The organism is Streptomyces verrucosisporus, from assembly GCF_017114865.1.
GTDB classification, from domain to species: domain Bacteria; phylum Actinomycetota; class Actinomycetes; order Streptomycetales; family Streptomycetaceae; genus Streptomyces; species Streptomyces fenghuangensis.
On the sequence record NZ_JADEYH010000023.1, the window covers coordinates 1 to 57338 of the forward strand.

A 57338-nucleotide genomic window follows, 5' to 3' on the forward strand; every position below is an offset into this window, starting at 1 on the left:
GTGCGGCCGGGCCCCTCGGCTCCCCTCGCCTCGGCCGATCGGGTTGGATGGGCGGAGCGCCGCCAAAGCATCGGCGGGCGGCCTTACGCGGAAGAGGGGCAGTCAGCACATGGGATTCACGCCGGGCCGCCGCATCACCCACTGCCCGTACTGCGGGACGCGCTACGCGGACGGCGCCGAATGGCCCAGGGACTGCGCGGGCTGCGGCGAGACGAACTGGGCCAACCCCCTGCCCGTCGCGGTCGCGCTCCAGCCCGTCGCCACCGCCCGGGGCGGCCGGGGGCTGGTGGTGGTGCGGCGGGACATCGAGCCCTTCCGCGGCGAACTGGCTCTGCCCGGCGGTTACATGGAACTGGGCGAGAGCTGGCGGCAGGCCGCGGTGCGCGAGCTGTGGGAGGAGACCGGGCTGGAGGCGGCGGCGCGGGAGGTCACCCTCGTCGACGTCCACAACGGGGGCACCAGCCTCCTCGTGTTCGGCCTGCTGCCCGAGCGGGACGCCGCCTCCCTCCCCCCGTCGGCTCCCACGGCCGAGGCGACGGAGTGGATGGTGCTGGAGGAGCCGGCCGCGCTGGCCTTCCCGGCGCACACCGAGGTGATGCGCGCGTATCTGGCGGGGGAGGCCGCCGGTCCGGCCGTGTAGGGGCGGCGGACCGCCGGGGGCGCGGAGCGCGGCGGAATCGGTGCCGACGCCGGGCTGCGGACACCGGGCGGCGGCGCCACGGGGTCGTTTCGCGGTGGTTTCTCCCGTGTTCCGGGGGACTTTCGAGGCCGTGTCGCGGGAAGACGTTTACGAGCGCTTCACGCGGCGATACCTTGAGGTAATGGGAGCGCTCCCAGGAGTGATCGCCGGATGACCCCCACGCCTTTCCGGCCGACCGCCGCCCACGGGAGCGCCTCCGTGTATGGCCGTACACCCGGCGGCGGGTGGAGGCCGGCCCGGCCCGCTTCCCCGGGCCGGGCCGGCGCCGCCCGCCGACGCGGAAGACTCCGAAGGAGACCCCCCACCATGGCTGTTCAGCACACCGCCCGGCGCGCGGCGCCGGCCCGCTCCCCCCGCTCCTTAGCCCTCCTCGGGGCCGCCCTGTTCGGCCTCGTCATGGCATCGGCGCCCACACCGGCGACGGCCCACGGCGCGACCATGATGCCGGGCTCGCGCACCTACCTGTGCTACCAGGACCTGGTCAGGAACAACCACCAGCTGCCCTCCAACCCGGCCTGCGCGGACGCGGTCCGGGAGGACGGGACCACCGGGCTGTACAACTGGTTCGCCGTGCTCGACTCCAACGGCGGCGGACGCACCACGGGCTACATCCCGGACGGCAAGCTGTGCAGCGGCGGCGACCGGGGACCGTTCGACTTCTCCTCGTACAACGCCGCCCGCAGCGACTGGCCGAAGACGCACCTCACCTCCGGGGCGAACGTCCGGATCAAGCACAGCAACTGGGCGCACCACCCGGGCCGCTTCGACGTCTACATCACCAAGCAGGGCTGGTCCCCGAACAAGGCCCTGGCCTGGGGTGACCTGGAGAAGATCAACACCGTGACCAATCCGCCGCAGTCGGGCAGCGTCGGCTCCGAGACCGGTCACTACTACTGGGACGTCCGGCTGCCGCAGCGTTCCGGCCAGCACCTCATGTACATCCACTGGACGCGTTCCGACAGCCAGGAGAACTTCTACTCCTGCTCCGACGTCGTCTTCGACGGCGGCAACGGCAACGTGACGTGGTGACCGGGAGGCGCTCCGCACCAGGCGCGCGCTGACCCCCACCGGGCCCCGCCGGGTTTCTCCGGCGGGGCCCCTCCGTGTCCGCCCGCGCCCGCCCCCACTCCTCCATGCGTGTGCCCCGCCGGAGAAACCCGGCGGGGCACACGCATGGACGGACCCCGCGGATTCGGCCGGTCCGGCGACCCGCGCCTCCGGACGGGCACCGGCCTTCCCGCCGCGGCGCGGCGGGTGCGTCCGGGTGATGGAGCAGGCCGCTGACCTGCGGGGAAGCGACGGCACCTTCACCCGTGCGGGGCAGCGGGACGGAAAGCGCCCCCGGGCGGCCACAAGGGCTCTGAGCTGGGAATTAGCCGATTCGGTCACCGACTGTGATGGATTGCGTGCTCATATGTGCCGATTTAACGTGAATTGCGCGTGGTAGTGATCGGCTCATCACGGGCCGTGACGCAGTCCATGTGCCCTTTCCCCGGGCCCGGTCCCCGCACCGGGCCCTCCCCTCCCAGGAGGTTTCTCCACAATGGTCAAGTCGAAGCTCAGCAAGCTCGCCCTGGTCGCCGCCGGTGGCGCCGTCGCACTCGCCACCGCCGCCGGGCCGGCCTTCGCCGAGCCGCCCGCCCCCTCCGCCGACCTCGGCCGGCAGAGCGTCGAGGCCCCGCGCGCCGGTGCCGAGACGCGCAACCCGGAGATGGCGCCGGAGTCGATGGACGACAGGCACCACCACACCTACAAGGGCCGGGTCATCGCCCGCACCGGCCTGAACGTCCGCAGCCACCCCAACACCCGCAGCCGGGTTCTGGCGACCCTGCCCTACGGCAAGATCGTCCACATCCAGTGCAAGGTCAACAGCCAGAACATCGACGGCAACCCGCGCTGGTACAAGCTGGACCGCAGGTACCACCACCACGACGGCTGGGTCGCCGCCCGCTACGTGCAGAACATCGGCCCGGCCCCGAAGTTCTGCCGCCACTGACGGTCGGCAACGCCACCGCTGACGACCGCGGCCCAGCCCCCGGAGCCCGTCCCCGTCGCCCACCCGGCGGCGGGGGCGGGCGCCGCCGTGCGCGGACCGCCCGAGGGGCGAAAGCCCCCGCACCGCCGACGCACCCGCCGCTGGCGTGCGGTCCATGACGACCGACTCCGCGCACCACCTCGCCCAGGTCAACATCGCCCGCCTCAGGGCTCCACTGGGCTCCCCCCGCTGCGGGACTTCACCGAGGCCCTCGACCCGGTCAACGCCACCGCCGACGGCTTCGTGTGGCGGCTGCAGAGCGATTCGGGCAACGCGACGGACGTGCCCGTACTCGGGGACGACTGGCTGATCATCAACATGTCGGTGTGGCGGGACCTTCCCTCACTCAGGGCGTTCATGTACGCCGGCCGCCACCGGGAGCTGCTCAAGCGGCGCCACGAGTGGTTCGAGCGGGTCGGCGAGGCGATGGCCGCCCTGTGGTGGGTGGCGGAAGGGCACCGGCCCACCGTGGCGGAGGCAGAGGAGCGCCTGCTGCACCTGCGGGAGCACGGGCCGACGCCGTACGCGTTCGACCTGCGCACGGTCTTCGGTCCGCACGGCCGGGAGGGCTGAGTCGCGACCGGCCGGACGCGCCCGTGCGTCCGGCCGGTCGCGCGCGGGGGATTGACGGGCTTGCTGACGAGCGGTCTCATAAGAGGCGGCCCAGGTGTGACCGTCAGTAACCCGACAGTGAGGTGGCCGTGCGATGACGACCGCGACCGATGCCGGAGGGCTCCGGGACGCCCTCGGGCTGCTCAAGGACCGCGAACAGGTGGCCGAGCGTCTGCTCGAGTCGTCGGCCAGGCACTCCTTCGACCCCGACCGCGAGCTGGACTGGGACGCGCCCTTCGAGGAGGGCAAGTGGTTCTGGCCGCCGGAGCTGGTCTCCCTCTACGGCACCCCGCTGTGGAAGCGGATGTCCGAGGAGCGGCGGATGGACCTCGCCCGCCGCGAGGCCGCCTCGCTCGCCTCGCTCGGCGTCTGGTTCGAGATCATCCTCATCCAGTTGCTGGTGCGGCACATCTACGACAAGCCCATGGACAGCTCGCACGTGCGCTACGCCCTCACCGAGATCGAGGACGAGTGCCGGCACTCCAAGATGTTCACCCGCTTCATCTCCCGGGCGGGAGTGCGGCCGTACCCGGTCCCCAAGTTCCACCACAACCTGGCCCGGGTCCTCAAGACCGTTTCCACCACGCCCGGTTCGTTCACCGCGACGCTGCTGGGCGAGGAGGTCCTGGACTGGATGCAGCGGCTGACGTTCCCCGACGAGCGCGTCCAGCCGCTGGTGCGCGGCATCACCCGCATCCACGTCGTCGAGGAGGCCCGGCACGTGCGCTACGCGCGCGAGGAGCTGCGCCGCCAGATGGTGAGCTGCCCGCGCTGGGAGGCGGAGCTGACCCGGATCAGCTCCGGCCAGGCGGCCCGGGTGATGTCCATATCCTTCGTCAACCCGCAGGTCTACACGGACGTCGGGCTCGACCGCCGCGAGGCGCTCGCCCAGGTGAGGGCGAGCGGCCACCGCCGCGAGGTGATGCAGACGGGCGCCGGGCGGCTGACGGAGTTCCTGGACGAGATCGGGGTGCTGCGCGGGGCCGGCCGCAGGCTGTGGCGGAGCTCCGGGCTGCTGGCATAGGGCGTACCCGGGCAGGCGATACCGGGCGGGGCGGTGCGGGGGCGGCGGTACGGGCGGATGGGACGGAGGCGTCCGGCGGCGGTTACCCTGCCCGCATGACCGCCCCGGCATACCGCAGGCTCACCGTGGAGGAGCGGCGCGACCAGCTCCTCGGCGCCGCGCTGGTCCTTTTCGCGCACCGCGCCCCCGAGGACGTCTCGCTCGACGACGTCGCCGCGGCGGCCGGCGTCTCGCGCCCCCTGGTCTACCGCTACTTCCCCGGCGGAAAGCAGCAGTTGTACGAGGCCGCCCTCGGCAGCGCGGCCGATGAGCTGCGGCGGTGCTTCGCCGAGCCGCAGAGCGGCCCGCTCAGCCGCAGGCTGTCGCGGGCGCTGGACCGCTACCTCGCCTTCGTCGACGGGCACGACGCGGGGTTCGCCGCCCTGCTGAGGGGCGGCAGCGTCGCCGAGACGTCCCGGACGGACGCGATCGTGGACGGGGTGCGGCGGGCCGCGGCCGAGCAGATCCTGCTGCACCTGCGGGTGGAACCGGGTCCGGAGCCGGGCCCGCGGCTGCGGATGGCGGTCCGCACCTGGATCGCCGCGGTGGAGGCCGCCTCGCTGATCTGGCTCGACGAGGGCAAGCAGCCGCCGCTGCCCGAGCTGCGCGACTGGCTGGTGGACCACTTCCTCGCCCTGCTCGCCGCCACCGCCGCCGGCGACGCGCGGGCGGCGCGGATCGCCCGCGCCGCGCTGGCCCTGGAGCGGCCGGACGGGCTGGCGGGGCGGCTGGTCCGGCAGGTGGCCCCGGTGGTCGGCGACGCCCTCCACCTGCTGTGACACTGGAGCGGTGAGGAGCGAGGAGACAGCGTTCACCGGCGGGCCGATGGACGGGCGGGTGCTGCCCGTCCTGCTCGGCCCCACGGGGCGTCCGCCGAAGTACTACGAGATTCCCGTCCCCGATCCCGCGGGTGGGCGGCCCGTCGTCCACGTCTACCGCCTGGAGGCGGTGACCGGCGGCGGGAGGTGGTCGGTGCTGCCGCGCGGCTGGCGGTACGTGTACCGGCCGGAGGGCAGGCAGCGGCGCGTTCCGAGGTGGCCGTGGAGCCGGCCGGGCACCGGGGCCGGGAGGACCGGGGAAGGCTGAGCGGACCGCCTCAGCCGAGTCCCACACCCACGGCCCCCGGCACGAGTACGCACGAGCCCGCCTTCCCCTGCGACGACGTCACGCCCACCGGGGAGAGTGATCCGGCGGGCGCGGTGACGTACACCGGGCGGCCCGGTGAGCGGGCTCCGGCCGGGCCGCCGTACGCCACGGGCCCTTACGGCGTTTGCCGCAGCCGGGGTGCCGCTGCGGAGGCCGGCCCCGGCCGCGCGTGCCACGATCGCCGCAGGGCCTTCGCGGGGAGCCCGCGAGGCGGTGGCGGTGCGGAGCGCGGAGGTGAGCCGGTGGTGAGGGTTCGGGTCCGTCTGGTGCGGGCGGCGGTGACGGCGGTGGCGGCGGTGACGGGTGCCGCGATCGCCGCGGGGCCGGGGCCGTCCGCCGCCGCTGCCCCCTCCCCTCCCCCGGTGCCGGCCCCTCCCCCGGTCCCCCCGTCACCGGACGGGTTCGGGGACGGGGGGACCGGGGAGGCGGGCGGGGTGTTCGGGGACGCCTCGGCGGCCGGTGACGTGCCCGTCAGCGAGCTGCTGACCCGGATGCGGGACCTGTACCGGCGGGCCGAGGCCGCCGGCGAGACGCACGGCGCCGTCGAACGGGAGGCGGCCGAGCGGCGCGGGAAGGTCGACCGGCTCCAGCGCGAGCTGGCCGGTACCCGTGTACGGCTGGCCGAGGCCCGCGACGAGGCCGGACGGCTGGCCCGGCAGCACTACCGGGGCTCCTCCGGGGTGCTTCCGCCCTCCCTGCGGCTGCTGTTCGGCCGTGACGAGCGGGAGGTGCGCACGGTGCTGGAGCGCGGGCGGGCGGTGGAGCGGGTGCTGGGCGACCGGGCCGCCGAGGCGGCCCGGCTGTCGGCCGAGGAGCGGCGGCTGGACCGGCTCGCGACCCGGGCGCGCGGCGCCCTGGACCGGCAGCTCACGCTCGCCGGCGACAGCGGGCGGCGGCGGGACGCGGCCGGGCGGCGGCTGGCGGAGGTGGAGCGGGCGCTCGCCTCGCTCGACGACGGCGAGCTGGCCGAGCTGCGCCTCGCGGAGGCGGCGCGGCACGGCCGGTGAGGCGTACACCGGCCGTGCCGCGTGTGGCCGGCGGGGGCGTGCGGCCGGCCGGCGGCGTGGTTCAGTCCGAGGCCAGGCTCGCCAGGTACGCCTGCGCCTTCTCCGGGTCGAAGAACCAGTTCTCCAGGTCGGACGGGTCGCTGAAGGCGTTGGCGAAGCGGTTCGCCAGCTCCTGGTGCTCCATGCCCGCGCCGATCAACTGCAGCACGTGCTCCGGCGGCGGCGCCAGCAGGCCGTTCGACCACTTGGTGACGTGCCGGGCCGTGTCCTCCCAGAAGCGCTCGAAGGTGGCCCGCATCCACTCCTCGTCGAACGGCCTGTCCCCGTGTTCCAGGATGGAGGCCAGGTAGGAGGCGGCGCACTTGGAGGCGGTGTTGGAGCCCTGTCCGGTGATCGGGTCGTTGGCCACCACCACGTCCGCCACGCCCAGCACCGCGCCGCCCGAGGGGAGGCGGCCGACCGGCTTGCGGACGGTCGGCGCGTAGCGGCCGGCGAGCGTGCCGCCCGCGTCGGTCAGCTCGGCCTTGCGGGCCCGCTCGTACTCCCACGGGGTGAAGCGCTTCATCAGCTCCAGCGTGAGGTCCAGGTGCTCGGCGGGGTCCTTGACGCCCTGGAAGACGTCCAGCGGGCCGCCGGGGATCCCCTCCCAGAACATGATGTCGCAGGCGCCGGAGACGGTGTAGCCGGGGATCATGAACAGCTCGCCGACGCCCGGCACCAGGTTGAAGCGCACCGCCAGCATGTCGGGGTGCTCCGGCCGCCGTTCCAGGCCGTGCACGTAGGAGACCGCCAGCGCACGCTGCGGCTTGTCGTACGGCGAGCGCGAGGCATCGCGCTCGAACATCGTCACCAGCTCGCCCTTGCCGGCCGCGACGAGCACCAGGTCGTAGGTGCGGGCGAAGAAGTCCAGGTCGGAGACGGCCGCGCCGTGGATGACGAGCTGGCCGCCGCGCTGGGCGAAGGTCTCCAGCCAGCCGGCCATCTTCACGCGCTGGTCGATCGACTGGGCGTGGCCGTCCAGGTGGCCCACCCAGTCGATGACACGGGACCCTTCGGGGCCGACGACGGAGACGCCCAGGCCCTCGGTGCGCGGGCTCTGGTCCTCCCAGAAGTTGATCTCCAGGTCGCGCTCGTGCTGGAGGGCCTGGTCGAACATGCACTGGGTGGACATGACCCGGCCGCCGCGGATCTCGTCCGCCGTGCGGTTCGACATCACGGTGACCTCGTAGCCGTGCGACTGGAGGCCGAGCGCGAGCTGGAGACCGGACTGGCCGGCTCCGACGATGAGTATCTTCCGCATGGCGGTTCTCCCCTGGGATGCCTGGGTGATGGGGTGCCTGGGTGTGGGGGTGCGTGGGGCGCCGGGGCGTGGGGCGCCGGGGCGGGACCGGGTGTGCCGGTCAGGCGGGGGTGAGGTTCAGCGCGTGGCCGACGAGCGCCGTCAGCGAGTCGACGACCGTGTCCCGCTTGCGCGCGTCCATGATGACGACGGGCACGCGGTCGGGGACGGACAGCGCCTCGCGCACGTCCTCGGCCTCGTAGTACTCCGTCCCCTCGAAGTGGTTGACGGCGACGACGTAGGGCAGGGCGCAGCTCTCGAAGTAGTCGAGCGCCGGGAAGCAGTCCTCCAGCCGGCGGGTGTCGGCCATCACCACCGCGCCGATCGCGCCGCGGGCCAGGTCGTCCCACATGAACCAGAAGCGCCGCTGGCCGGGTGTGCCGAACAGGTACAGCACCAGGTCGGCGTCGAGGGTGACGCGGCCGAAGTCCATGGCGACCGTGGTCGTGGTCTTCTCGGGGGTGGCGGTTAGGTCGTCGGTGCCCTCGCTGGCCTGGGTCATCACCGCCTCGGTGGTCAGCGGTTCGATCTCGGAGACCGAGCCGACGAAGGTCGTCTTGCCCACGCCGAAGCCTCCCGCCACCACGATCTTGACGGAGATCGGGGCGCGTCCGCGCTCCTCCTGCCAGGGCTGGAGCTTCTCGGCGCTCTGTGCCGGGTCGTTCACGGCGTCCACCACGGGTCTTTCTCGGGGTCTGCTTCGGGTCTGCTCTGCTTCGGGTCTGCGTCGGTGTCGGTGTCCGGCCCTGTGCGCCGGACGGCGTGCGGGAGGGCCCGTCAGAGCCTGCGGAGTCCGACCAGCACCCTCTCCAGCAGTGCGCGGTCGGGGCGGTCGTTGTCGTAGCCGGTGCCGTAGACCCGGATGCGCCCCTGGTCGGCGAGGTCGCTGAGCAGTACGCGCACCACGCCCAGCGGCATCCGCAGACGGGCGGCGATCTCGGCGACCGAGCGCATCCGGCGGCACAGCTCGACGATGGCCCGCATCTCGGGCATCACGCGGTCGCGCAGGCCGCCGGAGGTCAGCTCCAGGCGTGCTTCGGGGGCCTCGATGGCGGCGACGAGGGTCTCCACCAGCAGGACGTGCCCGAAGCGGGTGCGGCCGCCGGTCAGGGAGTAGGGGCGCACGCGCGCGGGTTTGCGTACGGGCAGCGGGCTGTGGGAGGTCACTGGTCCAGCTCCATCGACGTGCGCAGTTCGGTGCGGAGTTCGGGGGTGAGGACGTGTCCGGCCCGGCCGACGAAGAGGGCCATGTGGTAGGCGACGACGCTCATGTCGCAGTCGGGGGCGGCGTGGACGCCGAGCAGCGAGCCGTCGCTGATCGACATCACGAACAGGCTGCCCTCGTCCATCGCGACCATGGTCTGCTTGACGGGCCCGGCGTCCATCAGCTTGGAGGCGCCCTGGGTGAGGGAGCCGAGGCCGGAGACGATGGTGGCCAGGTCCGCGCCGGAGTCCCTGGGACCGCGCTCCGGCCGTCCTCCCGGCTCCCGGCGCGGGGCGGCGCCGTCCGCGCGCTCCCCGCCGCCGTCCTCCTCGCGGTCCGGTCCGCCGTCGGGACCGGCGGCCCCGGCGGGCCCGCCCGGTTCGGAGGAGAGCAGGAGCAGGCCGTCGGAGGACACCACGGCGACGGACCGTACGCCGGGGACCTCGTCGACCAGGTTGGACAGCAGCCAGCGCAGGTTGCGTGCCTGGCGGCTGGGCGTGTGTGCGGTGGTGGGCGCGTTCACTTGCGTGCCTCCTCGACAGTGCCACCCGTCTCCGTCGCCTCCGCGCGGTCGTCCGCCGGGCCCTCGCTCCGGTCGGCGGCGACCTGCTCGGCGGCGATCTGCGCCTCCGCGTCGCGCTGGCCGTCCCGGGCGCCCTGCTGGAAGCCGCCGAGCCGTCTGCGCAGCTCCTCGGCCCTCAGGCCGCCCGTGCGGGGCCGGGAGACGTCGACTCCGGTCTCCACGGTCCGCGGTGTGCGCTTGGGGAGCCCCTTGGCGGTGACGGTCCGCGGGGCGGGTGAGGTCCCGTCCTCCACGGCGGAGGCGGGAGCGGGTTCGGGGGCCGATTCCGGAACCGTTTCCGGAGCCGCCGCCGGCGCCTCGTCCCGGGTCCGGCTGTGCTCGCGGGGGTCCTCGGGCTCGGCGTGGCGCGGGCCCGTGGCCCGCGCCGGAGCGTCGCGCGGGGGGTCGGCCGCGGCGCGGGCGGCCGGGGGAGGCGCGGCGTCCTCGGTGATCCGGGGGATCGGCGCGGTCTCGGTGACGTCGTCGGCGGCGGCATCCGCGGTGCGGGCCGCGGTGCCGGCGCCCTCGCTGTCCGCTCCCGCGTCCGGCCCGTCCGTGCCCGCCGCCACCGCCGGGTGTGCCCGGTCCGGACGGAACGGCAGTGCGTTGCCGTTGGCCTCGGCGACCGTGCCCGGCAGGGGCTGCGCCGTCCCCGCGGTGGCGGTCCTGGCCCCCGCGATGGCCCCGGGCACCGGGCGGTCGGGCAGCAGGGCGCGCGGCAGGACCGCGATCGCGGTGATGCCGCCCTGCTTCTGCTCACGCAGCTGCACCCGTACGCCGTGCCGCGCGGCGAGCCGGGCCACCACGTAGAGGCCCATGCCCAGCGCGTCGTCGTCCTCGGGGGCGGCGAAGGCCCCGTCGGCCAGCTTGGCGTTCAGTTCGGCCAGCCGCTCGGGGGAGGAGCCGATGCCCTCGTCCTGGACGGAGAGCATGATCTCGCCGTTCTCCAGCATCCAGCCCGACAGCCGCACCTCGGCCTCCGGCGGCGAGAAGGCGGTGGCGTTGTCCACCAGTTCGGCGATCAGATGGCTGATGTCGTCGGCGGCGGATCCGGAGACCCGGGCGTGCGGCGGCAGTGTGGCGATCTCCACCCGCTCGTAGCGCTCGATCTCGCTGACCGCGGCGCGCAGCACGTCCAGCAACGGCACCGGCTCCAGATGGCCGGTGGTGTGCTCGGAGCCCGCCAGGAGGAGCAGGTTCTCGCTGTGGCGGCGCATCCGGGTGGCGAGGTGGTCGAGCTTGAACAGGGAGGCGAGCCGCTCCGGCTCCTTCTCCTCGTGCTCCATGGACTCGATCAGGGCGAGCTGCCGCTCCACCAGCCCCAGGGTCCGCAGCCCGAGGTGGACGAACGTGCCGTTGGAGGTGCCCTGGCGGCGCTCGGGGCCCTCGCCGCCGGCGGACTCGGCGGGCCCGGCGGCGGCCCTCGCGGACTCGTGTTCGCGCAGCAGCTTCTCGTGCTCGGCGGTCAGAGCGGTCAACCGCTCGCGCACGGCGGCGACTTCGGCGGCGAGCGGGGCGTCGCCGGTCTCGCGCGCGGGACCGGCGGACGGCTCCCCCACCGCGGCGGGCCGCGCGGGACCGGCCGCTTCGAAGTCCGCGGGCCGCTCGGAGCCGGCCGCGGCCTCGGCCCGGACGGCGCGCTCGTGCAGCTCGGCGGCGGTGGCCCGCAGGCGGTTGACGGCGCGTACGACGTCGGCGAACTCGTCGTTGCGGCCGGTGTACACCACCGGCTCCTCGCCCACCGGGTCGGCGGCCACCCGCTCGCCGCCGCGCCGCAGGACCGACAGCGGCCGGGCCATCGAACGGGCGGTCTGCACGCTGATGCCGACGGCGAGCACCAGGCAGACCCCCAGGAGGGCGGCGCGCAGCTCCAGTGCCGTGACGTCGTCGTCGCGCAGCCCCTCCAGCCTCTCCACCTCGGCGGCCGCCAGTGAGGACTCCATGCTGCGCATGCGGTCCACCCGGGCGGTGAGCGCGGACGCCACGCGGTCGGAGTCCAGGGAGCGGTCCTGGTAGTCCAGCCGCGGCTGGTCGGTGAGGCGGGCCAGGTAGCGCTCGGCCAGCGTCACGTCGGTGCCGGTGACGGTCCTGGCGTACGCGTCGCGGTCGCCGGCCAGCGCGGTCTGGTCGAAGTCGGCGAGGGCGGCCTGCTCGCGCAGGTGCGCCTGCTGGGCGGCGGCGGTCAGACGCGGCTGCTCGCCCTCGCCGGCGAGGGCGGCCAGCAGCAGCCCGCGGGCGGCGGAGGCCTGCTCGACGGCGCGCCCGAGGTCGGGGAGCGCGTCGGCCGTCGCGTTCTCGGCGCGTGCGGGCAGGGCGCGGGTGGTGGCGGCGGTGATGCCGCCGAGGGACTGGATGAGCTGGGTGTAGGCCTCGTACGTCTCGACGGCGCCGCCCTCACCGGCCACGGCCCGCTGTCGGGTGTCGGGGAAGGCGTCGAGCAGCCTGCGTATGTCGGCGGGGGCGTCGGCGCTCAGCTCCCGGATGGCGCGGTCCACCCGGGCGCGCTCCCGCTCGGAGAGCCCCTCGCCGTCCACGGCGGTGCGGCCCGCGGCGATGTGGCGGACGACGGCGTCGCGCTCGTCGGCCAGGGCGTGGGAGAGCGAGACCGCGCGGCGGCCCAGGTCGGCGCGGTCGACCAGTCGCTGGGCGTCGGTCAGGTCGCGCGAGGCCGTGGCCACCGAGGGCGCGCCCGCGGCGAGTACGGCGGCGGCGCACAGTACGACGGAGGCGAGGAGTCTGTTGCGCACCCGCGCCCTGCGCCCGGTGGGGGGTGGTGCGGAGGCTGTGCCGTCCTGGCGGTCCTGCCGGCTGCTCCGGTGTCGCTTCTTCCCCACCCGTGCTCGCAATCTCGCTTCCGCCGTCCCGGACCAGTCCGGGACGCGACAGTCCAATGTGTGCGGCAGGGGACCGTATCCCGTCCGATCACGGCTGCCCGCGGCGGCCGACGTTTCCATCTCCGCGGCGGATGCGGAGGCGGTCCCCCTGCCGGGCCACTCGAAGGAGTGAACATCACGGGGGAGTTGCCGAACAACTCCGATGCCGCGACCGGTTCGGCCACACACCGGTCAGGGGTTGGAAATCCGCCCGGCCTTTTGGCAGTATTCGCGCCCGCCGTTTCACGGAAACCCCGATTCCGGTAGAACTCCGGCGAAGGAACCGCAGGTCGTGACAGTGGTTCAGACCTGCCCTCGGCCCGCCGTCCGCCCTCTGCCGGCGGCGCCCGTCCCGCGCACCCTTCCGGCCCCTCCGGCACACTGGCGCGCATGCGGATCGAGATGGCGAGCGAGCCCGGCAGCCCCCAGGTCCCCAACGAGGACTACGCGTCGGTAGCCCTACCTGCGGCGGGAAGGGGCGGGGCGCTGGTGGTGCTGGACGGCGTGACCCCGCCCCCCGAGGACACCGGGTGCGCCCACGACGTGCCGTGGTACGTGGCCCGGCTGGGCGGGGCGCTGCTCGAACTGTCCGGTTCACGGCGGGATATGACACTCAGGGAGTGCCTGGCCTCCGCCATCGGCCGGACCGCCGCCTCCCACGGCCCGGGGTGTGACCTTTCTCACTCCCGCACTCCGCAGGCGACGGTGGTGCTGGCCCGCTGGGACGACTCGGCCGTCGAGCATCTGGTGCTCTCCGACTCGGCGCTGCTGGTGGAGGGCGCGGACGGGGCGGTGACGCCCGTTCTCGACTCCCGGCTGGACGGGCTGCGGCCCGCCGCGCGGGCGCTGCCCCCGGCCGGGCGGGCCGCGTATCTGGAGTCCCTGCGCAACACCGAGGGCGGCTTCTTCACCGCGGCGGCCGATCCGTCGGTGGCCGGGCGCGCGGTGGCGGGCTCGGCGCCCCGCGAACGGGTGCGCGCGCTGGCCGCGTTGAGCGACGGCGTCACGCGCTGGACGGACACCTTCCGCCTGGGCGACTGGACCGCGCTGATGGCGGTGCTCCGCAAGGAGGGTCCCCGGTCGCTGATCGGGCGGGTGCGCACCGCCGAGTCGGCCGACCGCGCCGGCGCGGCCTTTCCGCGCGGCAAGGCGCACGACGACGCGACGGCCGTACTGGTGGAGTTCTAGACGCCTTCCCGGCCCGTTTCCCGGTCCCCCCGGCCCCGTCTGCCGGGGGGCGGAATCCGCCGGGGGCGGACCGGGAACCGTCCGGGGGCGGACCGCGTGCGCACCGAGGCGCCCGCTTCCGGCCCGCTCTCCGCTCAGACCGCGACCGGCAGGTCCGCCCCGGCGGGGGCCAGGGCCAGCTCCAGCACCCGGCGGACATCCGAGACCGGGTGGACCTCCAGCTTGCGCAGCACCTCCTCGGGCACGTCGTCCAGGTCCGGCTCGTTCCGCTCGGGGATGACCACCGTGGTGATCCCGGCGCGGTGGGCGGCCAGCAACTTCTGCTTCACCCCGCCGACCGGCAGGACGCGGCCGGTCAGCGACACCTCACCGGTCATCGCCACCTCCGGGCGGACCCGGCGGCCCGACAGCAGCGAGGCCAGCGCGGTCGTCATGGTGACGCCCGCGCTCGGCCCGTCCTTGGGCACCGCGCCCGCCGGGACGTGGAGGTGGACGCCGCGGTCCCTCAGATCGCCCACCGGCAGCTCCAGTTCCGCTCCCCGCGAGCGCAGGTAGGACAGGGCGATGTGCGCGGACTCCCTCATCACCTCGCCCAGCTGGCCGGTCAGCGTCAGGCCGGAGCCGCCCGTCTCCGGATCGGCCAGCGACGCCTCGACGTGGAGGACGTCCCCTCCCGCCCCGGTGACGGCCAGCCCGGTGGCCACTCCGGGGACGGCGGTGCGCCGCCCGGCCGGGTCCTGGGCGGACTCCGGGGTGTGGCGCGGGCGGCCGATCAGGGCGCGCAGATCCTCCGCGCCGACCGTGAACGGCAGCTCGCGCTCCCCCAGTTCGTACTGGGCCGCGACCTTGCGCAGCAGCCGCGCCACGGACCGCTCCAGGTCGCGCACCCCCGCCTCGCGGGTGTACTCGCCCGCGAGCCTGCGCAGCGCGTCCTCCTCCAGCACCACCTCGCCGTCCTCCAGCCCGGCGCGCTCGCGCTGGCGGGGCACCAGGTGGTCGCGGGCGATGACGACCTTCTCGTCCTCGGTGTAGCCGTCCAGCCGCACCAGCTCCATGCGGTCCAGCAGGGGCTGGGGGATGGATTCCAGGACGTTGGCGGTGGCCAGGAAGACCACGTCGGACAGGTCTAGTTCGACCTCCAGGTAGTGGTCGCGGAAGGTGTGGTTCTGTGCGGGGTCCAGCACCTCCAGCAGGGCGGCGGCCGGATCGCCGCGGAAGTCGCTGCCGACCTTGTCGATCTCGTCGAGCAGTACGACCGGGTTCATCGAGCCGGCCTCCTTGACGGCCCGCACGATCCGGCCCGGCATCGCGCCGACGTAGGTGCGGCGGTGGCCGCGGATCTCGGCCTCGTCGCGCACCCCGCCGAGTGCGACGCGGACGAACTTCCGCCCCATCGCCCGGGCCACGGATTCCCCCAGGGACGTCTTGCCGACTCCGGGCGGCCCGACCAGGGCCAGCACCGCGCCGCCCCGGCGTCCCCCCACCAGACCCATGCCCCGTTCGGCCCGGCGCTTGCGGACGGCCAGGTACTCGGTGACGCGCTCCTTGACGTCCTCCAGGCCGGCGTGGTCGGCGTCCAGGACGGCGCGGGCGCCGGCGATGTCGTAGGCGTCCTCGGTCCGCTCGTTCCACGGCATCTCCAGGACGGTGTCCAGCCAGGTGCGGATCCAGCCGCTCTCGGGGCTCTGCTCGGGGGCGCGCTCCAGGCGGTCGGCCTCCTTCAGGGCGGCCTCGCGGACCCTGGGCGGCAGGTCGGCGGCCTCCACCCGGGCGCGGTGGTCGTCGCCCTCGCCCTCCGCCTGTCCGCTCAGCTCGGCCAGCTCCTTGCGGACGGCCTCCAACTGGCGGCGGAGCAGGAACTCGCGCTGCTGTCTGTCCACACCCTCCTGGACGTCCTTGGCGATGGCCTCGGCGACGTCCTGCTCGGCGAGGTGGTCGCGCAGCCAGGTGACGGCCAGCCTCAGCCGCTCCACCGGGTCGGTGGTCTCCAGCAGCCTGATTCGCTGGCCGGAGCCCAGGAAGGGGCTGTAGCCGGAGTTGTCGGCGAGCTGCCCGGGGTCGTCGATCTGCTGGACGCGGTCCACGACCTGCCAGGCGCCTCGCCTGCGCAGCCAGCTGGTGGCCAGCGCCTTGTACTCCCTGACGAGTTCGGCGACGGCGCCGGGCAGCGGATCGGGGACGCCCTCCTCGATCCCGGCGCCCTCCACCCACAGGGCGGCGCCCGGCCCGGTGGTGCCCGCGCCGATCCGCACCCGGCTCACACCCCGGATCAGGGCGCCGGGGTCGCCGTCGGCCAGCCGGCCGACCTGCTCGACGCGGCCGAGCACTCCGATGTCCGCGTAGGAGCCGTCGATGCGCGGCACGAGCAGCACCTGCGGCTTCTCCCCCCTGCCGTCCCTGCCGTCGGGACCGCCGGAGCCGGGCGCGCCGTCCCCGGCGGCGGACTGGGCGGCCTCCACCGCGGCCCGCACCTCGGCGTCGGACAGGTCCAGCGGCACCACCATGCCGGGCAGCACCACCTCGTCGTCGAGCGGCAGCACGGGCAGGGTGAGCGTTGCGGGCGACAGAGCCATGATCTCTCCCTCGGCAGACAAGTTGAGCTGAAGCGACTCAACACCCGTTCAATGTCCGGGCGGTGCGCCGTGTTCCCCGTCATGTGTTCGCTGCGAGCGATCACCGCGCTCACCGGCCCCGCCCGCCCCGCTCCGCCCGCCACCGGCAGGATGGCCGGCATGACGGCCGACACCCGGAACCCGCACTCCCCGCACCCCCCGTACGAGACGGCGGCCGGCCACGGGGCCGACGCCCCCCTCGTGCTGGACCGCCGCGACGGCCCCCACGGCGAGGTGGTGCTGCGGCGGCACGGTGAGCTGCTGCAGATCATCGCCAACGGCTGCTTCCTGATGGACACCTCCGACGGCCGCTCCGAGCGCCTGCTGGTGCGGGCCGCGCTCGAGGAGCTGGACGCCGGCGGCGGCCGGCCCTCCCCGGCCGTGCTGATCGGCGGGCTGGGCGTCGGCTTCTCACTGGCCGAGGCGGCCGCCGAGCCGCGCTGGGGGCGGATCACGGTGGTCGAGCGGGAGGAGGCGGTGATCGACTGGCACCGCGACGGTCCGCTCGGCGAGGTCTCCCGCGGCGCGCTGGCCGACCCCCGGGTGCGGATCGCCCCCGAGGACCTCCTGGCGCACCTGACCGGCGGCGGCCCCGGCAACGGCGAACCGTACGACGCGCTGTGCCTGGACGTCGACAACGGCCCCGACTGGACGGTCACCGAGGACAACGGCTCGCTCTACACGCCCGCCGGGCTCGCCGCCTGCGCACGGCGGCTCGCCCCGGGCGGGGTGCTGGCCGTGTGGTCCGCGCAGCCGTCCCGGGCGTTCGGCGAAGCGCTCCGAAATGCCGGGTTCACGCGGGTGCGCACCGAAGAGGTGCCCGTCGCCCGAGGCGTCCCGGACGTGGTGCACCTGGCCACCCGACCGGCGTAGCGCAGCGCACACGCGCCCTTTACGCTCTAGCGAGAAACCGAGCGGTAGGGCGAGACGTATGGACCACAGGAACACCACGCAGTCCCACGGCGGCACCGCCGCCGCGGCGGCCACCCCGGGCGCCCAGCGCCGGATCCTGGTCGTGGAGGACGACCCGACCATCACCGAGGCGGTCGCCGCCCGGCTGCGCGCCGAGGGCTTCCAGGTCCGCACCGCCGGGGACGGCCCGGCGGCGGTGGAGGCGGCCGAGGCGTGGCAGCCCGACCTGCTGGTCCTGGACGTGATGCTGCCGGGTTTCGACGGTCTGGAGGTCTGCCGCCGGGTGCAGGCCCAGCGGCCGGTCCCGGTGCTGATGCTCACCGCCCGGGACGACGAGACCGACATGCTGGTCGGCCTGGGGGTCGGTGCGGACGACTACATGACCAAGCCCTTCTCCATGCGGGAGATGGTCGCGCGCGCCCACGTCCTGCTGCGCCGCGTGGAGCGGGCCACGATCGCCGCTTCCTCCCCCCGCTCGGGCACGCTGCGGCTGGGCGAGCTGGAGATCGACAACGCCCAGCGCCGGGTGCGGGTGTCCGGCCGGGACGTCCATCTCACCCCGACCGAGTTCGACCTGCTGGTCTGCCTGGCCAACTCCCCCCGCGCGGTGCTCTCGCGCGAACAGCTCCTGGCCGAGGTGTGGGACTGGGCGGACGCCTCGGGCACACGCACGGTCGACAGCCACATCAAGGCGCTGCGCCGGAAGATCGGCGCGGAGCGGATACGTACCGTCCACGGCGTCGGCTACGCGCTGGAGGCTCCCGCCCCGGCCCCCGACTGGACATGAGCGCGGCGGGCGCGGGCCGCCGCCGGCGCTCCCTGTGGAACCGGTTCTGGGAGGGCGTGCGCCCCGTGGACCCGTTCCGCTCCGTGAAGGCCGCGCTGGGCGCGCTGGTGATCGTCACGGTGGCCATCACCACCCTGCTGACCATCGTCGCGGTCCACTCGGCCATCGAGCTGCGGGTGATCGCCCTGCTCGCGGTGATCGCCTCGCTGGTGGTCACCCAGTTCGTGGCGCACGGGCTGGCCGCGCCGCTGGACGAGATGACGAACGCCGCCCGCTGGATGGCGCGCGGCGACTACAGCCGGCGGGTCCGTGTCGACCGCCGCGACGAGCTGGGCGAGCTGGCCGGGACCTTCAACAGCATGGCCGCCGACCTGGAGGCCGCCGACCGGCACCGCAAGGAGCTGGTGGCCAACGTCTCGCACGAGCTGCGCACCCCGATCGCGGCGCTGCGCGCGGTGCTGGAGAACGTGGTGGACGGGGTCTCCGAGGCCGATCCGGCGACGATGGACATCGCACTGCGGCAGACCGAGCGCCTGGGCCGCCTGGTGGAGCACCTGCTGGACCTGTCCAGGCTCGACAACGGCGTGGTGCCGCTGCACTCGCGCCGCTTCGAGGTGTGGCCCTACCTGGCGGGCGTGCTCAAGGAGGCCAACATGACCAAGGGTCAGGGGCACTCCCGCACCGACGTCCACCTCCATCTGGAGGTGACACCGTCGGACATGGTCGCGTACGCCGACACCGAACGGCTGCACCAGGTGGTCGCCAACCTGATCGACAACGCCGTCAAGCACAGTCCGTCCCACGGCCGGGTGACGGTGCGGGCACGCCCGGGCCGGGCGCCGCTGAGCCTGGAGCTGGAGGTGCTGGACGAGGGCCCGGGCATCCCGGAGGCGGACCGCGCCAGGGTCTTCGAGCGCTTCGGCCGCTCCGCCCCGGCCGAGGGCAAGGACGGCGGCACGGGGCTGGGGCTGGCCATCGCGCGCTGGGCGGTGGATCTGCACGGCGGGCGGATCGGAGTGGCCGAGTCCCCGCGCGGCTGCCGGATCCTCGTCACCCTTCCCGGCGATACGTCCGGACTGGAGTTGACGTAGGCTCGAAGCAGCCGCGAGGTGAGGGAGCGAAGCAGGGGCCACTCCCTGGGCCGCCCCTTCCCCGAAACAGTCGAACCATGTTCGTTTCCCGTCAGGGAAAGCGCCGAAACGCGCCTGTGAATGTGACTTAGACGACGCAAACACCATGCCGACTGCACCGAACGGCGCAGGGAGCGTAGCCTTTATTTCTGCTGTCCACCCACACAGGTAAGCGGAAGAGGGCGGTTGCCGCCGTGTCGCCACAGGCCCCCAAGACTTCGAGTTCTCCCAGGACCGACCAGGACGGGCAGGGCAAGAGTCCTGCCGCTGGTTTCGGTGCCAACGAGTGGCTCGTCGACGAGATCTACCAGCAGTACCTCCAGGACCCGAACTCAGTGGACCGGGCCTGGTGGGACTTCTTCGCCGACTACAAGCCGGGACAGGCCGCCGGAGGTGCCGCGGCCCCCAGCGCGTCGAAGCCCGCGGGTGAGCCCCAGGCGTCACAGGCCTCCCGGCCTCAGCAGACGGCGCCCGCCGCGAAGGCCCCCGCGGCCGAGCCCGCCAAGGCCGCGCCCGCGAAGAGCGAGCCGGCCGCCAAGCCCGCCGCCGAGGGCGCGCCCCCCAGGAGCGAGCCCGCCAAGCCCGCCGCCGGGGCCGAGAGCGCCGAGGGCGGGGAAGGCCGGGCGGCCGGACCGGAGTACGTGCCGCTGCGCGGCCCGTCCGCCGCGGTCGCCCGGAACATGAACGCCTCGCTGGAGCTGCCCACCGCCACGTCGGTGCGCGCGATCCCGGTGAAGCTGCTCATCGACAACCGCATCGTCATCAACAACCACCTCAAGCGCGCCCGCGGCGGCAAGGTGTCCTTCACGCACCTCATCGGCTACGCCATGGTGCAGGCGCTCAAGGCGATGCCGTCGATGAACCACTCGTACACCGAGAAGGACGGCAAGCCGACGCTGGTCAAGCCCGACCACGTCAACCTCGGCCTGGCCATCGACCTGGTCAAGCCGGGCGGTGCCCGCCAGCTCGTGGTGGCCGCCATCAAGAAGGCCGAGACGCTGACCTTCTTCGAGTTCTGGCAGGCCTACGAGGACATCGTGCGCCGCGCCCGGAACAACAAGCTGACGATGGAGGACTTCTCCGGCGTCACCGCCTCGCTGACCAACCCCGGCGGCATCGGCACCGTCCACTCGGTGCCGCGCCTGATGCCCGGCCAGGGCCTGATCATCGGCGTCGGCGCGATGGAGTACCCGGCGGAGTTCCAGGGCACCTCGCAGGACACCCTGAACAAGCTGGGCGTCTCCAAGGTCATGACGCTGACCAGCACCTACGACCACCGGGTGATCCAGGGCGCCGCCTCCGGCGAGTTCCTGCGGATCATGCACCAGCTGCTGCTCGGCGAGAACGACTTCTACGACGAGATCTTCAAGGCGCTGCGCATCCCCTACGAGCCGGTGCGCTGGCTGCGCGACATCGACGTCTCCCACGACGACGACGTCACCAAGGCCGCCCGTGTCTTCGACCTGATCCACTCCTACCGGGTCCGCGGCCACGTCATGGCCGACACCGACCCGCTGGAGTACGAGCAGCGCAAGCACCCCGACCTGGACATCACCGAGCACGGGCTCACCCTGTGGGACCTGGAGCGGGAGTTCGCGGTCGGCGGCTTCGCCGGCAAGTCCCTGATGAAGCTGCGCGACATCCTGGGCGTGCTGCGCGACTCGTACTGCCGCACCACCGGCATCGAGTACATGCACATCCAGGACCCCAAGCAGCGCAAGTGGATCCAGGACCGCGTCGAGCGCCCGCACTCCTCGCTGGAGCGCGACGAGCAGCTGCGCATCCTGCGCAGGCTGAACGCCGCCGAGGCGTTCGAGGTCTTCCTGCAGACCAAGTACGTGGGCCAGAAGCGCTTCTCGCTGGAGGGCGGCGAATCCGTCATCCCGATGCTGGACGCCGTGCTCGACGCCGCCGCCGAGGCGCGTCTGGACGAGGTCGTCGTCGGCATGGCCCACCGCGGCCGCCTCAACGTGCTGGCCAACATCGTGGGCAAGTCCTACGCCCAGATCTTCCGCGAGTTCGAGGGCAACCTCGACCCGAAGTCGATGCACGGCTCCGGCGACGTGAAGTACCACCTGGGCGCCGAGGGCACCTTCACCGGCCTGGACGGCGAGGAGATCAAGGTCTCCCTCACCGCCAACCCCTCCCACCTGGAGGCCGTGGACCCGGTCGTGGAGGGCGTGGCCCGCGCCAAGCAGGACATCATCGGCAAGGGCGGCACGGACTTCACCGTCCTGCCCGTCCAGCTCCACGGCGACGCGGCCTTCGCGGGCCAGGGCGTGGTGGCCGAGACGCTGAACATGTCGCAGCTGCGCGGCTACCGCACCGGCGGCACCGTGCACGTGGTCATCAACAACCAGGTCGGCTTCACCGCCCCGCCGGAGTCGGCGCGCTCCTCGATGTACGCCACGGACGTGGCGCGGATGATCGAGGCTCCGGTCTTCCACGTCAACGGCGACGACCCGGAGGCCTGTGTGCGCGTGGCGCGGCTCGCCTTCGAGTTCCGCCAGGCGTTCAACAAGGACGTGGTGATCGACCTCATCTGCTACCGCCGCCGCGGTCACAACGAGGCCGACAACCCGCACTTCACCCAGCCGGTGATGTACAACCTGATCGACAAGAAGCGCTCGGTGCGCAAGCTCTACACCGAGTCGCTGATCGGCCGGGGCGACATCACGCTGGAGGAGGCCGAGCAGGCGCTCCAGGACTTCCAGGGGCAGCTGGAGAAGGTCTTCACCGAGGTCCGCGACGCCACCAGCCGGCCGGCCCCGGCGGAGGTTCCGGCCCCGCAGGCGGAGTTCCCGGTCTCGGTGGACACCGGCGTCAGCGCGGAGGTCCTCAAGCGGATCGCCGAGTCCCAGGTCAACATCCCCGAGCGGATCACCGTCCACCCCAGGCTGCTGCCGCAGCTCCAGCGCCGCGCGGCGATGGTGGAGGAGGACAGGATCGACTGGGCGATGGGCGAGACGCTCGCCGTCGGCTCGCTGCTGATGGAGGGCACCCCCGTCCGGCTGGCCGGCCAGGACTCCCGCCGCGGCACCTTCGGCCAGCGCCACGCGGTGCTGGTGGACCGGGAGACCGGCGAGGACTACACCCCGCTGCTCTACCTGTCCGAGGACCAGGCCCGCTTCAACGTCTACGACTCGCTGCTGAGCGAGTACGCGGCGATGGGCTTCGAGTACGGCTACTCCCTGGCCCGCCCCGAGGCGCTGGTGATGTGGGAGGCGCAGTTCGGCGACTTCGTCAACGGCGCGCAGACGGTCGTGGACGAGTTCATCTCCTCGGCCGAGCAGAAGTGGGGCCAGACCTCCGGCGTCACGCTGCTGCTGCCGCACGGCTACGAGGGCCAGGGCCCGGACCACTCCTCGGCCCGGATCGAGCGCTTCCTCCAGCTGTGCGCGCAGAACAGCATGACGGTCGCGGCGCCGACCCTGCCCTCGAACTACTTCCACCTGCTGCGCTGGCAGGTGCACAACCCGCACCACAAGCCGCTGGTCGTCTTCACCCCGAAGTCGATGCTCCGGCTCAAGGCGGCGACCTCGAAGGCGGCGGAGTTCGCCTCCGGCGGCTTCCGCCCGGTCATCGGCGACGCCTCGGTGGACCCGGCCCAGGTGCGCAAGGTCGTCTTCTGCTCCGGCAAGGTCTACTACGACCTCGCAGCCGAGCGGAGCAAGCGGGGCGTGACCGACACCGCGATCATCCGGCTGGAGCGGCTGTACCCGCTGCCCAGCAAGGAGATCCAGGCCGAGATGGCCCGCTACTCCGGCGCGTCGACGATCGTGTGGGCGCAGGAGGAGCCGGCGAACCAGGGCGCGTGGCCGTTCATCGCGCTCAATCTGGTGGACCACCTCGACCTGTTCATCGGCTCGGGGAAGGCCCCGAACGCGGACCGGCTGCGCCGGGTCTCGCGTCCGTCCTCCTCCTCCCCGGCGGTGGGCTCCGCCAAGCGTCACCAGGCCGAGCAGCAGCAGCTGGTCGACGAGGTCTTCGACCTCTGAGCCGGCGAGGCCGGCAGAAGGGCCGAGGGCGGCCGGCCGCCGCCCGCAGGCCCCGTGGGGCCCGTACCGTCACCTCGACGGTACGGGCCCCACGCCCGTGATACCCACGCACCCCATCAGGCCCCGACAGGAGACGGCCATGTACTTCACCGACCGCGGTATCGAGGAGCTGGCGCAGCGGCGCGGCGAGGAGGAGGTCACCTTCGAGTGGCTCTCCGAGCAGCTGCGGACCTTCGTCGACCTCAACCCGGACTTCGAGGTGCCCGTGGAGCGGCTGGCGACCTGGCTGGCGCGCCTGGACGACGAGGACGAGTGACGGCGGGCGGCCCGCGCGCCCGCCGTGCGGCCGTGCGCTTCCCTTGACTTCCCGCAACCGCGACATATCGTGTCTCAACAGGGACGCGATATGTCGTCGTACGCCGATGCAGGGGAGGCCGCCGTGCCAGGCCGGTCCGAGTGGTCCGTGGACGCGCCGTGCGCGCTCGTCTTCGAGGAGGACGTTCACACACTGCGGGTGCGCGTGGTGGGCGGCGCGGTGAATGTCGTCGGCACCGACTCCCCGCCCGCCAGGCTGGAGGTCGGGGCCGTCACCGGACCCCCGCCGACGGTCCGGCTGGAGGACGGCACGCTCACGGTCGCCTACGACGACCTGCCCTGGAAGGGCTTCCTCTCCCTCCTCGACCGCGAGACGTGGCCGCACAGCGCCGACGTCTCGCTCGCCGTGCCCGCCGGCGTCCGGGTCGAGGTCGGTGTGGTCGGGGCCGACGCGGTGGTCACCGGTATCGAGGGGCGCACCGAGGTGCGCGGGGTCACCGGCGGCATCACGCTGGTGGGCCTGCGCGGCGACGTACGGGTCGACACCGTCTCCGGCGATGTGCAGGCACAGGGCGTGACGGGGGGCCTGCGCTTCAACTCCGTCTCCGGTGATCTCACGGTCATCGACGGCGGCGGCTCGCCGGTGCGGGCCGACTCCGTCAGCGGCGACATGGCGGTCGACCTGGCCCCGGCGCGGGAGCGGCGGCGCACCGATGTCCGGCTGAGTTCCGTGTCGGGCGGGATAGCCCTGCGGCTGCCGGAGCCGGCCGACGCCGCCGTGGAGGCGGGCACCGCCGCGGGCGCCGTCTCCTGCGCCTTCGAGGAGCTGCGGATATCGGGGCAGTGGGGCGCCAGGCGTGTCACCGGCACCCTCGGCACGGGCGACGGACTGCTGCGGGCCACCACCGTCTCCGGCTCGATCGCCCTGCTGCGCCGCCCGGAGCCGGAAGCCGGCGAGGAGGCCGGCGCCCCCTTCGCGCCCGGCGGCACACCCTCGCCGGCCGAGCCCTCCCCCCGTAAGGACGTGTGACATGCCCCCCGTCTTCGCCCACGGCCGACTGCGCCTGTACCTGCTGAAGCTGCTCGACGAGGCACCGCGCCACGGCTACGAGGTGATCCGGTTGCTGGAGGAACGCTTCCAGGGGCTGTACGCGCCCTCGGCCGGCACCGTCTATCCGCGACTGGCCAAGCTGGAGGCCGAGGGGCTGGTCAGCCACACCACCGAGGGCGGCCGCAAGGTCTACTCGCTCACCGACGCCGGCCGCGCCGAACTCGCCGACAGGCAGGGTGAGCTGACCGATCTGGAGCTGGAGATCCACCGCTCGCTGGCGGCGCTGGCCGCCGACATCCGCGAGGACGTCAGCGGCGCGGCCGGCGACCTGCGCCGCGAGATGCGCGAGGCGGCCGAGCGGACCCGCGGCGCCGGGCGGGCTCCGGGCGCCGAAGGAGGCGAAGACTCCGGGGGCGGCGGTACGTCCGCGCCCGGCTGGGAGAAGGCGTGGGAGAGCATCCGGGAGGGCTCCTGGGGCGACGAGGACTCTCTGCGGGCCGCACGCGAGGAGATGCGCCGGGCCGGTGAGCAGTGGAAGGAGCAGGCCCGCCGCGCCCGCCAGGAGGCCCAGCAGGCCCGGCTCCAGGCGCGCAGGGCCCGGCAGGCGCGGGACGCCGCCCGCCAGGAGGCCGAGCGGATCGCCCGCCAGGTCCAGGAGCAGGTCCAGTCGCACGCCCAGCGGGGCGACTGGCAGGGCGCGGTGCGCGCGGGCATGTCGGAACTGGGCAGGCACCTGGGCGGGCTGGGGGGCCTGAGCGGTCTGGGAGACCTGGGCGGCGCAGGCGGCCGGGCCACGCCACGGCCGAAGCGGGCGGAGCCGGACGAACGGACGGATGCGGCACGGGCGGCGGCTCCCGGGTGGGCGGAGGAGCCCGCCACGCCGTCCGGCGACCCCCGGCGCGATCTGGAGCGGCTGCTGGACCGGTTCCGCGACGACGTGCGGGACGCGGCCCGCGATCACGGCGTGGACGAGGAGCGGCTGCGCGAGGCCCGCCGCCACCTGTCGACGGCGGCGGCCCGCATCGTCTCCCTGCTGCGTCCGCCCGGCACGGACGGCCGGGGCGGCCCGGGGGCGTAGGGAGTTCGGCGGCCCGCCTCCCCGGGAACGGTGGCGGGCCGCCGGACCGTCAGACCGTCAGACCGTCAGACCGTCAGGACGATCTTGCCGAAGAGGTCGCCCGCAGCCATCTTCTCGAAGCCCTCGCGGGCCCGGTCCAGCGGCAGCGTGGAGTCGATCACCGGGCGCACGCCCTTGGCCGCGCAGAAGTTCAGCAGCCCGGCCAGCTCCTCCTTGGAGCCCATCGTGGAGCCGACGACCTTCAGCTCCAGGAAGAAGATCCGGTTCAGCTCGGTGGCCGGCGGGTTCGGGCCGCTGGTGGCGCCCGAGATGACCAGCCTGCCGCCGGGCTTGAGGGACTTCACCGAGTGGGACCAGGTGGCGGCCCCGACCGTCTCGATCACCGCGTCCATCCGGTGCGGCAGCCGCGCGCCGCTCTCGAACGCCGCCTCGGCGCCCAGCTCCTCGGCCCGCCTGCGCTTGGCCTCGTCCCGGCTGGTGGCGAAGACCCGCAGGCCCGCCGCCGCGCCCAGCACGATGGCGGCCGTGGCGACGCCGCCGCCCGCGCCCTGCACCAGGACGGAGTCCCCGGGGCGCACCTCGGCGTTGGTGAAGAGCATCCGGTAGGCGGTCAGCCACGCCGTCGGCAGGCAGGCGGCCTCCTCGAAGGAGAGCTCCTTCGGCTTGGGCAGGACGTTCCACTGCGGTACGGCGACCCGTTCGGCGAAGGTGCCCTGGTACTTCTCGGTCAGGATCGAGGGCCGCTCGCGCGGTCCGACCCCGTGCCCGGTCGCGCCGATGACGGAGTAGAGCACGACCTCGTTGCCGTCGGCGTCCACCCCGGCCGCGTCGCAGCCGAGGATCATCGGCAGCGACTCCTCGCCCAGACCGACGCCGCGCAGGGACCACAGGTCGTGGTGGTTGAGGGAGGCCGCCTTGACGTCGATGGTCGTCCAGCCGAGCGGAACGTCCGGCTCCGGACGCTCGCCCAGCTCCAGTCCGGTCAGCGGCTTGTCTCGGTCGATGCGCGCGGCATAGGCAGCAAACATGATCCAAACCCTAGGCCGAGCCGGGCCGCCGCGGAACAGGACAGCCGTGTGACCCTCGCCGCCGGGCCGCACGGACGGCCGGAAAGGCGGGACGGCCGGACGGCGCCGGAAGGGCGGGAGGGCGGGAGGGCGGCGCGGGCCCCGGTCCGGGGTCCGCGCCGCCCTCGCGACGGCGTCCGCCTCTCAGAGGACCTTCGACAGGAACGCCTTGGTCCGCTCGTGCTGCGGATCGGTCAGCACGTCCCGCGGATGGCCCGACTCCACGACCACGCCGTCGTCCATGAAGACCAGCGAGTCGCCGACCTCCCGGGCGAAGCCCATCTCGTGGGTGACGACGACCATCGTCATACCGTCCTCGGCCAGCCCCCGCATGACGTCCAGCACCTCGCCGACCAGCTCCGGGTCGAGCGCCGAGGTGGGCTCGTCGAAGAGCATCAGCTTGGGCTCCATCGCCAGCGCGCGGGCGATGGCCACGCGCTGCTGCTGGCCGCCGGAGAGCTGGGAGGGGTAGTTGTCCGTCCGGTTGCCGAGTCCGACCCTCTCCAGCAGTTTCAGGGCCCGCTCCCGGGCCGCCGCCTTCGACTCGCCCTTGACCTGGACGGGCGCCTCCATGACGTTCTCCACCGCGGTCATGTGCGGGAAGAGGTTGAAGCGCTGGAAGACCATGCCGATGTCGCGGCGCTGGGCCGCGACCTCGCGCTCCTTGAGCTCGTAGAGCTTGTCGCCCTTCTGCCGGTAGCCGACCAGGTGGCCGTCGACCGACAGCCGCCCGGCGCTGATCTTCTCCAGGTGGTTGATGCAGCGCAGGAAGGTGGACTTGCCGGAGCCGGACGGGCCGACCAGGCAGAACACCTCGCCCGCGGCGACCTCCAGGTCGATGCCCTTGAGGATGTGCGCGTGGCCGAAGGACTTGTGGACGCCCTCCGCCTTCACCATCGGGACAGCTGGGGTGGTCATACCGTCTTCCCTCCCACCCGGCTCGGCGTGCGGAACGAGGTGAGGCTCCCGCGCACCCGCTGCCACGGCGTGGGCGGCAGGCTGCGGGACGAGCCGCGCTGGAAGTAGCGCTCCAGGTAGAACTGGCCGACGCTGAGGATCGTGGTGAGGATCAGGTACCAGATGGTCGCCACCAGCAGCAGCTCCATCACCTCAAGGTTGCGCGAGGAGATCCTGGTGGCGGAGAACAGCAGCTCGCTGTACTGGATGGCGTAGGCCAGCGACGAGGTCTTGAGCATGTTGATGAACTCGTTGCCCGTCGGCGGGATGATGACCCGCATGGCCTGCGGCAGCACGATGCGGCGCATGGTACGCGAGCCGGTCATGCCGAGCGCGTGGGCCGCCTCGGTCTGGCCCTCGTCCACCGACTGGATGCCCGCGCGGCTGATCTCGGCCATGTAGGCGGCCTCGTTCAGGCCCAGGCCCAGCAGCGCGGCGAGGAACGGCGTCATCACGTCGTTCATCTCGTCGCGGTAGAAGCCCAGGTCCAGGATCGGGAAGATCAGTGCCAGGTTGTACCAGATCAGCAGCTGCACCAGGACGGGGGTGCCGCGGAAGACCCAGATGTAGCCCCAGGCGACGGACGACATCACCGGGTTCTTCGACAGCCGCATCACCGCGAGGACGGTGCCGAGCACCACGCCCATGAGCATGGCGAGCAGGGTGATCCACAGGGTGTTGACCGCACCGGTGAGGATCGTCTCGTGGTTGAGGTAGCGCCCCACCGTCGGCCAGGTGATGTCGGCGCCCACGAAGGCAGCCACCACCAGGCCGAACAGGACGAGCACGATCGCGGCGCTTATCCAGCGGCCGTAGTGGCGCACCGGGATGGCCTTGACGGCCTCGGGCGGCACCGGGGAGTTCTTGGTCACCGGCACCGCACCGCCCGCCCCGGCTCCACCGCCCTCGGTGTTGGAGGCCGGCACCGGTGCGGGTGGTGCCTTGTCTTCAGGTTCGGACACGGAGAGTTACCTTTGCTGTGGAACTACGGAGGTTCGCTGCGGCTCACTTGCCGCCGTTGACGGTTGCCTCCTCGACTCCGGCGTCGGTGACCTCCCACTTCTCCAGGACCTTGTGGTACTCGCCGTTCTCGATGATGGCGTCCAGGGCCGCCTTGACGGCGTCGCGCAGCTCGGTGTTCTCCTTGCTGACGGCGATGCCGTAGGGGGCGGCGTCGATCTGGTCGCCGACGACCTCGAAGTCCTCGCCGCCACCGGAGGTCTTGGCGTTGTACGCGGCGACCGGGTAGTCGTTGATGTCGGCGACCGCGCGGCCCTGCTTGACCTGGAGGAGGGCCTCGGTGTCCTTGTCGAAGGCGAGGATCTTGATCGGCTTGTCGCACTTCTCACTCTGCGCCTCGGCGAGCGTCTCGTTCGCCGTGCCGCGCTGGAGCGCGACGGTCTCGCCGCAGAGGTCCTCCAGGGACTTGATGCCCTCCGGGTTGCCCTTCTTGACCAGGATCGAGGAGCCGGCCCGGAAGTAGTCGACGAAGTCGACGCCCTCTCCGACCTTCTCGCCCTTGTCGTCCAGGCCCTCCTGGCGCTGCTTGGTGTCGGTCATCGCCGACATGATGATGTCGTGGCGGCCGGAGTTCAGACCGGTGATCAGCCCGTCGAAGGTGCCGTTGCCGAACTCGAACTCGACGCCGAGCTGCTTGCTCAGGGCCTCGCCCAGGTCGGGGTCGATACCGGCGATCTCGTCGTTCTCGTCGTAGAACTCGACCGGCGCGTAGGCGATGTCCGAGCCGACCTTGATGACGCCGGCGGACTGGATGTCCTTGGGAAGCTTGTCGAACAGCGGGGCCTCGGAGCTCTTGGCCTCGCCGCCGCCTCCCTCGCCGCCCTTGTCGGTCTGGTCCCCGCACGCGGTCAGCAGCAGGGAGCCGGTGATCGCGACGGCCGCGGCGGCGGCCAGGCGCCGGCGCGCGGACGGCCTGCGGGAGCCTTCCACCGAGGGCAGGGGGCGGTCGGTGCGTGCGGTCATGAGGAGTCCTCCTGCGGGGTGATGTGGAGTGTCCGGTGGCCGGCCGGGCACGCCCGGGCGCGCGGCGACACTGCGTGATGGGGGCATCTTGCCATCCGGACACCAGAGGTCAGGATGCCAACCATGTCAAAATCGGATAACGGGCGTCCGGGAACGATCGGCGCCTGACCAGACGTTTGCCGCCGCCCGCCCACCCGCCTCCGCTCAAACGAGCGAATACGCACACATAGGGGGAGAGAGCTTCGTCACTCCCCTACCGCGGTGTCGATCGGTCTTCCACCCTCCCTACAGGCCCTTTGCCCAGGGTGACCCATGTCCGGCGCGGTTCGCGGGCAGCCGGTGAGACGGAAAACATTCGTGCGTGGTGGTGCTCATCCGGTAGAAAGAGCAGTTACACCCCTCACCCGGGGACCAGGGCGCGAGTGCGACGCGCCCGGCGTTCGTTACCCCCTCGACGGCGGCCCCATCCGCCGGAGAGGCCGCGGACGTGGTGCCCGCCCGCGCCTCGACCAGGCAGCGGCCACCCTCGATCAGGAATTTCAGCAAAGGGGTCAAACAGTGGCAGCGGAGATCGTCAATTCCCAGGGCGAGCTGGACGGTGGCGTCGAGTCGGCCATCGACCCGGCGTTCGCCCTGCACCGCGGCGGCAAGATGGCGGTCCGGGCGACCGTGCCAGTGCGGGACGCGGACGACCTTTCCCTGGCCTACACGCCGGGTGTGGCCAAGGTGTGCAGCGCCATCGCCGAACAGCCGGAACTGGTCCACGACTACACCTGGAAGTCCCAGGTCGTCGCGGTCGTCACGGACGGCACCGCGGTGCTGGGCCTGGGCGACATCGGCCCGCAGGCCTCGCTGCCGGTAATGGAGGGCAAGGCGATCCTCTTCAAGCAGTTCGGCGGCGTGGACGCGGTCCCGATCGCGCTGGACTGCACCGACGTGGACGAGATCGTGGAGACCGTCGTCCGGCTCGCGCCCTCCTTCGGGGGCGTCAACCTGGAGGACATCTCGGCTCCGCGCTGCTTCGAGATCGAGCGCAGGCTCCAGGAGCGCCTGGACATCCCGGTCTTCCACGACGACCAGCACGGCACGGCCGTCGTCACCCTCGCCGCGCTGCGCAACGCCGCCCGGCTGCGCGGCGTCGCGCTCGGCGAGCTGCGCGCGGTCATCTCCGGAGCCGGCGCGGCCGGGGTGGCCATCGCCAGGATCCTGGTGGAGGCCGGTATCGGCGACGTGGCGGTCTGCGACCGCAAGGGCATCGTCTCGGCCGACCGCACCGACCTCACCGACGTCAAGCGGGAACTGGCCGGCTTCACCAACAAGGCCGGGCTGAGCGGGTCGCTGGAGTCCGCGATGGACGGCGCGAACGTCTTCATCGGCGTGTCCGGCGGCACGGTGCCCGAGGAGGCCGTCGCGAGGATGGCGAAGGACGCCTTCGTCTTCGCCATGGCCAACCCCACTCCGGAGATCCACCCGGACGTCGCCCGCAAGTACGCCTCGGTCGTCGCCACCGGCCGCAGCGACTACCCGAACCAGATCAACAACGTCCTGGCCTTCCCCGGCATCTTCGCCGGCGCCCTCCAGGTGCGGGCCTCGAAGATCACCGAGGGCATGAAGCTGGCCGCCGCCGAGGCGCTGGCCGCGGTGGTCGCCGACGAGCTGAGCGCCGACCGCGTGATCCCCTCCCCCTTCGACGAGCGGGTCGCCCCGGCGGTGACCTCCGCCGTCGCCGCCGCGGCCCGCGCGGAGGGCGTGGCGCGGCGCTGAGCGGTGGCTGAGCGGCCACTGTGCGACAAGGCCGCGGGGGCGGTACGGGCCTGGTCCCGTACCGCCCCCGCGGCCTTTCCGTCCCCGGGCCGCCGGTCCCGGAGACCGGCACCCGCCGACCCGGTCACTTCAGGCCGAGCACCATCGCGTCGGCCGGCGACGCCCACACCGTGCGCGCCTCGGCGAAGCCCGCCGCGCGCAGCGCCTCGACATGCCAGGCCGCCGGCTGCGTCTCGCCGTCGGCATGGTCCCCCGCCACCGGGTCGCCGAAGATCCGGAAGCGCTCGGCTGCCGGCTCGGCCAGCACCGGATCGGCGGCCGCCGCCGCCCACCAGTCCGCCCAGTCCTGGGTGCCCGCGGCCTTCTCACGCTCGCGCCGCGCCCGGTGGAAGGCGTTCACGGCCTCGTTGATCCGGGGCGTGGCGGGGTCGGGCATGTGGTCGGCGTTGATCAGGACCCCGCCGTCCCGCAGGACGCCCGCGAGCCGCCCGTACAGCGCCCGCAGCTCGTCGGTGCGCAGCCAGTGCAGCGCGGTGGAGGTGAGCACGGCGTCGTACGACCGGTGCGGCAGGGCGTCCGTCCACCGCTCGTCGCGCAGGTCCGCGGTGACGAACGCGGCGCGGGGCTCGTCGGCGAAATGGCCGCGCGCGATCGTCAGCAGGGCCGGGTCCAGATCGACCCCGGTGCTGGTGGCTCCGGGGAACCGGCGCAGCAGCCGGCCGGTGATGCTCCCCGTGCCGCAGGCCAGGTCCAGCACCCCGGGCTCGGCCCCCACCAGCGCCTCGACGGCGTCGAGCATCGCCGCGAAACGCTCCTCCCGGTCGGGCAGGTACCACTCCTGCTGCCGGTCCCAGCTCTCCTGCCAGTACCTCCACCGCTCGGCTCCGGCCGCCCCCGGCCCGGTCTCCGTGTCCGCCTGCGTCACGACAGCCTCCCGCACCCTGGATACGTAATAGCCTGTAACGAGAGACGACCCTTACCCGCCCCCTCCACGACCATAGAGCGCGCCCGTAAGGACCACAAGTGGAACTGAACTATTACTCAGACTTCGCCGTGCGGCTGGTCAACACCGAGCAGCCGCGGCGCGGCGAGGACACGCTCACCTCCGTGGAGGCCGTACGCGCCCTCTTCGGCCCGGGCCAGAGCGCCGCACGGCGCGCCACGGAGGCCGACGTGACCCGGCTGCGGGGGGTGCGCGCCCGGCTGCGCGCGGTCTTCACCGCCGCCTCGGAAGGGGACGAGACCAGGGCCGTGGACCTGCTCAACTCCCTGCTGATGGAGTTCCCGGCCAGCCCGCAGATCTCCGGCCACGACCACCTCGACGACGCCGGCCGCCCCCGCTGGCACATGCACCTGGCCGACCACCCCGCCAACGCCACCGCCGGATACGCGGCCGTCGCCTGCATGGGTCTGGCCTTCCACCTCACCGACCTGGGCGTGGGCCGGCTGGGCGTATGCCAGGCCGACCCCTGCCGCAACGCCTATCTGGACACCTCGACCAACCGCTCCCGGCGCTACTGCTCCGACCGCTGCGCCACCCGCGCCAACGTCGCCGCCTACCGGGCCCGCAAACGCCTGGAGAGCAGCGGCCGCAGCGCCGAGAAGACCCAGCCCAGCAACGCGCCCGGGGTTCGCTGAACCTGCCGCAGGGGCCGCAGCCGCACCCACGCCCGTGCCACCACCAGTTCGTCGGGCACCACCCCGAACTCACGGCTGTCGTTGAGCACCGACGGGTTGTCGCCCCGCACCCACCAGCCGCCGTCCCGCCGCCCCACGGCCCGCTTGACGATCAGCAGGTCGTGCTGGAAGGGGTGCCGCACCACGACCACGTGCCCGGGCCGCACCGCTCCCCCGTAGCGCACCACCAGCAGGTCGCCGGGGCGCAGCGTCGGCTCCATCGACGGGTTGTAGACCTCGGCCAGCCCGATCCGCAGCAGCCCGCGGCTCCCCTGCTCGTCCGCCCGCTCCGGCATCCGCCGCACCTCCGGTCCCGTCCTCGCCCCTGCGCCCTCCCCGTGTACCCCTCTGGTCCCCGCATCCCTCGGACTTTTGTCCCGGGCGAGTGGGGGCACACGCGAAAAGGCGCTCCTCACGGAGTAATCTCGCACGTGAGAAGACGATCACGAGGAAGGACAGCTCTATGCTCTCCCGCCTGTTCGCCCCGAAGGTGAAGGTCAGCGCCCACTGCGACCTTCCCTGCGGCGTCTACGACCCGGCCCAGGCCCGCATCGAGGCCGAGTCGGTCAAGGCCATCCAGGAGAAGTACCAGGCGAACGACGACCCGCACTACCGGGCTCGCGCGACGTACATCAAGGAGAACCGGGCCGAGCTCGCCAAGCACCACATCTCGGTGCTGTGGAGCGACTACTTCAAGGCCCCGCACTTCGAGAAGTACCCGCAGCTCCACCAGCTGGTGAACGACGCCCTCAAGGCCGCCTCGGCCGCCAAGGGCTCCACCGACCCGGCCACGGGCCAGAAGCTGCTGGACCTCATCGCCGAGATCGACAAGATCTTCTGGGAGACCAAGAAGGCCTGATCTTCGATCATGCCGTTTGACCTGCGCTTTCCTTGGCTGCTAGGTCTTCCGGTCCGCACCCGGTCCGCAGTCCGCCGAGCACGGCGTCCATGACGGACCGGGTGCGGTCCTCTTCGCCCGGCCACAGATGGGCGTAGATCCGCAGGGTGATGACCGCGGACGCGTGGCCGAGGACGAGCTGGACCTGCTTGACGCTCGCTCCGCCGGCGATGAGGGCGGAGGCGAAGAAGTGCCGTAGGTCGTGGGTGACCATGTGCGGCAGCTCGACGGTCTTACGGCCTTCCCGCTCGGCTGCCTCGTTCTCCTCCGCCTGGAGCGCCTTGCGGGCGCCGTTCCACTCCGTCTTCCAGCGGCGATAGTCGAGGGGCTCGCCCTCCTCCTTCGTGAACAGCCACTCCCTGGAAGGGCGCGCGGCGAGGTGCGTCAGGAGCGCATCGGTGACGACCTCGCCGACCGGGACCGTGCGCCGGGACTTGGCGGTCTTCGGCGGACCGATCTTCCCCGACTGGAGACGCTGCCGTTCGACGCGGATGGTGCCGGCCTTGAAGTCGACGTCCGACACCTTGAGGCCGAGCAGCTCGCCTATGCGCATGCCTGATCCGGCGAGCGTGACGATGGCCGCGCGGACGTACGGCGGCATCACACGTGCCATGGCCTCGACCTGAGCGACCGTGGGCGGCGTGACCTCCTCGTCCGGCATGGGCGGGAGAGTGATCCGGCGGCACGGGCTGGAGGCGATGACCTTGTCCTCGACGGCCGCGGTCATGACGCGCACGAGGACGTCGTAGACGTTGCGCACGCTGCCGGGGCCGAGCAGTTCGGGCAGGTTCTTGAACAGCACCTGGATGTCGTTGCGGCGTATCGCCGCCATGGCGCGGGAGCCGAGCGCCGGGACGAGGTGGAGCCGCATCGCGTTGTCGGTGATGCGCTCGCCCGCCTCGCTGGCGACGAGCGACTCCTCCCACTTCTTCGCGTACTTCTCGAACGTGATCCGTCCGGCGCGCGGGTCGACGTACTGGCCGGTGACGACGCTGGCCGTGACCTCGTCGAGCCAACGCTGGGCGTTGAGCTTGCGGATGAAGTGGCGGGCGTGCTCCTTGCCGTCGAGGTCGCGGTAGCGGGCCCGCCATTTGCCGTTGGGGCACTTCTGGATGTTGGCCAAGTGACCTCTCCTCCGGTTCGGTTATCGGTATTGACATCCTCGCCGCCCTGAAGGACGGCGATTCCCGCCTACCGCGCCGTTGAAGGCTGCGGTGTCGAGTGGGTTCCTGCTTCGCCGCGCGGTGCCGGGACGAGTCCCGGTCTTACCTGCGCTCCACAGGCTGATGCCGCCAGTCCGGCGGCCTTGGCGACGTTGACCGCCGCGTTGATGTCCCGGTCCAGGACCGCCCCGCACGCCTGGCACGTCCACTCTCGGATGTGGAGGGGCTTGGGGCCGTCCTTGACGCCGCACACGGAGCACACCCGGGAGGTCGGCTCGAACCGGCCGATCCTCACGAAGGTACGGCCGTACCGGGCGGCCTTGTACTCCAGCATGCTCACGAACGCCGACCACCCGGCGTCGTGCACGGACTTGGCCAGGCGCGTGCGCGCGAGTCCCTTCACCGCCAGGTCCTCCACGGCGACCGCTTGGTTGTCGCGGATCAGCTGTGTGGAGAGCTGGTGGTGGAACTCGCGGCGCGCGTCCGCGACACGGGCGTGTGCCCGTGCGACGCGGATCCTGGCCTTGTCCCGGTTCTTGCTGCCCTTCTCCTTGCGAGAGAGGGAGCGCTGCGCCTTCTTCAGGCGTTTTTCGGCCCGGCGCAGGAAGCGCGGGCTGTCGATCTTCGTCCCGTCGGAGAGGACCGCGAAGTGTCCGAGCCCGAGATCGATGCCCACCTCGGGCGCGACCTGGGACAGGACTTCCTCCGGGCCGGTCTCCACGACGAAGGACGCGAAGTACCGGCCTGCCGCGTCCTTGACCACGGTCACCGTGGACGGCGTCGACGGCAGGGAGCGGGACCACTTCACCTTGACGTCGCCGATCTTCGGCAGACGCAGCCTGCCGCCCGGGGTGATCGACCAGCGGGCGTTCGCCGTGAACCGGACCGACTGCCGGGTGTCCCTCTTCGACTTGTACCGGGGCGCGCCCATGCGCGGGCGCTTGCCCTTCAGGCCGTCGAAGAAGTTCCGGTACGCGGCCTCCAGGTCGCGCAGCGACTGCTGGAGAACGACCGCCGACACCTCGCCGAGCCACGCCCGCTCCGGGGTGCTCTTCGCCTCGGTGATCAGCGCCTTCGACAGGTCGCCGGTCTTCGGGAACGGCAGCCCCTCGCTGCGGGCGGTCTCCCGAGCGCGAAGCGCGTCGTTGTAGACCACCCGCGCACACCCGAACGCCCTCGCTAACGCCATGCGCTGACCGACGCTCGGGTACAAGCGGAAGCTGTACCGAAGCTGCATGCGGATCATGGTACACAGTTGGTTTATGGGTATCGATGAGAACGTTCGCACTGGTCGTCACTGCGTCTTCCGCATGCATGTCCACTTGGTTTTCGTGACGAAGTACCGGCACTCCGTCTTCGTTGACCGGCACTTGACGCGGTGCGAGGAGATCATGCGGGCCGTGTGCGAGGACTTCGAGGCCGAGCTGGTCGAGTTCAACGGCGAGAACAACCACGTCCATCTCCTCGTGAACTTCCCGCCGAAGGTTGCCGTGTCCAGGCTGGTGAACTCCCTCAAAGGCGTGTCCTCCCGCAGGCTCCGCCAGGAGTTCCCCGACCTCGTCCGCCACTACTGGCGGGCACAGCGCCTGTGGTCCGGCTCGTACTTCGCCGGGTCCGTCGGCGGCGCGCCGCTCAGCATCGTGAAGCAGTACATCGAGCAGCAGAACCGGCCACTCTGACCCGGGCTGAGGTGAACAGTGCAGATCCGTGCCCACAGCTGAGGTCAGAGCAGCTCTCAGATTCGCTTCACCACCGGGCTGAAACCCGGTGCACTGCGAATAGTCCCGGTAGCCGCCACCCTCGATGTGTTCGGTGAGGGTGCGGGCGTCGCGCTCGTCGCCCATGAGGCGAAGGCACTGCTCGTGGATGGCCCGTGAGCTGTCCGGGTGGGCCTGGATGTGGTCGGCGATGGCTGCAACGGCATGGTGCAGGCGGTCCTGGGCGTCACGGGCCTGGTAGAACGCCTCGACGGCCTCCTGAACGAGCCGCCTGCTGTTGACGTCGAGCCCTTCGAGAGGCGGGGACATCAGCTCTTCCAGGGGCAACTCGAAGACGCGGGCGAAGGCGAGGGCCTCGTCGAGGTTGATGCGGCGGCGGGGCTTGCCGTTCTCGATACGCCACACCGCGGTCTGACTCATCCTCACGCCGGCCTTCGTCACCCGCTCCGCCAGCTCGGTGGTGCTCCACCCCCTGACCTCCCGCTCCAGCGCCACTCGCGCGGCCACATCCACATCGCCGCCACCACCGTCCGCGGTGATCTGCAAAAGGCCCGCCACTGGAACGACTACCTCACCGCCGACCGCGAACTGGCGGCGATCGAGACCGAGTACGGCCTGCGCCAGGTGGTGCGCGGTGACCGCACCGCCGCCAAACGGCCCACCCGGGCCGAGCAGGAGAAGGCCCGCCGCCACGGCCGGCAGAAGACCTCCCGCGAACGCCTGCGCACCACCGTCCGCCAACTGGTCTCCATCGCCACCAGCCCGGAGGAGTTCCTCCACCTCCTCGACGGCGTCGAGGGCGTCCTCGTCGACGTCCAGCACTTCCCTTCCGGCGACGTCCGCGGCTACAAGGTCGCCGCCGAAGGCGACACCAACGCCGCAGGGCAGCCAGTCTGGTTCTCCGGCTCCGCCCTCGCCTCCGACCTGTCGTACCCCAGGATCGCGGAACGCCTCACCGCCATCAGCCCCCAACCCGCCCAGGAGCCGGACCACCGGACCAGCCCCTGGCAGCAGGCCGCCGCTGCGGCCGACCGTATCCCCCACCACCACCTCGACCACAGCGACGACGCAGTCGCTCAGGCCCACCTCGCCGCCTTCGGCGAAGCCCTCGACACCCTGCCACTGCTCGCCCCCCACGACCTGCGCCCTCGGTTGCGGCAGGCCGCCGAAGCCTTCGAACGCGCCGCCCGCTCCCGCATCCGCGCCCAAGGCCGGCACGCCCGCGCCCTGCGCCGCGCCATCCGGGAGCTACGCACTGCACCGGTGACCGGCGACGGAACCGGGCTGGCCCTGTTCCTCGACACCGCCTTGGTCGTCGTCATCGCCGCCGCCCACTGGCACGCCAGGCGCCGCCACGCCCAGCAGGCCGAAGCCGCCCACCGGGCTGCCACCCACCTGCGCGCCGCCTACACGGTGGCCGCCGAAGAACCGATGGCCCGCCTCCGGGAGCAGGGCCGCCACCTGGCCCGGCCCGTCCGCGACCAGGCCGCCGCCCTCCTGCACGCCACCGCACCGCAGCTCGCCGAGCAGATACTGCGCGAGCCGGGCTGGCCCGCCCTGGCCGTCACCCTCACCCACGCCCACCAGGCCGGACACGACCCCCGAGCCCTGCTGACCGAAGCCGTCACCCATCGGGAACTGCACACCGCCCACTCCCTCAGCGACACCCTCACCTGGCGCCTGAACCGCCTCACCGGCATGGCAGGGGAAGGGTCCGTCCGCCCCACCCCCGCAGGCACCGCGCAGCCAGGGTCCGCTGCAGCCGTACCCGATCGCTCCCAGCCAGAGTCCCCGCGAAGGCGCTGATGACGCGAAAATCGTCGTGATCACCGCCGTCGGGCATGTTCCCCGAGGGAACAGCGAACGTGTTCCCTCGGGGAACGCCCGGTCCGTCCCTGAAGGAACAGGGCGAGGCCCGTCCCCACCGGACGGCACAGCAGACGCCGCTGACCGTAGGACACATCGGCGCCGAGAACTTCACTGGGCCAGCCCCTGCCGAGGCAGCTGCCTCGGCAGGGGCTGGCCCACAGTTGCGTTGGCATGGGTACCGTTCTCGTGACGAGGCTCGACCGGCCGGAGCCACCACGCCCTGCCGACCGCTTGAGCACAGCCGGCCAACCGACATGTGGGAGGCGCCCTGATGCTGGAAGAAGCCGAGGAGATCGGCCGCCGTGCCCGGCGTGCCCGCTTGCGGCTGGGCATGCCGCAGGCGGACCTCGCCGCGGCCCTGGGGAAGTCGCAGGGCTGGGTGTCCAAGATGGAGCGCGGTCTGATCGAGCTGGACCGTGTCGGCATACTGAACCTGCTGGCGGCCGAGCTGCACGTTCATCCCAATGACCTGATCGGTCGTCCGTACACCGGCTCGCCCGACGGGAACCAGTGGCAGGTCGCCGCGTCCTCGATCCTTCGGGAGCTGCGCCGCTACGACCTCGCGCCCGTCTACGACGGCATTCCCCGCCCGGCGGCGGAGCTGTGGGGCGGGGTCACCCGTCTGCACCGGCTGCGGGACACGGCTTCGAACGTGGCCATCCTGCGGGTCCTGCCGGATCTGCTCCGCGAGGCCCGTGCTCTCGCCGAGGTGTCCACCGGGCACGAGCGGGAGGAGGCGTACGCGATCTACGCGGTGTGCTGCAAGTTCGCCCACACCGCCGCCCACGCTCTCGGCCACCCCGAGCTGATCGCCATGGCGTGTGAGCGGGCCGCCTGGTTCGCGAGGCTGTCCGGTGACCCCGTGCTGCCCGCCGTCGCCGACTGGATGCGCGTGTGGGACATGTGGGCCAGTGCCGACTGGGAGGACGCCGTCGTCCTGTCGGACAAGGCGATCAGCAGCGTGCAGGAGGGGTACGAGCGGGGCGAACCGCTGGCTGTGCGGGCGTGGGGGTCGCTCCAGCTCCGTGCGGCCGTCTCTGCGGCGCGGGGCGGTCGGTCTGCGGAGGCCGAAGACCGTATCGGCCTGGCGAGGACGGCGGTCGACCGCATGAGCGCCTACACCGGTCCCCCGGTGTACGACAGGCACTCGCTGACGTTCTCGCCCGGCAACGTCCAGATCCACGCCATCAGCGTGGCCCTGGAGACGGGCGAACAGCGCAAGGCCCTGGCGATAAACCGCCGCACCGGTCCGGAGCTGGTCGCCTCCCTGCCCAACTCGCGCCAGGGGCACCACCACATGGACCTCGCGCGAGCCTGGTTGTGGGACGGGAACCGCGACAAGGCCCTGTCCGAGCTGGAGACGGCCGAGCGTGTCGCACCGCAACTCGTCCGCAACCACCCCATCGCCCGCTCCACCCTGCGCAGCATCGTCTATGCCGAACGCACATCCACCCGTGAGAAGCTGAGGCGCATGTCCGACCGCTTCCACCTGGACGGATGAGAGCCGTATTCCTCTGATTGAGGGGCCCCGGCCTCGTAGGACGGCCGGCGCCCCCGTGCGGGGGCCGCGGCCGTCCCGTACGCAGGGGCGCGAGTCAGTGCTCGCGCCCCTGCGGGGGTGCGGGGATCCGCTCGCCTCCCCTCACCGTCCTGACACCGCGCCGCCGTTCGGCCGGCCGTCTCCCGGCCGGTCTCGAAGCTCAGACGAGCTGGCCGGTCCGGCGGGCGAGCTGGGCGCGCCCGAACAGCAGGGCGTAGCCGGGCGGCAGACGGTCGATGATCCGGTCGAGCAGGTCCTCCTCGGCGAGTTCGGCGACCACGCTGAGCACCGAGCTGACGTCCCAGCGCGCCGTCGCCGGGGTGGCGCCCTCGATGCGGGCCGCGACGCTGTCGACGAACTGCGCGCCGCTGAGCGGTTTGACCACCTTGAGCTGGTCGGTCAGCACACGCGTGCCCTCCTGCGGGAGGCGGACGGCCAGTTCCGTGCGCTCGGCACCGGTGAGATGGCCGCCGAGCGCCGAGAGCACGATCCGGGAGACGCGCTCCGCCTCCTTGGCCGTCGGGTACTGCCCCCGCTCGCGTACCTGCGCCACGAACTCGCTCCACCGCATGATCCATCTCCCCTTCCGTACTGACTGGTACCGGTGAGGTGGTCGGCACGGGCCGTCGCCCGCTGCCCCGCCAGGAACGCGGGGCAGTCGGCGGTGCGGCACTGAGTGCAATGCCCTCCGTCCATCTGTATAGCCCAGGTCAAGAAAACCTGACAACAGTCGGCTCAGGGGTGCGCAGCCACCTCGTATCAGCCCTGGTCCAGGGGAGGCGCGACAGCGGGCTTCCGTCGACCGGGGCGTACACCCGTGTGCCCGGGAGAAGCGCTTTCATACGGAACGGGTCACGGCGTTCGCGAAGGCATACGCCTCACCTGCGGCGACGGCGCGCGGGGGCGCGCCCGCCCGACACCTCCCCTCCCTCCGCCTCACGCGGCGCCGACCTCGACCCCCCTTCGCCTCGCGGGCCTTCGACCTCCGGCTCGGGGCGCATTGGGGAAGGAAAAGTCCGATGCGTCCTATGACACATTTCACACTCGCTCCTGGAGGGGCGGCGGAACCTCCGCCCTCTGCGTCTCCGCATCGGGCGCGCTCCTCCGAGGGGCGGTCCGCTCTTCCGTGCGCTTCGGGAAGATCCCGACCCTCCGTCCTCCGGCGGGCGCCTGCCGTCACGAACGCAATCCGCAGTCGGCGTGCCGCCGCCTCGGCGACGACGGAGCGGCGGACACGGCCCCGGCGGCGCCCGTACGGACGTCCCACCGTGCCGGGCCGACCGGTGACACGGGGTGCCACAACGGCGCGACAATGGCGGAGTGAGCAGCGCACCGCCTCCCCCGCCCGTCCCCGACCCCGCCCCCCAGGGGCCCCCCGTGTCCCGGACACCCCCGGAGTCCCCGGAGTCCCTCGCCCCGCGCCTCCCCTCCCCCCTGACCGAGACCGCCGACGAGCACTTCTCACGCCACGGAGTCCGGCTGCTGCTCAAACGCGACGACCTGATCCACCCGGAGCTCGTCGGCAACAAGTGGCGCAAGCTCGTGCCCAATCTGCGCGCCGCCGTGCGGGCCGGCGAGCGCACGCTGCTGACCTTCGGCGGGGCCTACTCCAACCATCTGCGCGCCACCGCCGCCGCCGGGCGTCTGCTGGGCCTGTCGACGATCGGGGTCGTACGGGGCGAGGAGCTCGCCGGCCGGCCCCTCAACGACTCCCTGGCCCGCTGCGCCGCCGACGGCATGCGGCTGCACTTCGTGACGCGGGCGGACTACCGTCGCAGGAACACCCCGGAGTGGACCGCCGCGCTGCGCGACCGCTTCGGCCCGTTCCGCCTCATACCGGAGGGCGGCAGCAACGCCGAGGCCGTGCGGGGCGCCGCGGAGCTGGGCCGGGAACTGCGCGGCGCGGCGGACGTGGTGGCCGTCGCCTGCGGTACGGGCGGCACCCTCGCCGGCCTCGCCGCGGGGCTCGCCGGCGGGCAGCGCGCGATCGGCTTCGCCGCCCTGCGCGGCGGCTTCCTCACAGGGGAGGTGGAGAGGCTCCAGCACGCCGCCTTCGGCGGACGCCGCGGCGCGTGGACGGTGGAGGACCGCTTCCACTGCGGCGGCTTCGCCCGCACCACCGGCGCGCTGGAGTCCTTCGCCCGAGGCTTCGAGGCCCGGCACGGACTGCCGGGCCTGGACCGCGTGTACGTCGCCAAGATGCTGTACGGCCTGGCGGCCCTGGCCGGCGAGGGCGCCTTCCCCCGGGGGACGACGCTGGCCGCCGTGGTCACCGGTTAGCCCTCCCCGCTCGATGCGGTCACCGGAAGCACACCGGGGCCACCGAGGAGCGGTCGCACGACGCCCTCCTCCGCGCGCGGCCGACCGCGCGGCGCGGGCCGCGGCAGGGAGCTGTCGGCCGAACTCGCGCGTCCGCGCCGGGCGGGTTACGAACGCTTCCGGTGGTGGGTATTGAACTGGAACGAACCCGCACCGGTTTCCACGCGCCGCTCGGCTCCGAGCCGGTGGACGAGTGGACGGTCCGGCGGCCGAGCGGGCACCGAGCCCCCCGGAGGACCGGGAACAAACGACGGCCCCGCGGCGCTGTGAACCCGGCGTGAGCGGATACGAATTGGGCACCGCAGACCCCTAGCCACGGAGAGTACCCATGTGTTTACTATGGGTGACGACCGCAGGAAGGGTGCCTCCTCGGCCCGGGCGACAGCATGCCCCGGATCGCGATAGCGTCGCAGTCGAACTATCTGCCACGCCCGTCCGTTGACCTGTTGCCCCGTCGCGACGGGGTCGCGGGCGGGCGTACACGGCAGCCACCAGCTTGTGCCACCTTGGAGGTGAGGGTGTCCCAGATCGCAGGCGAGCCCGGGACGCAGGACTTCGTCGAGGTCCGGCTGCCCGCCGCGGGCGCCTACCTTTCGGTACTGCGTACCGCCACCGCCGGTCTCGCGGCCCGCTTGGACTTCACCCTCGACGAGATCGAGGATCTGCGCATCGCCGTCGACGAGGCGTGCGCCATCCTGCTCCAGCAAGCGGTCCCCGGCAGCGTGCTGAGCTGCGTCTTCAACCTCGTCGGGGACTCTCTGTGGGTGACGGTCTCGGCACCCACCACGGACGGCCGCGCGCCCGAGCGCGACACCTTCGCCTGGACGGTGCTCTCCGCACTGGCCGGCGAGGTCGACTCGGCCGTGGCCGAGGACCGCACTGTCAGCATCAGCCTGCACAAGAAGCGCGGCGCCGGCCCAGGGGCGCCGTGACCGGCACACACGGGCCGGTACGGGACAAGGGGGTCGGTGTGAACGACCTGGAGAGCGAAACACGGACGGGCCGCCACGAGAAGGCGGTGGGCCCGGTCATTCCCGAGCAGCACGCCCGGCCCCATCCGGTCGATCCTGATCGGCGGGCGGAGCGGGCGGTTGCCATGGAGGACCAGCAGCACGACATGCGCGATGACGAAGGGGCCGGCGAGAAGGCCGTCTATGTGCACCGCCAGCCGGATCCCCAGGACCGCAGCGGCGCACGGGAGCTGTTCGTCAGACTGCGCGGCCTCCCGGCGGGCTCCCCGGAGCGCGCCGAGCTGCGCGAGGCCCTGGTGCGGATGCACCTGCCGCTGGTGGAGCATCTGGCGCGGCGCTTCCGCAACCGCGGGGAGCCGCTGGACGATCTGACGCAGGTCGCCACGATCGGCCTGATCAAGTCGGTGGACCGCTTCGACCCGGAGCGCGGCGTGGAGTTCTCCACCTACGCCACCCCCACGGTCGTCGGCGAGATCAAGCGGCACTTCCGTGACAAGGGCTGGGCGGTGCGGGTGCCCCGCAGGCTCCAGGAGCTGCGGCTGTCGCTGACCACGGCCACCGCCGAGCTGTCCCAGCAGCACGGCCGCGCCCCGACCGTCCACGAGCTGGCCGAGCGGCTGTCGATCTCCGAGGAGGAGGTCCTGGAGGGCCTGGAGTCGGCGAACGCCTACAGCACGCTCTCCCTGGACGTCCCCGACACCGACGACGAGTCCCCGGCCGTCGCGGACACCCTGGGCGCGGAGGACGACGCCCTGGAGGGCGTGGAGTACCGGGAGTCGCTCAAGCCTCTGCTGGAGGAGCTGCCGCCGCGCGAGAAGAAGATCCTGCTGCTGCGTTTCTTCGGCAACATGACCCAGTCGCAGATCGCCCAGGAGGTCGGCATCTCGCAGATGCACGTCTCGCGGCTGCTGGCCCGCACTCTGGCCCAGCTGCGCGACCGGCTGCTGATCGAGGAGTAGGAGCAGCGGGGCGTCGAGGAGCGGCAGGAAAGTCCTGTGGGCAGGGCGCCTGCCGGTCCGGTCAGGCGTCCCGGGGCCCGTGCGGGCCGACGCCCAGCGCCCCGGCCGCCGCCGGGGTCATCAGGAAGCCGAGCACGGCCAGCGCGGTGAGCGCGATGACCGCTCCGGTCGCGAGCCACACACCGCCGTTCTGCGCCATCTGCCAGCCCACCGGAAGCGCCATCAGCTGGACGATCACCGCCGGTCCCCGGCTCCACCGGCGCAGCAGCCACAGTCCCCGTGCGGCGGCCAGCGGCAGCACGGCCAGCGCCAGCACGGTCGCGGCTCCGGTGAGGGCCTGCACCGTGTCGTCGGCCCGGCTGCCGGTCAGCAGCATGACCAGCATGGTCACCCCCAGGCCGGCGACCACCACTCCCTGTGCCGCCACCACGGCGGCCGCGGCGGTGATCCGCCCGGGCCGGGGGGACTGGGGGGCGTCTGCGGGGGATGCGTCCGTGGTCACAACGCCAGGGTAGCGGGGTCTGCCGGACCACCACCCGTCCCCGACCGCCCCTGCTCCTGCCTCGCGGCGGCCCGTCCCGGGGCCGCCCGTCTCGGCCGCGAACGGCTGGGTACGCTGCACACCATGCGCGCGCTCCTCGTGGTCAACCCGGCAGCCACCACCACCAGTGCCCGCACCCGCGACGTACTCATCCACGCCCTGGCGAGCGACCTCAAGCTGGAGGTCGCCACCACCGAGTACCGGGGGCACGCGCGCGACCTGGGGCGGCAGGCGGTCCAGCGCGGGGAGATCGAGCTGGTCATCGTGCTCGGCGGCGACGGCACGGTCAACGAGGTCGTCAACGGGCTGCTGCACGCCGGCCCCGCCCCCGACGCCCTCCCCCGTCTCGCCGTCGTCCCGGGCGGTTCGACCAACGTCTTCGCCCGCGCCCTGGGGCTGCCCAACGACGTGGTGGAGGCCACGGGCGCGCTGCTGGACGCGCTGCACTCCGGCGGCGGGCGCACGGTGGGCCTGGGCCTGGCGGCCGGTACGCCGGGGACGGAGGACTCGGAGGTGCCGCCCCGGTGGTTCACCTTCTGCGCGGGCCTCGGCTTCGACGCGGGTGTGGTGGGCCGGGTGGAGCAGAAGCGCGAGGGCGGCAGGCGCTCGACGCACGCCCTCTACGTGCGCCAGGTGGTGCGGCAGTTCCTGGGCGACCCCTACCGCCGCCATGGGACGATCACCCTGCGGAGGCCCGGGGAGGAGCCGGTCGAGGAGCTGGCGCTGTCCATAGTCTGCAACACCGCGCCTTGGACCTATCTGGGCAACCGCCCGGTGTACGCGGCCCCCCGCGCGTCCTTCGACACCGCCCTCGACGTGCTCGGACTGACCCGGCTCACCCCATCCGCGGTGACCCGCTACGGCACCCAGCTGCTGACCTCCTCGCCCGAACGCGGCCCGCACGGCAAGCACGCGGTCTCGCTCCACGATCTGACCGACTTCACCTTGGAATCACAGGTGCCACTGCCGTTTCAGATGGACGGTGACCACCTGGGACTGCGTACGAGCGTGACGTTCACAGGCGTACGCCGTGCACTGCGTGTGATTGTGTAAGCGGATGTGGTGAAAGTCCTTTCACTCGAACGTTTAGGCCAGGTTCCACCCCCTGGAAGTACGGCTGTGACCTAGTCGACACCAAGGAATCAAAAAAAACTTTCCGGAAGGGGTTGTATCCGCCGCCGAGGTTTGCGAGTCTCTTCATGGCGATCGGGACGGTCGACGCCGACCCCCTTGAGAGCCCCGAATCCACCTCCTCATCCCTCGGGACACTCCCGGCGAAGCCGGGCGATGCCCCTTCCCTTGTGGAGGGATTCGTGAAAGCGTTCACATTCACAAGCAATTACCGCAACGCGTAGGAGATGGAGCAGCCATGGACTGGCGTCACAACGCCGTTTGCCGCGAGGAAGACCCCGAGCTCTTCTTCCCGATCGGCAACACCGGTCCTGCGCTGCTGCAGATCGAGGAAGCCAAGGCCGTCTGCCGCCGCTGCCCCGTGATGGAGCAGTGCCTGCAGTGGGCCCTGGAGTCCGGCCAGGACTCCGGTGTCTGGGGTGGCCTCAGTGAGGACGAGCGCCGTGCTATGAAGCGCCGCGCCGCCCGCAACCGGGCGCGCAAGGCCACTGCCTGACGCCCACCCCACCCCGCCACCTGCTGCCCCCGAGCCGCAGCGCGCAGTGCCCACAGTGCGCACCGCAACGACGACGCCGAGCCCCGGACCGTGCCCACGGTCCGGGGCTCGGTGCTGTGCGGGCGCCGGCGCAGGCCCCCCGTGCGGGCCGCGCACGGCACCGGGCCCCGGGGCCCGCCGGGCGGGTTTCAGCGCCTCTCCGGCTCCACGGGGATGTCCAGGACCACCCGGGTACCGCCCCCGGGGGCCGGGAGCATGTCGAAGCCTCCCTCCAGCTCCCCCTCCACCAGCGTCCTCACGATCTGCAGCCCCAGGTTCCCGGCCGTGCGCACGTCGAAGTCCTCCGGCAGACCGCGCCCGTCGTCCTGCACGGTGACCAGCAGCCGCCCCTCACCGCGGCCGGAGCCCGGGCCGCGGACGGCCGCGACCTCGACCGTGCCCCGCTCCCCCGGCCTGAACCCGTGCTCCAGGGCGTTCTGCAGCACCTCCGTGAGCACCATGGACAGCGGGGTGGCCACCTCGGCCGCCAGTACGCCGAAGCGGCCCGTACGCCGCCCGGTGACCATGCCCGGGGAGATCTCGGCGACCATCGCCAGCACCCGGTCGGCTATCTCGTCGAACTCCACACGCTCGTCCAGGGTCTGGGAGAGCGTCTCGTGGACGATCGCGATCGAGCCGACGCGGCGGACGGCCTCCTCCAGCGCCTCCCGCGCGGTGCCGCCGGTGGCCGCGCCGATCCGCCGGGCCTGGAGCCGCAGCAGGGCGGCGACGGTCTGGAGGTTGTTCTTCACCCGGTGGTGGATCTCCCGGATGGTGGCGTCCTTGGTGATCAGCTCCCGCTCCCTGCGCCGCAGTTCGGTGACGTCGCGCAGCAGGATGAGCGAACCGATGCGCACCCCCTTCGGTTTGAGCGGGATGGCCCGCAACTGGACGACGCAGCCGTTGCCCTCGATCTCGGTCTCGCGCGGCGCCCAGCCGCTGGCGAGCTTGACCAGCGACTCGTCCACCGGGCCGCGGGAGGGCGCCAGTTCGGCGGTGGCCTGTCCCAGGTGCAGCCCGACCAGATCGGCGGCCAGCCCCAGCCGGTGGTAGGCGGAGAGCGCGTTGGGGCTGGCGTACTGGACGACGCCGTCGGCGCCGAGCCGGATCAGTCCGTCGCCGACCCGGGGGGAGGCGTCCATGTCGACCTGCTGGTCGGAGAAGGGGAACGATCCCGCGGCGATCATCTGCGCCAGGTCCGAGGCGCTCTGCAGATAGGTCAGCTCCAGCCGGCTGGGCGTGCGCACCGTCAGCAGGTTGGTGTTGCGGGCGATGACGCCCAGGACGCGGCCCTCGCGGCGCACGGGGATGGACTCCACTCGCACCGGCACCTCCTCGCGCCACTCGGGGTCGCCCTCGCGGACGATCCGGCCCTCGTCCAGGGCGGCGTCCAGCAGCGGCCGGCGCCCTCTGGGCACGAGATGGCCGACCATGTCGTCCTGGTAGGAGGTTGGCCCGGTGTTGGGGCGCATCTGCGCCACGGAGACGTAGCGCGTGCCGTCACGGGTCGGGACCCACAGCACCAGGTCGGCGAAGGAGAGGTCGGACAGCAGCTGCCACTCGGAGACCAGCAGGTGCAGCCACTCCAGGTCGGAGTCGCCGAGAGCGGTGTGCTGGTGTACGAGGTCGTTCATGGAGGGCACGGTGTGAGCCTAACCGGCGACCGATCCGGTCGTACGTCTGTGCATACGCGCCGTCGTGCGCAAGAATTGACGGCAGCCGCCCCGGCGAACCGGTGGTGTGTTCAAGGCGTGGACACGGGCCTTTGGTCCAGTCCACAATGGCGGCGGACTTCCGCCCTCCCCGCACAGGAGGGCGGAGCGAGACCGGGCGCTCTCTGCCCTGACTGCGCCGGGTCTCCGATCGCTCCGGGCTGCGGTGCCGGACGGGTTGAGGGTCCCGTCCCGGCGCCGCGGCCCGCGGGTGTCTCAAGGGTCCTTGGCCCCTTCGGGGCCTTCCGGGGCCGCTCAGGGCCTCCCCCCGGCGCTCTGCCCCCCACCCCCACCGCCTCCCGCCGTTTTCCCCCGTCTCCCCGCCGTCGCCCGCATCGGCCCGCGGCGTGCGTACGGAAGGCGAACACGACGGTGGCCGGGCCCGCGGGTCAGGGGAGGCGCGGGCCCGGCCGTCGTGGGGGGAGCCGGCTCAGCCGTCGGTCTCCCGGCCGGCGATGACCTCGGCGGCGGCCCGTCCGCAGACGCGGGCGGCGCCGTGGGTCGCGATGTGGAGCGCCCCGCAGGGCGGTGCCTGGGGCAGGCCCATCTCCACCACCACCGTGTCCGGCCGGGCGGCGAGCAGCGCGTCCAGGGCGTTCGCCATCCAGGGGTGCCGGTGGACGTCGCGTACCACCGCGACGATCCTGCGGCCGGCCGCCTCCTCCAGCACCTGTGCGGCCGGTCCGCCCCGTCCCGCCCGTTCGGCCCGCTCGCGGCCCCAGGAACCGGTCGTGGTGCCCGGGAGCAGCTCCGCCAGCTCGGCGGCGAGTCCCCAGGGGGTCTCGTCGCCGACGGCGATGTTGGCCACGGGGGTGAAGGCTGCGACGTACGGCGGCCCGGTCAGGGGGGTGTGGTCCTGCCGGACGGTGACCTTCAGCGCACGGCGGGCGGCCTCCAGGCCGACCTCGGGCTCAAAGGGCGCCGCTGCCCCGGCGCGGGCGGACGCCTCGCCCGCCCAGCGGGCCAGGGCGCGGACCCGGTCCGCTGCGTCGGCGAGCCGCTCCTCGGGCAGTTCTCCCTCGGCCACGGCCCGTACCAGGGCGTCCCGCAGGCGCAGCACGGTCTCCTCGTCGGCCAGCCCACCGCCGACGCAGAGGGCGTCCGCGCCCGCGGCGACGGCCAGCACGCTGCCGCGCTCGATGCCGTAGGTCGCCGCGATGGCCCGCATCTCCATGCCGTCGGTGACGATCAGGCCCTCGAAGCCGAGCCCGCCCTCGCCGATGGGCGCGCGCAGCAGGCCGGTCAGGGCGGCCGGGCTGAGCGTCGCCGGGAGCGCCGGGTCCAGGGCGGGCAGCAGGATGTGCGCGCTCATCACGCACTTGCTGCCCGCGGCGACCGCCGCCCGGAACGGGACCAGTTCGCGCTCCGTGAGCGTGGCCCGGTCCGCGTCGATGCGCGGCAGGGCGTGGTGGGAATCGACGGAGGTGTCGCCGTGCCCGGGGAAGTGCTTGGTGCAGGCGGCGACCCCGGCGGACTGCAGCCCCTCGACCCAGGCGGCGGTGTGCCGGGCCACCAGATCCGGTGTGGAGCCGAAGGAACGGACTCCGATGACCGGGTTGTCGGGGTTGGAGTTGACGTCGGCCGAGGGCGCCCAGTTGAGGTTGACACCGCACTCGGCGAGTCTGCGTCCCAGTTCGCGGGCGACGGCGCGGGTCAGCACGGTGTCGTCGACCGTGCCCAGGGCGTGGTTGCCGGGAAAGGAGGAGCCCGTGCGCGCCTCCAGCCGGGTGACGTCGCCGCCCTCCTCGTCGATGGCCACCAGTACGTCGGGGCGGACACCGCGCAGCTGGGCGGTGAGCGCGGCCAGCTGCGCGGGGGATGTGATGTTGCGGCCGAACAGGCCCACCGCCGCGAGTCCCTCGTCCAGGCGGCGCAGCAGCCAGTCGGGTGCGGTGGTGCCGGTGAAGCCCGGCTGGAGTACGGCCAGTGCGTCGCGGACCAGGGTGCTGCCGGTGGTGCCGGTGAGAGTCGTCATGGGAGTGACGTCATCCCTTCACTGCGCCGGAGGTGAGGCCCGCCGCCATCTTCTTCTGGACGATCATGAAGAAGGTCACGACGGGGATGGAGATGAGGACGGAGGCGGCCATGAGGGCGCCGTAGTCCGTGCCGCGGTCGGTGGTGAAGTTCATCAGCCACACGTTGAGCGTGTACTTGTCGTTGTCCTGCAGGAGGATGTACGCGAACAGGTACTCGTTCCAGGCGGTGATGAGGGCGAAGATGGACGCCGCGGCCAGTCCCGGGGCGACCAGCGGGAAGATGACCCGCCAGAACGCGCCCATCCGGGTGCAGCCGTCCACCATCGCGGACTCCTCCAGCTCCTTGGGCACGTTGATCACGAAGCCGCGGATCATCCAGGTCGTGAAGGGCAGGACGGACACCAGGTAGACGGTGATCACGCCCCAGTACTCGTTGAGCGCGCCTATGTTGTTGAGCTGGATGTAGATGGGGATGAGCATCGCCGTCGGCGGCAGCAGCTGCACCAGGATGAGGATCGTCATGAACGGCTTGCGGCCGTAGAAGTCGAAACGCCCGATGGCGAAGGCGGCGATGGTCCCGATCAGCATGGCGCCGGCGACCGAGGTGACGCAGATGATCAGGCTGCTCTGGATCGCGGTCCAGAAGTTCGGCGCCTCGGTGGCCCGGACGAAGTTGTCGACGGTGAACGAGCTGGGCCACAGCGTCTGGTCGTAGCTGCGGATCTCGTGATTCGGCCGAAAGGCGCTGACCAGAAGCCAGTAGACCGGGAAGGCCATCACCGCGAAGATCACCAGCCCCAGCACGTTGTAGACCAGGCGGTGCTTCTTGCGGTCGGGGCGCAGCTCGTAGACGCCCGTGCTGCCGGTGGTGGCCTCTGGTGCCCTGGCGGGCGTGGTGGAGGTTACGGAGGTGCTCACTCGACCTCTCCTGTCTTCATGAGCTGGCGCAGGTAGTACACGGCGACACCGGAGAGCAGCAGCACGGTGATGAGGGCGATGGCGGTGCCCTGGCTGAACGAGGCGCTGTCGAACGCCTTGCTGAACGAGTACAGGCCCAGCAGCTCGTACTCGGGTTCCGGCTTGTTGCCGCGCATCAGGAAGATCTGGCCGAAGACGTTGAAGTCCCAGATCACCGAGAGGGTGGCCACCATCTGGAAGACCGGCTTGATAACCGGGAAGGTGACGTTGCGGAAGACCCCGATGACTCCGGCGCCGTCGAGCTGCGCGGCCTCCTCCAGCTCCTTGGGCACCTGGGTGAGCGCGGCGTAGAGGGTGACCACCACGAACGGGATCGCTCCCCAGACCACCACCGCGCCGATGACGGTGAACCCCTGCCAGGGGTTGAGGAACCAGTTGTGGCCCTGGAAGTCCAGACCGGGGATCTTGCTCAGCGTGCTGTTGATCACGCCGTAGTCGGAGTCGGAGAGCCACCGGAAGATCGAGGTCGCCACCAGCAGTGGCATCGACCAGGCGGCCACCAGGGCGCCGGTGAGCAGCAGTCGCACCCAGGTGGACAGCCGCTGCATCAGCAGAGCGGTCAGCAGCCCCAGCCCCATGGTCGCCACCACACAGACGACCATGAAGAGGACGGTGCGGAAGGTGACCCACCAGAACTCCGGGTCGCCCAGGATGTTGGTGAACTGCTCGAACCCCACCCACGGCGGAGTGGTGCCGCCCCACAGGTGCGCGCGGCGCATGTCCTGGAAGGACATGATCACGGTCTCGACCAGCGGGTAGCCGAAGACCGCGCCGATGGCCACGATCGCCGGGGCGATCAGCAGATACGGCAGCTTGGGGCGGGGTTTCCGGCTGGGACGCACTCCGCCCCCCGGCGGCCCGGGGGCGGCCTTCCTCGGCTTCTGCGGTGGGGCCGCCGGCGGGTCGGCGGCTTTGGTGTCGGCGGCGGTCACGGTGCTGGCCTTCCGTTCGTTCTCTTCACCGAAGGGGCGCGGCAGGCGGGAGCCGTGAATCGCGGCTCCCGCCTGCCGCAGAGACGGCCGGGGGGTGCGGGCCCCCGGCCGCGGCTCAGACCTCGTTGTTGATCAGCTTGTCGATCTCCTCGTCGGCCTTCTCGGTGGCGTCGGCCACAGAGGTGCCCTTGAGGATGTCCAGCAGCATGTTCTCCAGGATGTTCTGGCTCTCGATCGCGGTCCAGCCGGGGGCGATCGGGGTGAACCAGGCGTCCGGTACCGCGTTGGCGATCGGAGCGGTCTCCGGCTTCTCCTTCAGCGGCTCAAGCTGCTTGGTGTTGTTCGGCAGGATGTTCTTGGAGGCCAGGACCTCCATCGACTTCTCGCTGGTAAACAGCGAGATCCACTCCTCGGCGAGGTCCTTCGCCTCCGACTTCTGGATCACCGCGAGGTCGGAGCCGCCGATGAAGGACGGCAGGGCCTTGCCGTTCGGGCCGGGCATGCCGGCGGTGGCGATCTTGCCCTCCAGCTCGGGGTTGCCGTTCTCGCCCCCGAAGACGGAGCCGGCCTCCCAGCCGTTGCCGTAGATCAGGGCGGCCTTCTTGTTCGCCATGACGTTGGCGTGGTCCTGCTCGTCCTTGGTCCGGTCACCGTTGTTGTACTCGTTGACCAGGTTGACGAAGTGCTCGATGCCCTTGCGCGCCTCGGGGGTGCTCAGCGTGGCCTTCCACTCGCCCTTGCCCTCGTCGTACTCGGCGATCTGGCCACCGTACGCGGCGACGTAGGACATGGCCGCGTACCAGTAGCGGCCGGGCAGGTAGAGCGGGGAGAACGCCTTGTCGTCGCCGTACTCCTCCGCGACCTTCTCCAGCGCCTTCTTCAGCTCGTCCTCGGTCCGCGGCAGCTCCTTGGTGCCCGCGCCCTTGTCGAACATCTCCTGGTTGAAGATCGCGACGCGCGCTCCGGCGTAGTAGGGGACGCAGTAGAGCTTGCCCTCGAAGGAGCAGGTGTCCTTCAGTCCCTGGATCCAGGTGTCGGAGTTGTCGTACTTCTCCGGGTCGATCTCGGCGAGGGCCCCGTTGAGGATGTAGGTCATGGTCTCGGTGTTGCCGAGCTCGACCACGTCGGGGAACTTGTCGCCGCCCAGCGCGGTGTCGAGCTTCTTGGCCTTGTCGCCCCACTGCTGGTACTGGACCTTGACCTTGACCTTCGGGTACTTCTTCTTGAACTGGGCGTTGACGTCCTTCACCAGCTCGGGCCAGGTGCTCTGGGCGTCGTTCATCAGCCAGACGGTGAGCGTCTCGTCGCGCTCCTGGGGTGCCTTGGAGGAGTTGTCCCCACCCTCCCCGCCACAGGCGACGAGGCCGGTCATCATCGCCGCGGCACCGATCGCCGCTACGAGCTTGTGCTTCACGTGCTTCTCCTTCGGGATGCCAGAAGTCCCCCCGCCCGCCGTCCGAGATCTCCGCTCCCGCCGGATGGCCGCGTCTGCCGTACCGTGCGTGGCGGGCGCCGGGGTGCGTCGACATGCGACGAGTACGGCCCGTGGGGCTGGGCTGGCCTGTAGTGGTTTAGACCAGTGCCCGCAGCTTGGCCTAGACCTATATCGCTGTCAACGGTGTATAAAGCTCGCGGTCGCATCCGTTACCGGACCGACATCTGAGCCGGGACGCCCCCGGGGACGGCGGCCGTGCCACGATGTGATCCGCTACGTACGGAGGAAGCCGGTGACGGCACTGGAGAAGTCACGACACGAGTCGGGAAGGCGCGCGATGGAGAGCGACGGGGCCACGAACACCGCTGCCGGCGCCCGTCCCGCCGGAGGCGGCGCCGCCGGACGCACCGCGCGCGTGCCCAAGTACTACCGGCTCAAGCGTCACCTGCTGGAGATGACCGAGACGATGCCCCCGGGCACCCCGGTCCCTCCGGAGCGCACGCTCGCCGGCGAGTTCGACACCTCCCGCACCACCGTGCGCCAGGCGCTCCAGGAACTGGTCGTCGAGGGACGGCTGGAACGCATCCAGGGCAAGGGCACCTTCGTGGCCAAGCCCAAGGTCGCCCAGGCGCTCCAGCTCACCTCCTACACCGAGGACATGCGCGCCCAGGGACTGGAGCCCACCTCCCAGCTGCTGGACATCGGCTACGTCACCGCCGACGACCGGCTCGCCGGACTGCTCGACATCCCCTCCGGGGGCCGCGTCCTGCGCATCGAGCGGCTGCGGCTGGCCAGCGGCGAGCCGATGGCCATCGAGACCACGCACCTGTCGCAGAAGCGCTTCCCGGCCCTGCGCCGCAGCCTGGTGAAGTACTCCTCCCTCTACACGGCCCTGGCCGAGGTGTACGACGTGCACCTCGCCGAGGCGGAGGAGACCATCGAGACCTCCCTGGCCACCCCGCGCGAGGCGGGCCTGCTGGGCACGGACGTCGGCCTGCCGATGCTGATGCTCTCCCGGCACTCGCGCGACACCGAGGGCGAGCCGGTGGAGTGGGTGCGCTCGGTCTACCGCGGCGACCGCTACAAGTTCGTCGCCCGCCTCCAGCGCCCCGGCCGGGAGCGGTGAGCGCGGGGCCGGCCACCGGCCCGGACCGTCCGCCGCGGCCACGGCGATCCGGAAGGACGAAACCCCAGCCATGCCCGTACCACCGAAGACCCCCGGCCCCCTCCCGGTCGTCACACCGGCGCGGGTGGCGATCGGCGCCTGCCTGCTCGCGCCCTTCGCGGCGATGCTGTGGGTCGGCTCGTATGCCAGGGCCGAGCCGGTCCTCGCCGGGATCCCCTTCTTCTACTGGTACCAGCTGCTCTGGGTGCCCCTCTCCGCCGCGCTGATGGCCGTCGCGCACGTACTGGTGCGGCGCGACCGGGCGGCACGGCGGACCGCGGAACGCGGGGGAGCGGGACAGACCGCGGGGGACGGGGAGCGGTGAGGGCCGCGGGCGGCTCCGGCCCACCGCCCCGCGTCCGCGCCCCGTGCGCCGCGCCCCGAGTGCCGCGTGTGCCCCGCCGGCGGAAAGCCGTTGCGCCACGGCGGCCGGGAGGCCGCCTGATGACCTTCATGGACATCACCGTCAGGGCCGCGCGCCCGCACGAGTTCGAGGTCGTCGGGGAGTTGACGGCCGGGGTGTATCTCGGGGACGGCCTGCTGGACTTCGGCGCCCAGGACCCGTACCTCGCCGTGCTGCGCGACGCCCGGCACCGGGCCGGTCACGCCGAACTACTGGTGGCCGCGGGCCCCGTGGAGGACGGCACCGGTGGCGGCGCGGGCGGCGGCAGCGGCGAGGTTCTGGGCACCGTCACCTTCGCGGTGCACGGCGGCGAGTACGCGGAGATCGCACGCCCCGGCGAGGGGGAGCTCCGGATGCTGGCGGTACGCCCCCGGCGCGCGGCCGGGGCGTGGGCGAGACCCTGGTGCGCGAGTGCGTGAACCGGGCCCGCGCCCTGAGGCTGGAGCGGCTGGTGCTCTCCAGCCAGCACATGATGCACAACGCCCACCGCCTCTACGAGCGGCTGGGGTTCGTCCGCACCCCCGACCGCGACTGGCGGCCCGTCGAGGACGTCCCCCTGCTGGCCTTCGCCCTGGCCCTGAGGTGAGCGCACGGCGCCCGGCCATGGTTCCGCGCCTCACTCAAGGAACCCTCCGACACAACATCTAGGGGCGCTTTGCCGGATCACCACTAGATGTATGCTCATCTCGCTGTCGCCGCAGGGGAATCCGGTGTGAGTCCGGAGCTGTCCCGCAACGGTGTGCGGCGGGCTGCCTCCGTGTCGTTCGCACGGTCAGGGCCGTCCGCCGCGAGTCCGAGGACCTGCCGACGGTGTTCATTCACACGTCCGGGCCTCGTGGGTTGGGCCGGCGGACGCGAGCGGTGCGCCCTCCTCCGGCCGGGTGTGCCCGTACGCGCCTGCTCCTCCTCCCCCCGGGGCCGCCGGCCCACGAGGGAGAAGCACCGAGTGACCATCTCATCAGCGGAGCCCGCCACGGCCGGTGCACCGGCCGGTGCACCGGCCCGCGCACCACAGGACGAGCGCCCGGGCGCGGCGCTGCTGCGCACCCTGGCGGAGCTCGCCGCCGATCTGCCCGCCACCGACCCCGGGCGGGTCGCCGCCGCCGCGCTGCGCGGGCGCCACCCCGGCGCGGACGAGGCCCGGTTGCGCTCCCTGGCGACCGAGGCCGCGGCCGGCCTCATCGCCGAGGAGCCCGAGTACTCGCGGCTCGCGGCGCGGCTGCTCGCCCCGGCGATCCGTCAGGAGGCCGCCGGGCAGGGCGCGGTGTCCTTCTCCGCGTCGGTGGCGGTCGGCCACCGGCAGGGGCTGATCGCCGACCGCACGGCCGGCTTCGTCGCCGAGCACGCGTGGCGGCTCGACGCGCTGGCCGCGGACGCCCTCGCCGGCGGCGCCGACGACCGCTTCGGCTACTTCGGACTGCGCACGCTCCACTCCCGCTACCTGCTGCGCCACCCGGTGACCCGCGCCGTGATCGAGACCCCGCAGTACTTCCTGCTGCGCGTGGCCTGCGGGCTGGCCGCCGACTCCTCCGAGCGGGCGCTGGAGGAGGTCGCCGAGCTGTACCGGCTCACCAGCACGCTGTCCTACCTCCCCTCCTCCCCCACCCTGTTCAACTCCGGCACCCGGCACCCCCAGATGTCCTCCTGCTACCTGCTGGACTCCCCCCGGGACGAGCTGGACTCGCTCTACGAGCGCTACCACCAGGTCGCGCGCCTGTCCAAGCACGCCGGCGGCATCGGGCTGTCCTTTTCGCGGATCCGCTCACGCGGTTCGCTGATCCGCGGCACCAATGGCCACTCCGGCGGCATCGTGCCGTTCCTGCGGACCCTGGACGCCTCGGTCGCGGCCGTCAACCAGGGCGGTCGGCGCAAGGGCGCGGCCTGCGTCTACCTGGAGACCTGGCACGCCGACATCGAGGAGTTCCTCGAACTGCGCGACAACACCGGCGAGGAGGCCCGCCGCACCCACAACCTCAACATCGCCAACTGGATCCCGGACGAGTTCATGCGCCGGGTCGAGGCGGACACCGACT

49 protein-coding genes, 3 pseudogenes and 1 riboswitch (1 of these 53 running past the window's edge) are annotated in these 57338 nt (G+C 72.4%); of the genes and pseudogenes, 31 read left to right on the top strand and 21 right to left on the bottom strand.

Annotated features, from left to right (window positions below; all coding sequences use genetic code 11):
* Positions 1–109 precede the first annotated feature (109 nt).
* The 8 genes and pseudogenes from IQ279_RS21400 (at position 110) to IQ279_RS21435 (ending at position 6563) form a co-directional block, all read left to right on the top strand.
* Positions 110–640 (top strand): NUDIX domain-containing protein, encoded by a 531-nt coding sequence (locus IQ279_RS21400; protein ID WP_206350589.1) that lies wholly within the window; start codon positions 110–112, stop codon positions 638–640.
* Positions 641–1006: 366 nt separating this feature from the next.
* Positions 1007–1723: pseudogene (locus tag IQ279_RS21405) on the top strand (lytic polysaccharide monooxygenase auxiliary activity family 9 protein); the annotation flags it as partial.
* 520 nt (positions 1724–2243) lie between these two features.
* Positions 2244–2696 (top strand): SH3 domain-containing protein, encoded by a 453-nt coding sequence (locus IQ279_RS21410; protein WP_206350593.1) that lies wholly within the window; start codon positions 2244–2246, stop codon positions 2694–2696.
* 154 nt (positions 2697–2850) lie between these two features.
* A pseudogene (locus IQ279_RS21415) lies at positions 2851–3308 on the top strand (DUF3291 domain-containing protein).
* A gap of 133 nt (positions 3309–3441) precedes the next feature.
* Positions 3442–4371 carry an AurF N-oxygenase family protein gene (locus tag IQ279_RS21420; protein ID WP_206350595.1) on the top strand — a complete coding sequence of 310 codons (930 nt, stop codon included), beginning with the start codon at positions 3442–3444 and terminating at the stop codon, positions 4369–4371.
* A 95-nt stretch (positions 4372–4466) separates the two neighbouring features.
* Complete coding sequence (locus IQ279_RS21425) at positions 4467–5189, top strand: TetR/AcrR family transcriptional regulator (RefSeq protein WP_206350598.1); 723 nt, start codon at positions 4467–4469, stop codon at positions 5187–5189.
* A gap of 10 nt (positions 5190–5199) precedes the next feature.
* The gene (locus IQ279_RS21430) at positions 5200–5496 is read left to right on the top strand and encodes a DUF8847 domain-containing protein (protein ID WP_206350599.1); all 297 of its coding nucleotides are present in this window, start codon (positions 5200–5202) and stop codon (positions 5494–5496) included.
* 494 nt (positions 5497–5990) lie between these two features.
* A complete protein-coding gene (locus tag IQ279_RS21435) occupies positions 5991–6563 on the top strand; it encodes a hypothetical protein (protein WP_206350601.1) in 573 nt (190 codons plus the stop codon).
* A 61-nt stretch (positions 6564–6624) separates the two neighbouring features.
* On the opposite strand, the gene IQ279_RS21440 is transcribed toward IQ279_RS21435, so the two are convergent.
* From IQ279_RS21440 to IQ279_RS21460, 5 genes are all read right to left on the bottom strand, one after another.
* Entirely contained in the window at positions 6625–7863 is a 1239-nt protein-coding gene (locus tag IQ279_RS21440) for a styrene monooxygenase/indole monooxygenase family protein (RefSeq protein WP_206350602.1), read from the bottom strand.
* A 100-nt stretch (positions 7864–7963) separates the two neighbouring features.
* The gene (locus IQ279_RS21445) at positions 7964–8581 is read right to left on the bottom strand and encodes a GTP-binding protein (protein ID WP_206350603.1); all 618 of its coding nucleotides are present in this window, start codon (positions 8579–8581) and stop codon (positions 7964–7966) included.
* 98 nt (positions 8582–8679) lie between these two features.
* Positions 8680–9069, bottom strand: coding sequence for a DUF742 domain-containing protein (locus IQ279_RS21450; protein ID WP_206350604.1), 390 nt, complete (start codon positions 9067–9069; stop codon positions 8680–8682).
* Positions 9066–9629, bottom strand: coding sequence for a roadblock/LC7 domain-containing protein (locus IQ279_RS21455; protein WP_206350605.1), 564 nt, complete (start codon positions 9627–9629; stop codon positions 9066–9068). Before IQ279_RS21455 ends, IQ279_RS21450 begins: the two co-directional genes overlap by 4 nt.
* Positions 9626–12415, bottom strand: a complete 2790-nt coding sequence (locus IQ279_RS21460; protein ID WP_307792466.1) for a sensor histidine kinase — start codon at positions 12413–12415, stop codon at positions 9626–9628. Before IQ279_RS21460 ends, IQ279_RS21455 begins: the two co-directional genes overlap by 4 nt.
* Positions 12416–12931: 516 nt before the next feature.
* Here IQ279_RS21460 and IQ279_RS21465 point away from each other — a divergent pair.
* Positions 12932–13729: a hypothetical protein gene (locus tag IQ279_RS21465; protein WP_206350607.1), complete on the top strand. Its 798-nt coding sequence runs from the start codon at positions 12932–12934 to the stop codon at positions 13727–13729.
* 134 nt (positions 13730–13863) lie between these two features.
* Here the strand turns inward: IQ279_RS21465 and lon are convergent, their stop codons facing one another.
* On the bottom strand, positions 13864–16302 hold the full coding sequence (gene lon, locus IQ279_RS21470) for an endopeptidase La (protein WP_206350609.1): 2439 nt from the start codon (positions 16300–16302) through the stop codon (positions 13864–13866).
* 159 nt (positions 16303–16461) lie between these two features.
* On the opposite strand from lon, the gene IQ279_RS21475 reads away from it, so the two are divergent.
* The 7 genes from IQ279_RS21475 (at position 16462) to IQ279_RS21505 (ending at position 25612) form a co-directional block, all read left to right on the top strand.
* Positions 16462–17214 carry a spermidine synthase family protein gene (locus IQ279_RS21475; RefSeq protein WP_241028512.1) on the top strand — a complete coding sequence of 251 codons (753 nt, stop codon included), beginning with the start codon at positions 16462–16464 and terminating at the stop codon, positions 17212–17214.
* 58 nt (positions 17215–17272) lie between these two features.
* Entirely contained in the window at positions 17273–18040 is a 768-nt protein-coding gene (locus tag IQ279_RS21480) for a response regulator transcription factor (RefSeq protein ID WP_206350610.1), read from the top strand.
* The gene (locus tag IQ279_RS21485; RefSeq protein ID WP_206350612.1) at positions 18037–19131 is read left to right on the top strand and encodes a HAMP domain-containing sensor histidine kinase; all 1095 of its coding nucleotides are present in this window, start codon (positions 18037–18039) and stop codon (positions 19129–19131) included. The genes IQ279_RS21480 and IQ279_RS21485 overlap by 4 nt, the downstream gene beginning before the upstream one ends.
* 233 nt (positions 19132–19364) lie before the next feature.
* Entirely contained in the window at positions 19365–23168 is a 3804-nt protein-coding gene (locus IQ279_RS21490) for a multifunctional oxoglutarate decarboxylase/oxoglutarate dehydrogenase thiamine pyrophosphate-binding subunit/dihydrolipoyllysine-residue succinyltransferase subunit (RefSeq protein ID WP_206350614.1), read from the top strand.
* Positions 23169–23307: 139 nt separating this feature from the next.
* The gene (locus IQ279_RS21495) at positions 23308–23484 is read left to right on the top strand and encodes a DUF6104 family protein (protein WP_093847737.1); all 177 of its coding nucleotides are present in this window, start codon (positions 23308–23310) and stop codon (positions 23482–23484) included.
* A gap of 123 nt (positions 23485–23607) precedes the next feature.
* Complete coding sequence (locus IQ279_RS21500) at positions 23608–24513, top strand: DUF4097 family beta strand repeat-containing protein (RefSeq protein WP_307792467.1); 906 nt, start codon at positions 23608–23610, stop codon at positions 24511–24513.
* 1 nt (position 24514) lies between these two features.
* Complete coding sequence (locus tag IQ279_RS21505) at positions 24515–25612, top strand: PadR family transcriptional regulator (RefSeq protein WP_206350618.1); 1098 nt, start codon at positions 24515–24517, stop codon at positions 25610–25612.
* 65 nt (positions 25613–25677) lie between these two features.
* Here the strand turns inward: IQ279_RS21505 and IQ279_RS21510 are convergent, their stop codons facing one another.
* The 4 genes from IQ279_RS21510 to IQ279_RS21525 all read right to left on the bottom strand — a co-directional run bounded on the left by IQ279_RS21510 (position 25678) and on the right by IQ279_RS21525 (position 29619).
* Complete coding sequence (locus IQ279_RS21510; RefSeq protein WP_206350620.1) at positions 25678–26640, bottom strand: zinc-binding dehydrogenase; 963 nt, start codon at positions 26638–26640, stop codon at positions 25678–25680.
* A gap of 183 nt (positions 26641–26823) precedes the next feature.
* Positions 26824–27597 carry an amino acid ABC transporter ATP-binding protein gene (locus IQ279_RS21515; RefSeq protein WP_277402568.1) on the bottom strand — a complete coding sequence of 258 codons (774 nt, stop codon included), beginning with the start codon at positions 27595–27597 and terminating at the stop codon, positions 26824–26826.
* Entirely contained in the window at positions 27594–28598 is a 1005-nt protein-coding gene (locus tag IQ279_RS21520) for an amino acid ABC transporter permease (protein ID WP_206350622.1), read from the bottom strand. The genes IQ279_RS21515 and IQ279_RS21520 overlap by 4 nt, the downstream gene beginning before the upstream one ends.
* A gap of 43 nt (positions 28599–28641) precedes the next feature.
* On the bottom strand, positions 28642–29619 hold the full coding sequence (locus IQ279_RS21525; protein WP_206350624.1) for an ABC transporter substrate-binding protein: 978 nt from the start codon (positions 29617–29619) through the stop codon (positions 28642–28644).
* A gap of 558 nt (positions 29620–30177) precedes the next feature.
* On the opposite strand from IQ279_RS21525, the gene IQ279_RS21530 reads away from it, so the two are divergent.
* The gene (locus IQ279_RS21530) at positions 30178–31383 is read left to right on the top strand and encodes an NAD(P)-dependent malic enzyme (RefSeq protein ID WP_206350625.1); all 1206 of its coding nucleotides are present in this window, start codon (positions 30178–30180) and stop codon (positions 31381–31383) included.
* A 124-nt stretch (positions 31384–31507) separates the two neighbouring features.
* Here the strand turns inward: IQ279_RS21530 and IQ279_RS21535 are convergent, their stop codons facing one another.
* The gene (locus tag IQ279_RS21535; RefSeq protein ID WP_307792468.1) at positions 31508–32308 is read right to left on the bottom strand and encodes a class I SAM-dependent methyltransferase; all 801 of its coding nucleotides are present in this window, start codon (positions 32306–32308) and stop codon (positions 31508–31510) included.
* A gap of 98 nt (positions 32309–32406) precedes the next feature.
* Here IQ279_RS21535 and IQ279_RS21540 point away from each other — a divergent pair, with 98 nt between their 5' ends.
* Positions 32407–33021 carry a CGNR zinc finger domain-containing protein gene (locus IQ279_RS21540; protein ID WP_206350626.1) on the top strand — a complete coding sequence of 205 codons (615 nt, stop codon included), beginning with the start codon at positions 32407–32409 and terminating at the stop codon, positions 33019–33021.
* Here IQ279_RS21540 and sodX read toward each other — a convergent pair.
* Entirely contained in the window at positions 32940–33356 is a 417-nt protein-coding gene (gene sodX / locus IQ279_RS21545; protein ID WP_206350627.1) for a nickel-type superoxide dismutase maturation protease, read from the bottom strand. The two genes, IQ279_RS21540 and sodX, sit on opposite strands and share 82 nt — an antisense overlap.
* Before the next feature lie 167 nt (positions 33357–33523).
* On the opposite strand from sodX, the gene sodN reads away from it, so the two are divergent.
* Positions 33524–33919 carry a superoxide dismutase, Ni gene (gene sodN / locus IQ279_RS21550; RefSeq protein WP_093661405.1) on the top strand — a complete coding sequence of 132 codons (396 nt, stop codon included), beginning with the start codon at positions 33524–33526 and terminating at the stop codon, positions 33917–33919.
* Positions 33920–33926: 7 nt separating this feature from the next.
* On the opposite strand, the gene IQ279_RS21555 is transcribed toward sodN, so the two are convergent.
* Together IQ279_RS21555 and IQ279_RS21560 are read right to left on the bottom strand one after the other, a co-directional pair.
* Positions 33927–35081: a tyrosine-type recombinase/integrase gene (locus IQ279_RS21555; RefSeq protein ID WP_206350628.1), complete on the bottom strand. Its 1155-nt coding sequence runs from the start codon at positions 35079–35081 to the stop codon at positions 33927–33929.
* A 68-nt stretch (positions 35082–35149) separates the two neighbouring features.
* On the bottom strand, positions 35150–36358 hold the full coding sequence (locus tag IQ279_RS21560; protein ID WP_206350629.1) for an RNA-guided endonuclease InsQ/TnpB family protein: 1209 nt from the start codon (positions 36356–36358) through the stop codon (positions 35150–35152).
* A 25-nt stretch (positions 36359–36383) separates the two neighbouring features.
* Between IQ279_RS21560 and tnpA the strand changes: the two genes are divergently transcribed.
* From tnpA to IQ279_RS21575, 3 genes are all read left to right on the top strand, one after another.
* Positions 36384–36800 (top strand): IS200/IS605 family transposase, encoded by a 417-nt coding sequence (gene tnpA / locus IQ279_RS21565; protein WP_093850225.1) that lies wholly within the window; start codon positions 36384–36386, stop codon positions 36798–36800.
* Between the two features lie 207 nt (positions 36801–37007).
* Positions 37008–38645, top strand: coding sequence for a mobilization protein (locus IQ279_RS21570; protein ID WP_206350630.1), 1638 nt, complete (start codon positions 37008–37010; stop codon positions 38643–38645).
* A 334-nt stretch (positions 38646–38979) separates the two neighbouring features.
* Positions 38980–40209: a helix-turn-helix domain-containing protein gene (locus IQ279_RS21575; protein WP_206350631.1), complete on the top strand. Its 1230-nt coding sequence runs from the start codon at positions 38980–38982 to the stop codon at positions 40207–40209.
* 199 nt (positions 40210–40408) lie between these two features.
* On the opposite strand, the gene IQ279_RS21580 is transcribed toward IQ279_RS21575, so the two are convergent.
* The gene (locus IQ279_RS21580) at positions 40409–40819 is read right to left on the bottom strand and encodes a DUF2267 domain-containing protein (RefSeq protein ID WP_206350632.1); all 411 of its coding nucleotides are present in this window, start codon (positions 40817–40819) and stop codon (positions 40409–40411) included.
* 806 nt (positions 40820–41625) lie between these two features.
* Between IQ279_RS21580 and IQ279_RS21585 the strand changes: the two genes are divergently transcribed.
* From IQ279_RS21585 to IQ279_RS21595, 3 genes are all read left to right on the top strand, one after another.
* Entirely contained in the window at positions 41626–42528 is a 903-nt protein-coding gene (locus tag IQ279_RS21585) for a 1-aminocyclopropane-1-carboxylate deaminase/D-cysteine desulfhydrase (protein WP_206350634.1), read from the top strand.
* A 557-nt stretch (positions 42529–43085) separates the two neighbouring features.
* Complete coding sequence (locus IQ279_RS21590; protein ID WP_093847771.1) at positions 43086–43499, top strand: ATP-binding protein; 414 nt, start codon at positions 43086–43088, stop codon at positions 43497–43499.
* Positions 43388–44497 (top strand): RNA polymerase sigma factor SigF, encoded by a 1110-nt coding sequence (locus IQ279_RS21595; protein ID WP_372445206.1) that lies wholly within the window; start codon positions 43388–43390, stop codon positions 44495–44497. The genes IQ279_RS21590 and IQ279_RS21595 overlap by 112 nt, the downstream gene beginning before the upstream one ends.
* Before the next feature lie 61 nt (positions 44498–44558).
* Here the strand turns inward: IQ279_RS21595 and IQ279_RS21600 are convergent, their stop codons facing one another.
* Complete coding sequence (locus IQ279_RS21600; protein WP_206350635.1) at positions 44559–44999, bottom strand: hypothetical protein; 441 nt, start codon at positions 44997–44999, stop codon at positions 44559–44561.
* Positions 45000–45122: 123 nt separating this feature from the next.
* On the opposite strand from IQ279_RS21600, the gene IQ279_RS21605 reads away from it, so the two are divergent.
* Both IQ279_RS21605 and IQ279_RS21610 read left to right on the top strand, forming a co-directional pair.
* Entirely contained in the window at positions 45123–46091 is a 969-nt protein-coding gene (locus IQ279_RS21605; protein ID WP_206350636.1) for a diacylglycerol/lipid kinase family protein, read from the top strand.
* A gap of 316 nt (positions 46092–46407) precedes the next feature.
* Positions 46408–46665 carry a WhiB family transcriptional regulator gene (locus tag IQ279_RS21610; RefSeq protein WP_028427873.1) on the top strand — a complete coding sequence of 86 codons (258 nt, stop codon included), beginning with the start codon at positions 46408–46410 and terminating at the stop codon, positions 46663–46665.
* Positions 46666–46853: 188 nt separating this feature from the next.
* On the opposite strand, the gene IQ279_RS21615 is transcribed toward IQ279_RS21610, so the two are convergent.
* The 5 genes from IQ279_RS21615 to IQ279_RS21635 form a co-directional block, all read right to left on the bottom strand.
* A complete protein-coding gene (locus IQ279_RS21615; RefSeq protein ID WP_206350637.1) occupies positions 46854–48338 on the bottom strand; it encodes a GAF domain-containing sensor histidine kinase in 1485 nt (494 codons plus the stop codon).
* A 508-nt stretch (positions 48339–48846) separates the two neighbouring features.
* On the bottom strand, positions 48847–50391 hold the full coding sequence (locus tag IQ279_RS21620) for a glycoside hydrolase family 3 protein (protein ID WP_206350638.1): 1545 nt from the start codon (positions 50389–50391) through the stop codon (positions 48847–48849).
* A gap of 10 nt (positions 50392–50401) precedes the next feature.
* Positions 50402–51310, bottom strand: coding sequence for a carbohydrate ABC transporter permease (locus tag IQ279_RS21625; protein WP_206350639.1), 909 nt, complete (start codon positions 51308–51310; stop codon positions 50402–50404).
* On the bottom strand, positions 51307–52302 hold the full coding sequence (locus IQ279_RS21630; protein WP_206350640.1) for a carbohydrate ABC transporter permease: 996 nt from the start codon (positions 52300–52302) through the stop codon (positions 51307–51309). Before IQ279_RS21630 ends, IQ279_RS21625 begins: the two co-directional genes overlap by 4 nt.
* Before the next feature lie 115 nt (positions 52303–52417).
* Positions 52418–53716 carry a sugar ABC transporter substrate-binding protein gene (locus IQ279_RS21635; RefSeq protein ID WP_206350641.1) on the bottom strand — a complete coding sequence of 433 codons (1299 nt, stop codon included), beginning with the start codon at positions 53714–53716 and terminating at the stop codon, positions 52418–52420.
* 358 nt (positions 53717–54074) lie between these two features.
* Between IQ279_RS21635 and IQ279_RS21640 the strand changes: the two genes are divergently transcribed.
* From IQ279_RS21640 to IQ279_RS21655, 4 genes and pseudogenes are all read left to right on the top strand, one after another.
* The gene (locus IQ279_RS21640; protein ID WP_206350670.1) at positions 54075–54863 is read left to right on the top strand and encodes a GntR family transcriptional regulator; all 789 of its coding nucleotides are present in this window, start codon (positions 54075–54077) and stop codon (positions 54861–54863) included.
* A 70-nt stretch (positions 54864–54933) separates the two neighbouring features.
* Positions 54934–55227: a DUF3311 domain-containing protein gene (locus IQ279_RS21645; RefSeq protein WP_206350643.1), complete on the top strand. Its 294-nt coding sequence runs from the start codon at positions 54934–54936 to the stop codon at positions 55225–55227.
* A 128-nt stretch (positions 55228–55355) separates the two neighbouring features.
* A pseudogene (locus tag IQ279_RS21650) lies at positions 55356–55891 on the top strand (GNAT family N-acetyltransferase).
* Positions 55892–55981: 90 nt separating this feature from the next.
* Positions 55982–56128: riboswitch (cobalamin riboswitch) on the top strand.
* Positions 56129–56251: 123 nt separating this feature from the next.
* Positions 56252–57338: the beginning of a ribonucleoside-diphosphate reductase subunit alpha gene (locus tag IQ279_RS21655; RefSeq protein ID WP_206350644.1), read on the top strand. 1376 nt of this gene lie beyond the right edge of the window; 1087 of the gene's 2463 nt are visible here — the first part of the coding sequence; its start codon is at positions 56252–56254; its stop codon lies beyond the right edge, outside the window.

Excerpts from the sequence above, each read along its gene's own strand:
- IQ279_RS21510 (WP_206350620.1), bottom strand. The coding sequence starts at position 26,640 with ATGTTTGCTGCCTATGCCGCGCGCATCGACCGAGACAAGCCGCTGACC.
- IQ279_RS21480 (WP_206350610.1), top strand. The coding sequence starts at position 17,273 with ATGGACCACAGGAACACCACGCAGTCCCACGGCGGCACCGCCGCCGCG.
- lon (WP_206350609.1), bottom strand. The coding sequence starts at position 16,302 with ATGGCTCTGTCGCCCGCAACGCTCACCCTGCCCGTGCTGCCGCTCGAC.
- IQ279_RS21610 (WP_028427873.1), top strand. The coding sequence starts at position 46,408 with ATGGACTGGCGTCACAACGCCGTTTGCCGCGAGGAAGACCCCGAGCTC.
- IQ279_RS21605 (WP_206350636.1), top strand. The coding sequence starts at position 45,123 with ATGCGCGCGCTCCTCGTGGTCAACCCGGCAGCCACCACCACCAGTGCC.
- IQ279_RS21615 (WP_206350637.1), bottom strand. The coding sequence starts at position 48,338 with ATGAACGACCTCGTACACCAGCACACCGCTCTCGGCGACTCCGACCTG.
- IQ279_RS21575 (WP_206350631.1), top strand. The coding sequence starts at position 38,980 with ATGCTGGAAGAAGCCGAGGAGATCGGCCGCCGTGCCCGGCGTGCCCGC.
- IQ279_RS21515 (WP_277402568.1), bottom strand. The coding sequence starts at position 27,597 with ATGACCACCCCAGCTGTCCCGATGGTGAAGGCGGAGGGCGTCCACAAG.
- IQ279_RS21620 (WP_206350638.1), bottom strand. The coding sequence starts at position 50,391 with ATGACGACTCTCACCGGCACCACCGGCAGCACCCTGGTCCGCGACGCA.
- IQ279_RS21580 (WP_206350632.1), bottom strand. The coding sequence starts at position 40,819 with ATGCGGTGGAGCGAGTTCGTGGCGCAGGTACGCGAGCGGGGGCAGTAC.
- IQ279_RS21645 (WP_206350643.1), top strand. The coding sequence starts at position 54,934 with ATGCCCGTACCACCGAAGACCCCCGGCCCCCTCCCGGTCGTCACACCG.
- IQ279_RS21465 (WP_206350607.1), top strand. The coding sequence starts at position 12,932 with ATGCGGATCGAGATGGCGAGCGAGCCCGGCAGCCCCCAGGTCCCCAAC.
- IQ279_RS21440 (WP_206350602.1), bottom strand. The coding sequence starts at position 7,863 with ATGCGGAAGATACTCATCGTCGGAGCCGGCCAGTCCGGTCTCCAGCTC.
- tnpA (WP_093850225.1), top strand. The coding sequence starts at position 36,384 with ATGGGTATCGATGAGAACGTTCGCACTGGTCGTCACTGCGTCTTCCGC.
- IQ279_RS21560 (WP_206350629.1), bottom strand. The coding sequence starts at position 36,358 with ATGCAGCTTCGGTACAGCTTCCGCTTGTACCCGAGCGTCGGTCAGCGC.
- IQ279_RS21485 (WP_206350612.1), top strand. The coding sequence starts at position 18,037 with ATGAGCGCGGCGGGCGCGGGCCGCCGCCGGCGCTCCCTGTGGAACCGG.
- sodX (WP_206350627.1), bottom strand. The coding sequence starts at position 33,356 with ATGCCGGAGCGGGCGGACGAGCAGGGGAGCCGCGGGCTGCTGCGGATC.
- IQ279_RS21525 (WP_206350624.1), bottom strand. The coding sequence starts at position 29,619 with ATGACCGCACGCACCGACCGCCCCCTGCCCTCGGTGGAAGGCTCCCGC.
- sodN (WP_093661405.1), top strand. The coding sequence starts at position 33,524 with ATGCTCTCCCGCCTGTTCGCCCCGAAGGTGAAGGTCAGCGCCCACTGC.
- IQ279_RS21410 (WP_206350593.1), top strand. The coding sequence starts at position 2,244 with ATGGTCAAGTCGAAGCTCAGCAAGCTCGCCCTGGTCGCCGCCGGTGGC.
- IQ279_RS21495 (WP_093847737.1), top strand. The coding sequence starts at position 23,308 with ATGTACTTCACCGACCGCGGTATCGAGGAGCTGGCGCAGCGGCGCGGC.
- IQ279_RS21475 (WP_241028512.1), top strand. The coding sequence starts at position 16,462 with ATGACGGCCGACACCCGGAACCCGCACTCCCCGCACCCCCCGTACGAG.
- IQ279_RS21640 (WP_206350670.1), top strand. The coding sequence starts at position 54,075 with ATGGAGAGCGACGGGGCCACGAACACCGCTGCCGGCGCCCGTCCCGCC.
- IQ279_RS21400 (WP_206350589.1), top strand. The coding sequence starts at position 110 with ATGGGATTCACGCCGGGCCGCCGCATCACCCACTGCCCGTACTGCGGG.
- IQ279_RS21425 (WP_206350598.1), top strand. The coding sequence starts at position 4,467 with ATGACCGCCCCGGCATACCGCAGGCTCACCGTGGAGGAGCGGCGCGAC.
- IQ279_RS21420 (WP_206350595.1), top strand. The coding sequence starts at position 3,442 with ATGACGACCGCGACCGATGCCGGAGGGCTCCGGGACGCCCTCGGGCTG.
- IQ279_RS21505 (WP_206350618.1), top strand. The coding sequence starts at position 24,515 with ATGCCCCCCGTCTTCGCCCACGGCCGACTGCGCCTGTACCTGCTGAAG.